The sequence below is a fragment of the Thermomicrobiales bacterium genome (genome assembly GCA_041390825.1).
In the GTDB taxonomy this organism is placed as follows: domain Bacteria; phylum Chloroflexota; class Chloroflexia; order Thermomicrobiales; family UBA6265; genus JAMLHN01.
In genome coordinates, this window is record JAWKPF010000029.1 from 1 (window position 1) to 56833 (window position 56833).

Genomic DNA, 56833 nt, shown 5'->3' on the forward strand with positions numbered 1-56833 from the left:
TCCCGGCACGTCGTCGATGTCGAACGCCATGACGACTGCCTTGAGCCCGACTGGCAAGCTGGCGATGTCCGGCACGTCCCAGCAGAAACGACCTTCGCAGGGACCCATGGCGAAGAATGCCTTCGGCACCGGCCAACCGTTCGCCTCGGCAGTAGCGGCATACTCCAGCGCGGCGGGGCTGCCATAGGAGTAGGCCGTCACCGCGAGCTTGTCGAGATCGACGCGAGAATGGCCAGCGTTGTCAAGTTCCTCCAGCGCGTCCTGGAAGCGTTCCACGCTGCTCTTGAGAAGAACGCCATCGCCATAGTCGGCGTAGACCGGGGCGATGATTACATACCCCTGTCGTGCGAGGTGCGTGAACCAGTTGGTCAGCTCGTCCGGGGTGGTGTATCCACCATCTCCGCAGCAACCGTTGAGGTGGAGGATGACTGGCAACGGTTCGGACGCGGCCGGGGTCGCTCCACCCGAATCGTCAGTCGGCTCGACGATCCAGAATCCGGCCGCATTGGCGCCGTAGTGCTGGATTCGGGCACCGGGGAAACGGTAGCTTGCTGCGCTGCCGGGTCCAGTCTCGGGCGGTCCCGGCGGAGTGATGGCTCCAGCGGTCGACTGTGCCAGCATGGTCGACGGAAACAGAACAGAAACGAGAACCAGCACGGCAACAGTCACGCGCGCTAGGCAGGTCATCGAGTGCTCCTTTCGTTTCTTCGCGGCAAGGGATGGGGAAACGTCGGTCAGCGCACCAGTCCCCTTGTCCGCCCCTCGATGCGAACCACATCGATGTGAGTCGCTGATTGCATGATGGGTGACCGGAAGAGGAGGCACATCCGTATTTCTTACTGATTCGGAAGGCGCAGGCGGGGGCACGTCGGCCCTTCAATGCGGCGGGAGGACGAACGTGAGTTATGGAGATGTGTTGGTGGCAATCAAGCGCAGTTCCCGGGCGCGACGCACCGCGTCCCGACGAGACGAGACGTCGAGCTTGGTGAGGATATGACCGACGTGGGTGTGCACGGTGCGCGGACTGATGAAGAGCGCGTCGGCGATTTCGCGATCAGTGGCGCCCATGGCTATCAGCTCCAGGACGTCTCGCTCGCGTTGGGTCAGTTGCTCGCGCGCAAAGATCGCGGCCTGGATCGATGCGATGAGCGATTCGATGTCCGCCACACTCGCGCGGGCGCCTGCCGCAGTTGCCGATCCGAAGGCGTGCCGCGACATCGACGCTTCGAGACGGGCGCGCGTTTCCTCGGCGATGGGACGAAAGCCGAGGGCAAGCTGCGCTCCGGCGCGTCCGAGGCGCTCGTCCATGACGCCGATCAGAGTAGCGGCTTCGGTGGTCAATCGGTGCTGCAGAGCAAGATGGCTGAGATACGCAAGTGATCTCGCAATTGCCCAGCGTTCATCGATTTCCAGGAAGGCAGATGCTGCTCGGGCGAAAAAGTCGAATGCCTTGCGCTCGTCGCCTGAATCGAGCCAAAGCCGCCCCAGACGGAGCAGACAGAACCCAGAGCCGCTCCTGTGCCCAATCTCCTCGAAAATGTCCAGCGCCTCCAGCACATAGCGCTCCCGAAGGTCGCGCTCACCTGGCAACGGCGCGAAGCCGCTTCGGATCATGAGCGCCATGGCCGCATCGGAAGGGAGCCGGAGTTCGCGCCAAATGGACAAGGCCAGCTCGATCCGCTCGATGGAGCGTTCGTGTTTGCCAGCGTCGGCGTCGATGAGCGCCAGCATATGCAACGAGAGCGCGCGCAGTTCGATTTCTCCGATGCGTTCGGCAATCGACAATGCTTCCAGGAGCACAGGTTCGGCGGCTGGCCCGTCGCCCTGGGTCCACTGCACCATCCCCAAACCGGCGAGAGCCCAGCCTCGGGATCGCGGGGGCGCATCGGGCGCTCGTTCCAGCCCCATCTGCAGCCAGGTTCGCCCTTCGTTCAGCAGTCCGCGATGATGCCAGAACGTTGCCGCGTTGCCCGCGATATCGAGGACAGTCTGGTAGTCGTCCATTGCGGCGCTGCGGTTGAGGGCGGCAAGGAGATTGGGGTACTCCGCATCGATATCCCAAAGATGCGCGATGAACGACTCGTTGCTGTCGAAGCGGTTCGGATCGAGCCATTCGCGGTTCGAGGCGTACCACGATGCATGCGCGCGGTGCGCTTGTTCGAGTTCTCCATGCTCCCGCAGCAGCTCGATCCCAAATTCGCGCACGATCTCGAGCATCGCATAGCGATCGTCATTCCCGGCGCCGGGCGAACGATGGAGCAGGTTGCTGGCGACGAGAGCGCCGATCGTTTCGATGAAGGGCTCCCCGTTCCGCGCGGCGGAATCTCCGGCATCTCGGTCGGTGAGCAGGGCTTCGGCGGTGTGTAGGCGAAAGCCTCCCACGAACACCGAGAGCCATTGGAAGGCGTGGCGCTGCCATTCGCTCAGGAGCTCGTAGCTCCAGGCGATGGTGGCGCGCATGGTGCGCTGCCGTTCGGGGAGGTCACGATAGCCATGCGAGAGCAGGGAAAGCCGCGGATTCAGGCGCTGCTTGAGCTCGCGTGGAGAGATGGTTCCGATATGCGCCGCGGCGAGCTCGATGGCGAGCGGCAATCCGTCGAGCTGGCGGCAGATTTCCTGCACATCGAGCACCAGCGACTGGTTCTGGATGAGCGAAGGATCGCGCTGGCGGGCGCGATCGAGGAAGAGCCGGACCCCTCCTGGAAGCTCCGATTCTCCCGACGTGGGCGAAGGCTCGACGGCGAGCGGAGCGACGGGGAAGAGCCGCTCGTCCTGCAAGTGCAGGGGGATGCGGCTCGTTGCCAGGATTGTCACACGCGGGCAGGCGTGCAGCAGCCGGGCAATGTCGAGTCCCGCTTCCGCCACGTGCTCGAAGTTGTCCAGCAGCAACAAGACCCGCTGCTCGTGAAGCGCTCCAATGATTCTCATCAGCATGGGCGCAGTGTCTGAGCGGTGAAGACCGATGGCCTGTCCGATCGTGGGGACGACGAGCTCCGGATCGCGCACAGGAGCGAGGGACACGATCACAAGACCGTCGACGAAAATGCCTTCTGCCCGGTGGGCCGCTTCGAGGGCGAGCCGGGTTTTTCCGACTCCGCCTGGTCCGGTAACCGTGATCAGGCGCTCAGCTGGGTCGGTGAGCAGCGAAATGAGCTCGGCAAGGTCGCGGTCACGACCATAGAGCATTCCACGCGGCCGTGACGGGCCGCCGTACGGTCCGGGAAGCAGTTCCAGAAATTCGGGTACGTGTGGACGGGGTTCGGTTGTCCCGGTGTCCAGGCCGGTTCGTCCGCTCCCGCGCTCGACTTGACGATACATGACCCTTGTATCGTGCGCTGGCCGAGCCTGGACGTCAACCCATCCGTACCATCCCTTCCCGCCGGCCGAGAGCGCGGGGGCGCTTCGGGTTGGTGGGAAGGGGCGCGGTCCGCCCAGGTGAGAGAGGAAATGCGCGGACCGGGTACGGTGGTGGTGCGGTCAGCAGGTCCCGCGCTCCTCGCGCAGGTTGGGCCGAGCGGTGAATAGAGCGCGCAGCGGGTTGGAGAGGCCTGCGATCCAGCCGAGCTGTCGATTTCGCAGCCGAGCGTCGACCACCAGATGATGGCGCGCGAGCGCATGGTCACGCAGTTCCATCTCCAATCGCTGGAGATCAATGGCGTTGTGCATTCCGAATTGCATCATCGGCCTCCATTCGGTGCTTGCCGCCACGGTGATCCGGCGGCATCGATCGAAACGGGCTGGGGACCTGTTTCGCGTCTTGGCGGGGAGCCAAATCTCCGGACCGTTGTCTCGATCGGGAGATGCTTCTATCCTATCGCCCATACCCGACAATTCCTGTCGTCTTTTGTAGGAATGTGGAACAAATGTACGACCCTTCGATGCGAGTGTTGACCGTGCTCGAGCTCTTGCAGGCGCGCGAACGGGTGACCGGCAAGCAGTTGGCGGAACATCTGGAGGTGAGCGACCGCACCGTCCAGCGGTACATCATGCGCCTACAGGATCTGGGGGTTCCGGTCGAATCGACCCGCGGTCCCGGAGGGTATTACCGGCTGAAACCGGGGTTTCGCATACCGCCGCTGATGTTCGATGCTGATGAGGCGCTGGCGGTTTCCATTGGTCTCGATGCGCTCGGGTCGATCGGCCTGGGCACGATCGCACCGGCGGCGGAGAGCGCCAAGTCGAAATTGGAGCGGGTGCTGCCGCTGCAGCTGCGCGAGCGTGTGAATGCCGTGCGCACCGCGATGATGCTGGAGCGGCCACGCCGCACGGTCGACGCCGATTCTTCGGTGCTTTCCACACTGGCGATGGCCGTCTATCAGCACCAGCGGGTCCGCATGGGCTACCGGCGGGTCGATGGCCGCGCCACGGTACGCACCATCGAACCATACGGGCTAATGCTTCACAACGGCCGCTGGTTTTTGGGAGCCTATTGCACCTTGCGGCGCGGACAGCGGCTTTTCCGGGTCGACCGCATTGCCAGCATCGAGTCTGTGGGGGAAACCTTCGTGCCTCCGGACGCCTTCGACATGAAAGAGTTCGTCTATCGCGGGCTGGCGTATGCGGCCAGCGACTGGAAGATCGAGGTGTGGCTGGATTGTTCGGTGGAGGACGCCCTGCGCCGCTTCCCGGTCGCCTATGCGGAGTTCGTACCGGATGGAAGAGGAACCGTGATGAAGCGGGGATCGGATGATCTGGAAGATGTCGCGCTTACGCTTCTGTTCTCCCGATGCCAATTCGAGATCCGCCGCCCGGATGAGCTGTATGACGCGTTTCACCGTGTGGCAACCCAGGCGCTAGCGGTTGCGGGAAAGGCGGACTCCTGAGCGCCGATTCCGGCTCCGGTAAGCGATACGCGGTCATTGCGTTCCGTTGTCCGAGAGAAAACCGGTACTTCTACGGAGGACCTTATCAGTCGCAATCGGTAGGCTGAGACCAATCACTCGCAGGCGTATCGATTCAGCAACCACCACGATTGATTCGAGCGGACGAGGAGATTTGCCATGGCGCCGGACTCTCTTGATTCGCAGGGTGCTCCACCAGGTGGATTCGACCTGGTGGCCGAACGCTCACCACTGGCGGCGTTACTGGCGCGGGATTTCGCGCCCTTCTGGAAGCGGCTGGTGGCGGCGATTCTGGATGGGTTGTTTCTGCAACTGATTCCCGCTGTGCTTGGTGGTCTGCTGGCATCGCTTCCGCTCAGCGACCTGCCACTGCTCGACATCCTATATGCGGTTGGATTCATCGCTGCGGGAGCCACTCCGGCATGCACTTGCTCAAGGTGCGCGTGGTCGATAGTGAAGGAAATCCGCCAGGCATTCGGCGTTCGATTGTGCGCTACATCATTCCTGCCTTGAGCTTGCTGCCCTGGTTGGCATTTCTGGCCTCACCTGGTTTCATGCTCGATCTCGGTGCTCCGGTGTTGATCGTGCTGGGGGCGGCGACGATGGTGCTCGGCGTGCTCGATCCGCTCTGGATGATCTGGGACGCGCAGAAGCAGACGCTCCACGACAAGCTGGCGTCGACGTTTGTAGTCAATGTGGGGTAGCTCGACTCCTGCATGCGTTGGGCACGTGTCTCAGGATGAGTTGGCGGTTATTGCGGGACCGCGACTTCCTAATCGGCGCCCATTTCGTCGCCGCAGGTTTGGATTTCACGCTAGGCGCCGGACACGTCCGTGCAGGTGATAGTCATCGATTCGTCCGCCATCTCGACGGCGATCGGGGACAATGAGATGCTGGCGAGTCCCGCGTTGACTCCGCGCTCGAATCCATTTTCGAGGGCGGATTCGCTTACCAGGAGTGACGTGACGCCCTTGGTCACGTCGGTGTCGTTGAGCACAAACGCGTTGTCCTGCACCGCCGGCACTCCATGCAGTTGCATGTCGGCCATAGTGATATCGATGCCATCCGCGCCTATCTCAACGAGACCGTTGACGATCGTGGCATTGCCATTGAAGATTTCGACGCTTGAGTCGCTGGTGGTGTCAGTGAAGCTGCTGATATCGAGGTCGTGTCCGGAGAGCGTCACCGCGCAAGGGTTACGCTGGTGCATGACGAGCGCGTTCTCCATCGACCGTTCGACCTGGAACGCTACCTCTTGTTCGACCGCTTCTGTCGACCCGCTCTGGAGACTCGGCCAGAGCCGATAGTATCCGTAAAGTCCAGCGCCCGAGCAGAGGAGCAACGCCGCGAGCGCACCGCCGAGCAAAACCTTTTGCATGGTGGACATGGCGTGCTCCTCACGCGGCTGGACTTGCGTCCGGAGTCGTCTCTGTGCACGCGCGGCGCGGGGCGCCGGAACCGGGGTCGTTTGTGGTTGCCTCCTTGACTTGTGCCATGACCGCATCGCCCGGGGAATCGATCGTGGAATCGATCTGCGGAAGGATGCCGGGCACGCCCGATTTGGCAACGTCGATATCGACGCCAGGAAGCGCGGGACGGAACCCGATTATTTCCCAACCGAGCTGTTGCAACTCGGGATCGAGGAGCGCCTGCATCAGCTTCTCCCCGTTCTCGGTGCGCGCGATTACTGGATGGGAAGTCCAGACGGTTGGTTCCGGGTAAAGCATGCGCACGTTGTCGCGAATCAGCTGCTGGTCCTCGGGATGGTCGATCAGGTAGTCCGCAAGCTGGGACTCGATGAGTGCGACCAGCGGGCGGGCCCCCTCGCCAAGGGTCAGGTAGGAACGGAAGAGCGCCTCGGAAGACGGCTCGAGGAACCCGACATGCGAGAAATAGTCGTAAATGCTGGGGAGCACTGAAGCCACCGTGGCGGTATCGACCACCTGCAGGCAGTTCATGGTGTTCGCCAGGAGCGCGGCGAAGGTGCGGCCAGAGCTACTGCGGTCCGGATCGGTGGGATAGACCTTCACGGTTGTGGGTCGATTTTCGAAGCCCAGGTCTTTCCAGGTGGCGCCACTCTCCAGCAATGCGAGTAGCTTGGGCATATCAATGAAATACGCTCCGCTCTCGTCCTTGCGGGCGATGCCCTCGCGTTCCAGCGCATTGATGATGGCCGTCCAGGAGTAAATCACCATGGGCGAGAGGAAGACATTTCGGTAGGGATCGCGCCGGTTCTGGCATTCCTCGTACATGGCGATCTGGCTTTGCTCACCGGCAAAGAGAAAGTCGACATCCTCCAGATCGGCCGGATCTTTGGGGCACAGCATTTCGGTCGTAGCCATCCCAATGACATCGACCTCGATTCCATACCGCTCGCGCAGGATGCGTTGTACCTCGGGATGCGCGAAGTAGGGCACCTTGAGATTGCCGACATGTCCCTTGATCAGGATCGTGTCGGACTTGGGTTCGGGCGATGGCCAGAAATTGCCAATGGCCGCGAGGATGAGCACACAACAGAGAACACCGGCTCCGAGTTGCTGGGTGGGTTTCATAGTCGCATCTCCGGATCGTCGTCGGTGATGATATGCACGAGCTCGGAATCGTCGTCATCGTCGGCTTCATCCCAGAATGTCTCCAGGAGCGCCGCGAGATCCATTACGTCGCCATCGTGATAGCGTTGATAGAACTTGCGAGCCACAGCTTCGTTGCGGGGAACATCGACTTGCTCGAAGCGAACGAGCTGCGGGTTCGCCAGGTCGATTTCGCGGTTGGTCAGCCGCACGTAATACGCGAGCTTTTTTGAGAATGGCTCGACGATCACCGCTTCGTAGTCGGGAGCAAGCGAGAAGTTCCGATCTTCCTGCATGACGTCGAGCATGCGGCCGAAGGTTTGTCCGATCGCTTCGACGCGGCCGCGCATCGATTCGTCATCGATCTGTTGCGCAAGCCCCAGAACTCGCGCGGTGTCTTCACGCGCGCGGACGAACGCTTCCTCATCTGGGCTCAGCGGTTCGACGACGACTGGCGGCGTTTCCGCAGTCTTGCCAATGAGAAGCGCGACGCCCAGATAGACACCCACTCCGAGTAGCAGCGAGAGCGGCGCCCATAGGTCGAGCGCGAGCAGGAAGAGGGCGGTGGCCGCCAGTGCGGCCACCAGGGCATACGGAGAGAAACGACGCAGGACGGCCAGGGAATCGACGCTCAGTTGCTGCAAATTGCCTGGCATTGCCACCTCACGCTTGCTTCGTTCTCCAGAGAAACTGAGATTCATCCAGCACCTCCGTGCGATTGGCATCCGCTGGACCGAAGACGGATCGAAACGAGAGGTCAGGCGTTGGCAAAAGCGTCGCGCATGGCATCGATGAGTCCCTCCCGTCCGTCGTAGATATCCCCTTCGTTACGGCAGTGATCTTTTCAAGTTGTCCTTTGGAGGCATCCCCAAAGAGAATCGAATAGACCGGTACGATCTCTTTCGGGTTCGCCGGGAGGTCGGCCACGAAATCGTCGAAGCTGCCTTTGTTCGCTTTTCCATCGGTCATCAGCACGATGGCCGGTGTGTAGCCGTCCGGCATTTCCTGAAAGTATGTCAACGCTTCTTGCAGGCAGTTCCAGGTATTGGTCCCTCCGCCCGTGTCTGTGTCCTGAATCTTTTCGAGCATCCCCTGAAGATCGGCAGGATCGTTCCCCTGGATGGAGTGGCTCATCTTTACCCCTTCGCTATAGGCAAGCACGAACAGGCGATCGCGGTCGGTGCGCTGTAACAGGTAGTCATCGGACACCTCCGGATCGAGAAGGGTCACCATAGCTTCCTTTAGGTTCTCAATTCCGCTGCCACCCATGCTGCCTGAGAAATCGAGACAGAACACGACAAACGACGGCTTTCGGAAGGTGGTCTGGTAGAGATCGAGCGCTTTCAGCATCACCTCGGCCGAGGGAAGCGTGATGGGAACCAAGACGCGATCGACATCGATACCCCAGTCGGGGTTGAACACGGCGGGATTGACCAGGGCAGGATCCATTTGCAAACCCAATCCGGTGCGCCGGCCCATGGAGGTCAGCTCTCGCTGGACTTCCGGGGATTGCAGGTAGGTTTGCATGCGATCGAAGAGCGCGGCTTTTTCGGGATCGCCACGATCGAGGAAACCGAGCGGCCAGTCGGCGATCGCCAGCCCGTCGACGGGATAGACGACGTAGAGCAGGTCGGATTCCCCTTGCGCGATGAGCCGCTGGTTCGCGGTAATGATGGCCGACTCGTTGTTCACCATGCCGTCGTAATCGGCATAGTTTTCCAGGAAGAGATCGCGCAGATATCCGGAGGCGCCGGCGGTGCGGTCGACTGCGCCAAGGATGCGAGTTAGTTTGTCGGCAACCTCTAGATCGTCGAGCATCTCACTCGTGAGCACGTCTGGGTGCCCGGCAAAGGCATAGAGATACCCGAGATAGGCCATCGCACCCGAGTTGCTCTGGGTGGCGCTCGACATCATGAAATCGAGCTGATCGCTTTCCGCGGCGGTCAGAATATCGTCTACGTAGACATCCTTGCCGATCCATCCCAGTTCCTCCGCTTTGCTGCGCTTGATGCCGAACACAACCGGAGTACCCATGATGCTACGGGTTCTGGAGACCACGTGCTGGGTGTCGCCCAAGCCGAGCCAGACCGAGCTGGCGGGCCAGACGGCGTCGTATGCTGTCGCGCCGCGTTGCAGATCCATCATCGTGTCGACCGAACCCTGGTACGAAGGAACGAACTCGATTCCTTCTCGTTCGGCAAAGCGCTCCATGATGGTCGGTTCTTCAGATTCGGCGTCTTCGAAAAGCGCGCGATTTTCCGATCCGGTGAGAATGGCGAACTTCTCGCTCGCAGGCGCATCGCTGCTATGGTCGAGTTGGTCGCGGACCACGCCTGCTCCCCCACAGAAGACGAAGAAGAAGGCTACGGCCGCGACAAACGACACGGCCCTTTGCATGGGCGATTTCGGTTCCTCATATTCGGTAGCAAGACCATGGTCAGACATGGAGCCCCGCCCTTTTCACTTGTCGATGCGGAGCGGATTATGCCACTCCGCACCTTCGAAGGTAGCGATTCAAGAATGAGCCGCGCGTTCCACGAATGAAATCCGTATATGTACGGTTTTTTCTCACTGGATGTGCACGTAGCCTGACGTGAATGAGTCAGGCGCGCACCAGGAGGCGCGGGCTCCGGATTCGTCTCCGTGAAAGTTGAGTTTCCATGGCAATCCTCGATCGTCTCTCGCTACTCTTGCGCGCGAATGTGCACGCCGCGATCGACCGGGCAGAAGATCCCGAGAAGGTGCTCGATCAACTGATTCGGGATGCCGAGGCTGGGCGCCAGGCAGGGCAGCAACAACTGGTCGAGATCGTGACGCAGCGCAATCGCGTTGCCGCCGAGGCCGCACATGAGGAACGAGTGGCGCGCAAGGCGATGGCACAGGCGGAAATCGCTGTGCGTAACGGAAACGACGAGCTTGCCCGGGACGCGCTGCGCCGCCGGCATGACGCCATCGAGGCGGCCGGTTTGTATGGGCAGCAAGCCGAAGCGCAGCAGCTCATGGTCGATCGGCTCAAGACTCAGCTCGCGCAGATCGACACCAAGTTGCGGCGCATGCGGCAGGAACGCACCAACCTGGTAGCTCGCCAGCGGGCGGCAGAAGCGCAATCCGCGGTCGCAACCGCGGCGTTCAAGATCAGTGAGGTGAATGTCGACGGAGAGCTTGCGCGAATGGGGCGGCGGGTTCGGCAATCGGAAGCGATTGCTTCGGCTTCGCTCGAGGTCTACTCCGACACCCTTTCGGGGCGGCTCGATGCGTTCGAGGACGAACGCGTCGAAGCGCAGCTCCTGGCGTTGAAGGGGAAGACGGTTGCCGGTATCGACCTGCTCGGTGACCCATTGCTTCTTGCGCTCGATGAGTCCGGCGAGCAGCAGGACCATTTGCAGATGTCACCATGACGAAACGGCGTACAATCCCAGGTCATTCGAGATGAACAGACCGTGGCGGTTCATGTGACTGTGGGTCCGCTTGCCCACTATGCTCATTGATAGAGGCTTCGCATGAACGATCGCGTTTCAGCCGAACGCCCTTCCCTTTGGCGGGAGGCGTACGCGCTACCCCACCCGGTCTTCACGCTCGTGGGGCGGGATCAGGACATCGCGGCGATGCACGACGCGCTGCGGCAGGGCGCCCGATTGCTCACGCTCACAGGTGCAGCCGGCACTGGGAAGACGGCTCTCGCCGTCGAACTGGCACAACAACTTAGCGCCGGTGCCGAGGTATCCGCATTTCTGCGCTTGGCGCCGTTGCGTGATGCCGCGCTCGTGCCGAAGCTGCTCGCCTCGGTCTGCGCATTGGACGGTTGGCCCGATCTGCCCATCGACCGGTTCCCTTCGGAACTGCACGGCGTCTTGGTGCTGGATGCGTTCGATCATGTGCGGGACGCGGGCGCATCGATCGTCACATTGCTTGAGCGATGTCCACGACTGATCGTGGTGATCACCAGCCATGACGCGTTGCACCTCCCGATGGAAACCGCTATCTCCCTCAGGCCTATCGATCCAATCGCGAGTCAGATGCTGCTGCAAGCGCGTGCCGCGCGCTATCGTGATCGAGCACCGGAACAGAGTGACGTGGTCGTGACTATGGATGGAAACCCACTTAGCCTGGAATTGTTTGGGGGGCTTCTTCAGACAGGCCGCTCGCCTCAGATAGACCCATCCGCGGACACCGGTTCGACCCTCAACACCTTGATCGAGCAAGCCATCGATGCGCTTCCTCCTCATGCGCGACGGTTGTTCGAACGGCTGTGCGTCTGCGCGGCCGGATTCGAAGCAAGCGCGGTCGCTACACTCGCTGACTGCGTGCCGAGCATCGAGGGCGACAGTTCGGTCCATCTCAAGGCAATGACGGAGCTGGGACTGGTCTGTCAGCCGGGGACAGCCGCGGTCGCGGCGTCATTCGAGATTGCGACTGCGGTCCGGGAAGTGGGATTGTCCCGGCTCAACGAGTCCGGCGAGCTGGCCGCGGTCCGATTGGCCTATTCCAATCATCTTCTTGCTCGAGCTGCCAAGGTGGGCGAACTACTTTCCGGACCCCGGCGCAACGCGGCCCTGGCCTGGTTCGAGCGGGAATATGCCGGGCTACGATTGGCATTCGGGTCGTTCGTGCAGATGAATCGCGTCCAGCATGCCCGTGCGCTGGCGGAGGCGTTGCTTCCGTATTGGTTGATTCGCCGCCGCTTTCGAGAAGCCCGGCGGTGGTTGACCGTCGCACTGGAGTTGACGTCGCCTCCGTACTCCGATGATAGCGAAGTGGAGCTCCTGGTCGCACTCGGGCTTTTGGAGCTGTACCTCGGGAACGATGCCGCCGCGCGGACGCGCGCGCTTGCCGGCGCGCGGCCAGGAATGCAAGTACCCCAAACAGGCTGGCGTGGAGCCGCCCTTGCGACACTCGGAATGCTGGCGGCGCGCGAGGGTGATCTCGATCGGGCTATCGGGCTCTATCGGGTCTATCTCGAGGCAACCCGCGCTGCTCACGACGGGGTTACCTGGGCGCCACAGCTTCGGGCGATCACCCGGCTGGCGCTGGCATCGGCCTATCTGGCACGTGGCGAGCTGGAAGATGCGGAGTACCACGCCACCATGGCCCTGAAGCGCGCGATTTCATTGGGCGACCCGCTCCTGGTTGGATATGCGCGCGTCAATCTGGCCGCAATTGCAGCGGCGAGACCTGAACTCGATACCGCGCTGGAGCTCTATCGGGAAGGCATCTTGCTGTTGATCGAGCAACCGCATACGAGCGCGGCCAGCGCGGGCATTCTAGGTCTGGCGTGCATCGCGCAGCAGATGGGCGCAACGACGGTCGCTGTTCGGCTGCTGAAGTTGGCGCGCGCGATGCTCGATGCAGGGAGTCCCATTCCACCTTTTTTGGTCTCGTTTGACCCGGATGAACTGGAGACGCTCCTGCCGGAGAAGACCCGAACGACGGTCGGGCAAGCGCCGATTCCGGAGTCGATCGACCAGCTTTCGGGCGCGGCGGCGATCGTCGGGAAAAGCATCGATGCGCTTGCTGGTGCGCAAACGCCATCCGAATCGACACCTGTGCGGAAGGGACGAGGCGGACTATCCAATCGTGAGCTCGAAGCGCTCTGCCTCGCGGCAGAAGACATGACAGATCTGGAAATTGCCGATGCGCTCTTCATCTCGAAGCGCACGGCGTCGGATCACATGCGCAATGTGATCGGCAAACTGGGCGTCAACAGCCGGACGGGCGCCGTCGCCCGCGCTCTGCGAGAGGGGTGGTGTTCCTGAGCCGGCGTTAGAACGCAACCTGATGCACGCCCTTGGTGTGCAGCATTTCGCGGGCTTCGTCCGGGCTGGCGATGTCGAGCGAGAGCTCGTTGAGAATACGCACGATCTTGGCGACCTGATCGGCATTGCTCTCGGCCAGCTCGCCTTTGCCGAGATAGAGATTGTCTTCCAATCCCACCCGGACATTGCTGCCCATGATGGCGCCCATCGTGACCAGATTGAACTGGTGACGCCCGCCGCCCAGCACCGACCAGACGTAGTCGTCGCCAAAGAGGCGGTCGGCGGTGCGCTTCATGTGCATGAGGTCTTCCGGGTCGGTGCCGATACCGCCCAGGATGCCGAAGATCGTTTGCACGAAGAAGGGCGGCTCGATGAGCCCGCGGTCGACGAAGTGGGCCAGGTTATACAGATGTCCCACGTCGTAGCACTCGAATTCGAAGCGGATGCCGTGCCCCTCGCCAAGTTCCTTCAGAATGCGTTCGATGTCGGCCCAGGTATTGCGGAAGATATAGTCGCGCGAGGCTTCCAGATCGGCCGCTTCCCATTCGTTCTTGTATTCCTTGATGCGCGCCGCCATCTGGTACCGGGCGAAGTTCATCGATCCCATGTTCAGCGAGCACATTTCGGGGGAGAGCCGTTTGGCGGCTGCGGTGCGCTCCTCCAGCGTCATGCCCTGACCGCCGCCGGTGGTGATGTTGATGATGGCGTTGCAGCGTTCCTTGATCTCGGGGATGAACGCCAGGTACTGATCTGGCTCTGGAGTCGGCTTGCCGGTCTCAGGGTTGCGGGCGTGCAGATGGACGATCGCCGCGCCCGCTTCCGCGGCGCCGATCGCCGATTCGGCGATCTGCTCGGGCGTGACCGGCAGATGCGGCGACTGCGACGGCACATGCACCGCCCCCGTCACGGCACAGGTAACGATGACCTTGCGAGCGCCACTCTTCGCCAATTTGCTTCTCCTTCATCCATTCCCGCGCCGATCGAACTCTCGTCGCGCAACGGTACGGGGTAGCGCGCCGATTGGCAAGCTGGCTCGCAATGGACCACGACATCCGGGAGCACACGGCGCTGGGCACTCGAGGTTCTGGCCAGGTTTCCCTTCGGCAATCGAGCCGACTTACCATCCGTAACCAACTCGTGCGACAATAGACGGAGTATTCGATGGTGAACTCAGAAATGGGTGTCGCCCAGGAGCGCGCGACGTGGTTACAGCTCCAAGACGGACGCATCACAGCTCGACGTTGCACAGTCCAGTGTTTGGCGGACCTGCGGGAAGCGATCCTGCTGTGGTGCAAGCGATTGGCGATACCCCGCTGCTCGGGTTGAGCCGGTTTGCGCAACGTATCGACTTGCCGGCCAGTATCGAACTTTGGCTCAAGGCGGAGTGGGCCAACCCCGGTGGATCGGTCAAGGACCGGCCAGCGCTTGCGATCGTGCGAGAGGGACTCGCCTCGGGATTGCTCGGCAATGGCAAGACATTGCTCGACGCAACTTCGGGCAATACCGGCATCGCCTACGCCATGCTCGGTGCGGCGTTCGGGTTCCCGGTCGAGTTGGTGGTTCCCGAGACCGCTTCCAGCGAACGCAAGGCAATCCTGGCGGCGTATGGCGCGACCATCGTCTACAGCGATCCGTATGAAGGATCGAATGGAGCCATTTTGCTGGCACGTGAACTGGCCGCCGCGCATCCCGAGCGCTATTTCTACGCCGACCAATACAGCAACGCCGCGAACCCGCGTGCCCATTTCGAATCGACCGGTCCCGAGATTTGGGAACAGACCGATGGACGGATCACGCACTTCGTGGCGGGACTGGGTACGACCGGGACCATGATGGGCACCGGGGCGTTTCTGCGTGAGCAAGACCCGGGGGTCACACTGGTGGCCGTTCAGCCTGCCGAGTCGTTCCACGGCATCGAGGGATTGAAACACCTGCCGACCGCCATCGTGCCGTCGATCTACGACGAGGGTGTGCCCGACGTGCAGATCGGCGTCGATACCGACGACGCGTACGCGTTCGCCCGGGAGCTTGCCCGGGTGGAGGGTATCTTCGCCGGGATCTCGACCGGCGCCGCGTTGGCCGGATCGGTGCGCATCGCCCGTGAATGCGCGGAACGGGATGAACCGGCCGTCATCGTTTTCGTAGCTCCGGACGGTGGCGGGAAGTACCTGTCGACCGAGCTGTGGAGTTGAGTGTGAGTCCAGGGTCCAGAGTCCAGGGAAGCTCGCGCTGGACTCTGAACCCTGGACTCTGGACCAGCAAGAACAAGAGAGGAACACCAAATCTATGTCCACCACGACCAACGTGCTCGTGCTGATTCCGGCCCCGCTGCGCCGGTACACCGGCGGTGAAGCGAAGGTGACCGCCAGCGGTGCGACCATCGCCGAACTGATCGACAATCTGGATGTTGCCTATCCCGGCATACGCGACCGTATCGTCGAGAACGACGGTGAGATTCGCCGTTTCGTGAACGTCTTCGTGAATGGCAACAACGTGCGCAAGCTGGACGGCGCTCAAACGGCGATCAAGGATGGCGACGAGGTCGGTATCGTGCCAGCCATGGCGGGTGGAGTCGCGCTAGTGCCGGTCATTCGCCTGCCGTCCGCCATGCGTGACGCGATCTATGCGCACGGCCGGGAGGGTATCCGCGCGAATGTATGGGAATGATCGGTGGCGTCGGAGACGAGTTGATCGATCTCTACCGCATGGTGAACATCTCGGAGATCGACAAGGCTTACGCCGACGACCCGATCGAGAACATCGAAGTTGGCGAGATGATGGATGCACGCGGCCAACTGCCGCTCGTCATCTATCACTCACACCCGGGACCGAGGCGTATTTCTCTCCCACTGACGAACGTGTTGCCTCGCGAAGGGCTTTGGGGACCGATCGTTTACATCGTCGCCTCGATCAAACCGGACGCCGATCCGTATATGAAGGCGTTTCGTATTCCGTTCGATGACGCGCCGGTCGAAGAGGTCGAGATCGAGATCGTTCGGTGAAGTTGCGAAACATGTGAGAACGCAGACGGGCCGGGACTCCTACATTCGTCCCGGCCCGTCGCTAGTCTATGCTGCGCATGTTGCTAGCGTCGGAAAGACCGCCGAGAGCCAGTCGCGATAGCAAACGATCCGGCGGCAAGCGCGAGCGCGACGAGATTCGTCAGCCCGAATGTACCGTTCGAGTCGTGAGGCCCTGCGCCGGTGTTCGGGAAGGCATTCACCACTGGCTGGTCGACCTTGGTGGTCTTTGCCGCGGTCGATTCACTGTACGTGTGCGTTGCCGCTTCCCAATGGGCGATCGGGCAGATCCAACCGCCGTGGTGACCGGGATGGCTTGTGCGGTTTGTGTGGTTTCTCGGGCTGCTCCGGCTCCGGTGATGGACTCGGCTCCGGTGATGGACTCGGTTCCGGTGATGGACTCGGTTCCGGTGTGGGAGTGACGACTGAGAAGCTCTTCGCCCGCAGGAAGACATTGCTATCCAGGTTGCCGTCGCCGGCATCTGCAATTGCAAGCTTCATTGTGTTTGTCTGGTTCGGAATCACTGTTGCACTGCACGTCAGCACGACGGTGAAGCCGTCCATGTTGATCGCATAGTCGTCCTCATAATTTGGAACGTAGTACTCCGCCATGGAATCATCGTTGATCGAGTTGATCGAAACGCGAGTCCCGCCAACGGTCGCGCAGTTGACTCCGTTTACATAGAAGGCGAAGACGTCGTTGAACTGTGAGCCAACGTACTCAGGGTATTCGATGGAGGAGAAGACATAGTTGAACTCCACCGTGTTGCCCGTCGGGACGAAGTCGAAAGTCAGCACTGATGCGTCGTAGGTCGTCCCGTCGATCTCGGCGTTCAGGTCAGCATCGCCGTCGGCTCGAGGGAGTTGGTTGCGTTTGCTCCGGGGACAATGCCGTGAATGTTTCGTGCTGAGAATGATGCCGTCTTCGAAACCGATGATGCCGGTTCCGCCGGTGACCCCGCTTCACTGGACGCTGGACCCTGGACTCTGGACCAGCAAAAAGAAGAGAGGAACAACGAACCTATGTCCACCACGACCAATGTGCTCGTGCTGATTCCGGCCCCATTGCGCCGATACACCGGCGGTGAGCCGAAGGTGACCGCCAGCGGCGCGACCATTGCCGACCTGATCGACAATCTGGATATCGCCTATCCCGGCATACGCGACCGTATCGTCGAGAACGACGGTGAGATTCGCCGTTTCGTGAACGTCTTCGTGAATGGCAACAACGTGCGCAAGCTGGACGGCGCTCAAACGGCGATCAAGGATGGCGACGAGGTCGGTATCGTGCCAGCCATGGCAGGTGGAGCGCGGTAGTGCCGGTCATTCGCCTGCCGTCCGCCATGCGTGACGCGATCTACGCGCACGGCCGGGAGGAGTATCCGCGCGAATGTATGGGAATGATCGGTGGCGTCGGAGACGAATTGATCGATCTTTACCGAATGGTAAACACCTCGGAGATCGACAAGGCTTACGCCGACGACCCGATCGAGAACATCGAGGTTGGCGAGACGATGGATGCACGCGGACAACTGCCGCTCGTCATCTATCACTCACACCCCGGGACCGAGGCGTATTTCTCGCCCACTGACGAACGTGTTGCCCGCGAAGGGCTCTGGGGGCCGATCGTTTACATCGTCGCCTCGATCAAACCGGACGCCGATCCGTATATGAAGGCGTTTCGTATTCCGTTCGATGACGCGCCGGTCGAAGAGGTCGAGATCGAGATCGTGTAGCGTTCGACGATAAGCAAAGATTTCGAACGGCAGGAATCACCAACAACGCCCGGACCAGAACGGCCCGGGCGTTGTTGGTTGTGCAGATCCGGTGTTTACGCGACAGCGCCGGCGAGGGCAGGGACAAAGCAGCCGACCTCGGTGTATTCGATGTCAGCGAGATTCATGGGGCCATGCTCCCCGCACATCGGGCAGTTGGGATCGCGGTCGAGGTTCAGTTCACGGAACTCTTCTTCCAGCGCGTCGTACATGAGCAGCCGGCCAGAGAGGGTCGTACCGATCCCGAGCGCAATCTTGAGCACCTCGGTCGACTGAATGAGACCGATGATTCCCGGGAGAACGCCAAGCACGCCGCCTTCGGCGCAGTTCGGCGCAAGATCGGGTGGTGGCGGATCGGGGAAGATGCACCGGTAGCAGGGACCGTTTGGCGGATCGAAGACGGTCGATTGCCCTTCGAAGCGGAAGATGCTGCCATGCACATTCGGCTTGCCGAGCAAGACGCAGGCATCGTTGATGAGGTAGCGGGTGGAGAAGTTGTCGGTGCCGTCCAGGATGATGTCGTAATCGCCGAAGATGTCGAGGATGTTCTCTTTGTCGAGGCGCGTCTGGTAGGTGACCACCTTCACATCAGGATTGAGCGCCTCGATCGCCATCCTGGCGGATTCGACCTTGGGCATCCCGATCCGTTCGGTGCTGTGCGCGATCTGGCGTTGCAAGTTGCTGTCATCGACGATGTCATCGTCGATGATGCCAAGTGTGCCGATTCCGGCGGCGGCCAGATAGAGCGCCGAGGGAGAGCCGAGACCGCCCGCTCCGATCATGAGCACCTTGGTCTTCAGCAGTTTCTGCTGGCCAGCCTCGCCGACCTCTGGCAGCAGGAAGTGCCGGCTATAGCGGCGCCGTTGGTCCTGGGAGAAGGTCGCCGGTTTGGACCACGGGAGGGCGGCGGTCTTCCATGCGTTGAAACCGCCGTCCATGCTGGCGACGTCGGTGTATCCGAGGTCTTCCAGCGCGCGGGCTCCGAAAACGGAACGGGCGCCCCCCGCGCAGTAGACGACCACCGGCGCGGACTTGTCGGTGGCGATCTGCTCGATGCGTGATTCGAGGAATCCACGCGGAATGTGCACCGCGCCGTCGATGATTCCTTGCTCGACCTCGTCCGCCTCGCGGATATCGACCAGGATCGCGCCCTCGCGCCGGAGCCTCTCAGCTTCCGGCAAGTCGATGTTATTGATCTGCTGTTTCGTCCTCAGGAGCAGATCCTGATAGGTAGCCATGTAGCGCTGTCTCCATCGTGCGGCCGGACCATGGACCGCAATTGCTCAGTTCTTACTAAAGATAATTGAATTATACGGGGAGTGCGAGTCTGGTTCCGTTCGACGAGCGGTGCATACCCTTCGTAGGGAAGGTGCGCAACACGTGGTCTGCGGGTGACCGATCAGCCAGCTGCTTTCGAGCGGTTCGTTCGGAAGACGATCCAGGCGTGCGTCGCCAGGCCGACTCCCCAGTCCAGCAGCACCCATTTGACCCAAAGGTTTCCGGGTGTTTTCTTCAGGTTCACGAAAAGCAGAACGATATTGACGACGGTGAAGACCGCGGCGTGCAGATAAAAGCCCGTTTGCGCTCGCTTCTGCACGTCGTGTTCTTCCTGGGGCATGGTGTCCTCCACGAGTTGGCCGACTACAAGGGTAAACCGGGGGCGAAACCAGGACTCCAGCCCGGGCACGCGGCGGAAAATGAGAACGCGGTGCGGAAATTCCCGCACCGCGCTCGTCGAGAATCGCTTCCGTCAAATGGAGGCTATTCGCCGAGGAGGGCGTCCCCAAGCTCGATGCCGGCGTCGATGAGGTCTTCGGCGTGGACGATCTCGTCGGCCAGTATTTCGCCGCCATTGTCACGAATGGCGCCCATCAGGGTGCGCGCCCAGGTTTGCTCGAAGGCGACGACGGCCGCGGTGCTCCCGACGGGAATCTCATCGGCCATTTCGTCGAAGAGCTCTTCGCTGTCAACCAACTCGATTCCGTCTTCCAGGCCGATTTCAGCGCCGGCTTCCATGCCTTCCTCGCCCGCCGCGCCGAGGCCGATCAGTCCGCCGACCACCGCGCCCAGCAGCGGTCGTCCCGGAAGGAGTTCGCTATCGATATCGATCAGCTCGAACTCGTCCTCGGCAACGCGATTCACGATGGCAACATCGACGATGGTGATCAAGCCGTCATCTTCCAGCTTCAGGAACTCGTCGGCGATCTTTCCTTCCCAGCTCGGGGTATGCAGGAGCACGGTCATGAACTGAATTGGGCCGATCAGCACGGGAGTGGTTTCTTCCATGTGTTGCAGTCCTTTGCGAGCGTCACTACGTGAAGGGAGACTCCCATCTTCGAAAGCATAGCTGCCGCGGCGTGGGGAGTCGTGCTCCGAAAGGGGTATTTCGCCGTCTCGGGCCTACGAGGAGATTGCGCGGCGGAGCGCCTGATCGAGATCGGAGATCAGATCCTCCACGTCTTCGATGCCGACCGAGAGACGGATGAGGCCGGCCCGAATGCCGATTTCGGCCTGCTGGTCCTCATCGAGCGCGCGATGGGTGGACATTGGCGGGGAGACCGCGAGACTGTAGACATCGCCCAGCGACGTGCCTGGCAGAAAGACCTCGAGCGCATCGAGAAAACGGAAGACCTCGTCCTGACCGGCATTCGCGATTTCGAACGAGACCATGCCACCACGTCGCTCATCGAGGAAGATGGCCGCTGTTTCGGACGAGCAGGAATAGCCGGGATAGTAGACGCAATCGACGGCGGGATGCTGGGCCAGCCAGGCGGCAATGAGATTTGCGCTCTCGCTCTGTTGCCGCATGCGCAAGGGCAAGGTCTTCAAACCCCGTAACGTGAGCCAGGCCTCGAACGGTCCCATGACACCGCCGGCCAGGCGGCTGATCGTGCTGAGGTCTTCGATCCGCTCCGCGTTCGCGCAGATCACCCCGCCGAGCACATCGCCGTGCCCGCCCAGGTACTTCGTGGTCGAGTGCATGACAAGATCGACGCCGAACGCCGCGGGATTGACGAGGGCTGGGGACGCGAAGGTGTTGTCGCAAATGACCGCCGCGCCGGCTGCATTGGCCATTTCGGTGATGGCAGGCAGATCGGCTACGTTCAAGAGCGGGTTGGAGATCGTCTCGAGCAGAACCGCGCGTGGGCGGTGGGTGTCGATTTGGGCGCGCAGCGCGTCCAGATCGAACGGGTCGACGTAGATGGTTAGCACATCGAGCGAATCGAAAATGGTTTGCAGGAGCGCAAAGGTGGCGCCGAAGAGCTCGCGCGAGGCAACGATCGTCGAGCCTGCGTTCACGCAGCTCAGGATCGCGGCATGCAGCGCGCCCATACCGCTGCCGAAGACGATCGCGTCCTCGGTGCCTTCGAGGGTGGCAAGGGCTACTTCCAGGGCCCGGATGGTGGGATTTCCGTGCCGGGCATAGTTGTACCCCGGTTGTTCTCCAGCGAAGACCGCGTCGAGCGACTCCATGTCCGGGTGGATGAACGTGGTGGTGGAGAAGATCGGCGTCGTGGTGGAGCGTTCGACCGGGAGTGGGATGCGCTCGCCGGCATGGACGGCACGAGTGGCCATGCCGCGTTGCCGAAGCGGCTGAGAACCGATCTGATCGTCCACCTGTGATGACCCCTGACACTGGAAGCGCCCCGGCTGCGCGCCCGTCAGCCAGTCCGTGGGAGAGTATAGGAGGAGGCTCCGCGAACGGATCTCAGGGTCATCGCAATCGGCGCGCTGGATTCCAGTTGTTCCGACGATCAGCCAGAATCGAGCTGGAAGGTGTCTGCGGGTACGAGATTGGCCACCACCGCTTCCAGCGACGGTATGCGCTCCAGAAAGACGACCAGATTCCAATGAGCGGGGTTTGCCGGGAGTGCCAGTGATGGAACGACGATCCCGTGCGCGCCGCGGACATGGCGCAGGAACCCGGCCGTGGCGCGTGCAACCGCGCGGTCGGCAAAGCAACCGGGGGCATTCGGAATCGCCAGCCCGTCGATGACAGCGGCGTCGGTAAGATCGAAGACGCGCTCCAGGGAGAGCTCGATGGCGTAAACCCTGCGTTCCTGCAGCAGAGGTGCGAGGTCGGGATGCCGGTCTCGCTGGAAATGCGCAGCGAGTTCGGCCCGCGCGGTTTCGCGCGAGTTCGCGAGCAGCAAAGTCGGCTCACCGGGGGCATTCCAGCGCTGCTCGCGCGAACGGCCCGCCAGATGCGTATCGAGCGGCGGAAAGGGTGACTGGACCGGAATCTGCCGGTAGACGACACCGTGCCAGGGTCTCGGATCGAAAGCGGTCATTGGTCAGGGGCCAATGCCGTCGTAGTCCGTCGCCAGGAGCGCGAGCACCGCACCCGATTGGCGGCGTTCGATCAACTGCAACGGTGTCGCGCCGTCGTAGCCCGGCAGCGGCAGAGCGAGAAAGCGGCGCATCCCGTCGGTGCCGAACACGATGGTCGCCAAATCGACGATCTCGCGCAGTTCGGCAAGCAGCCTGCGTCCAGCCGCGTCCTTCGGAAGCGAACCTTTCGCCTCCCAGCGCTCGATAGTCTTGGCGCTGACGTCGAAGACGCGCGCCAATTTCTCACGGGAGAGGTCGAGATCGGCCCGCACGCGCTTGACCTCGTAGGACCTGGTTTGTTCGGTGAGCGTCGTGACCATCGTCGAAGTATAGACATTTGTCGAATCCGAGACAGAATCGGCTGGTGACGCCCACGAATGCGAGATGGAACCATGCGCCGCGCTGGTCAACTCCCGGCAATGACGTAGCCGTGAAATCAGTATGTATACCGATGCCAACGCGGTCATCGGCGCGCAGGATACGTATCAGCGCACCAACTGGCGCCGTGTTGGGAGATCCAGCGCTTTCAGGTCGCGGCTCGTACGATCGAGGCGTCTGGCCACACCACTGCGGGCACGCGCCTTGTCACTCGATCATTGATCGGATTGTGTTGTATGGATGACGTATCGAAGCAGAACAATCGCATTCTCTATCTGCTTTGCCTCTGCCTGATCATGGGTGTGCTCAATTTTCTCGCGATGACCCCGTTCTATCCCGAGGTGTCTTCCGATCTCGGCGTGTCGATTTCCCTTCTGGGGCAGGTTGTCACGTTCATGGTGCTGTTGAGCGCCGTTCTCGGGCTTGCGATCGGTCCGATTGTCGATCGTTGCGGCTATCGTCTACCGCTGACCATCGGGGTTTGCTGCGTCGCCATCAACGTGACCGGCGCGGGGCTGGCTCCCTCATTTCCCTGGTTGCTGAGCATCAGCCTCGTCGGCGGGCTCGCGGACGCGCTGACGTTTGGCATTCCGTTCGCTATCGTAGGCGTCATCTTTTCGCCGGATGATCGGAAACGTGCCCTCAGCTGGCTGGTTGGGTCGATGAGCGTTGGCGGGATCATCGGGATCCCGTTGCTCACGGTCCTCGGCAGCGCCACCAGCTGGCGGGTGGCCATGATTGCGCTCGGCGGAATCGCGGTATGCATTGCGGTGCTGACACTCATCGTCATTCCCAAAGACCGCCGCCGGTCTGAAATCCCTTGGAGTTTCCATGTGTTCACGGCTGCCTATGCTCCTGTGCTGGGTCACGCTTCGACAGTCCGCCTATTGACGGCAACCGCAATTCGCTCGATCTGCTGGCTTGGGGTGCTCACCTACCTGGGAGCGTACCTGGGTCAGGAACATGATTTGAGCACCAAAGGGATCGGGCTCGTCTACACCATCGGCGCGACCGGCTATGCGTTCGGGAGCTCGATTGCGGGACGATTGATCGGCCGTGTGGCGGCGCGGATAGTCGTGGGCATCATGTGCGTCGTGACCGCGCTTGCCACGGTAGCGGCGGGCTTCGCCATCAATGTGGGTTTCGCGGTCGGTTCGATTGTGGTTATGGCGATGGCAAGCGCTGTGATCGCAATCGGCGTGACCCTGTTGCTGTCGACCGAGAGCCTGGGCGAGCAAGGAACCACGATGCTGCTGAACGGATCGATGGTCAATTTTGGCGGGGCGGCCGGCGCGGCGATTGGCGGAGGTTTGATCGCTATGGGCGGGTATCAGGCGTTTGGCCTTGGGCTTTCTGCGTTTTCCCTGTTGGGAGCGGTGTTGGTGTTGTGGCCACAACGCCGGGAGCGTGATGTGCACACACCGTTGCACCCGGGTGTTGCAACCGAGGAGCCGGAAACAGCGGCGTCGATTTGACGTCGCTGTTTCCGTGCGGTGTGCTGGCGGCTTTCCTTACTGCAGATAGTCTCCTGCGACCCAGCCAGTGCCGTAGGGGGTCGAGACCCGATACCAGCCGTACGTGTTGGCAAAGATCGGGCCGGAGATGATCGTTACCACCGTGCCAGCGGGGAGGATCGCGATGGTGCCGTAACCGGTGCCAGCGCCGGTGCGCAGCCGCAGTGACGTGGTGGTGTATGGCGTCTCACCCGGGACGAAGCTGACATTGTTGTCCTGGAAGGCGAGGTAGGTGCCGATGATGTATCCGGCCACCGTGCCGTACTGGACGTTGTACCAGCCGTTCGAGGTCGGGCCAGACAGCACCGTCACCGGCCCATTTCTGGGAATCACGAGCAGCACGCTGTAATTGGTGCCAGCTCCGCTGCGCAGATTCACCGCCGTGGTGGCGTACCCCCAGGCCGGGTAGAGCAGCATGTAGTCAGCGAACGCGTAGCCGTAGGTCGAGCCGTAGCGGACGCGGGCATATCCGGTAGCGCTGATACCGTAGTCCGGGTACCAAACCGGGGTCGACCCGGCTGGCATCACCGCCAACACGGCCGAAGAACTCGAGGCCGAAGCGCGCAGATTGAGGCTCTGGGTCACATATGCCGGGCACGGGCCGCACGATTGCGCGCTTGCCTGTTGCGGCTGTTGCACGGCGCCAAGCGCCATCGCGGCGAGAAGGAGTAACGCGAGGAATCCTCTCTTCATTGCACATTCCCTTGTCGTTGCCCGGCATACGCCAAAGTTGCGGGTTGGCGCATGCTCCCGGTTTCCACAGCGTGAAATCGCCGTTACCGGCGAGCGCATAATTCGACGGTACCGAACGCGTGCCCTCACGTCAACTTGAACGTACGACCAATGGAGGTGTGGGATCGATCATCAGGCGTCATTCGGCGCGTGGGTTGACATAGATGCCGGCATTTTGTCGATTCGGCGCGGTCATCCTCAAAGGAAACGCTACGGAAACGCTACGGAAACGCCCAGGTTCGGCGCAGAAGTATGGGACGGCGCTTCTTGTCTACTCGGCACGGACAGCCGATCTGCGCAGTTCGCTCGACAGGTCCGAAACGGCGACCGCCAGCAAGACGACGACTGCCGCGAATGCCACGTCCAGATTGGTGCGACCCTGCACGACGAGCATGAGTCCGATCAGCACGACGATGGCCACTGCCTGCGCGCGTGAGATGCGGCCGAACATCGTTGCCTTGTAGAGCAGATTGCCGAGCAGGAAGAGCGCAGGTCCCCCAAGGAGAACGAGGACTGTCGCCCGGCCTGCCGTCTCGTCCGGATGCGCGAGTGAGAGTTCGTCGCCGGCGGCGGCGACGATGATGCCGGCGACCATGTACATGTGATAGAAGGTGTAGGCGAGGACGCCCAGGCGTCCTGGATCGGCTGCCGTGCCCATGCGCGCTCGCGCCAGTTCGATGGTGCGGTCGAAATAGATCCACCACATTGCAACACTACCGACAAACGCCACCGTGAAGGCGGTCCAGGTATCACGCGAGTGGGGAAGCTCCCCGAACCCGGCGCCAGTGATGAGCACCGACTCGCCAATGGCCAGAATGATGAACAACAGGCACCGCTCTGCCATGTGAAGACCGGTAATCGTGTAATCGGTTGTGCGGCTGCGTCCCAATCCAGGCAGCGGAAAGCCGAGGTAGATGACGAATCCGATGACCACGGAGGCCAGAAGCCACAATCCGAGCCGCCAATAACCGTCAGCAGCGGCGCCGGCCAACCACAGGATACCTACGAGCGCATCCCAAACCGCCACCCGAATGAACACCATCCGGAGCGGGTGGGCGAGGCCGACCGCCAGAAGGCCGAGAACCGGAGCGCCAACGGTGAGGACGACGACCGCCGCGGCGAACAATCCCGCCCGTTCCCCGAACGCTTCAGGAATCGAGGAAGCGAGCACCAAACCAACGAATGCCGCAACGAGCACCGCCAGCCGGACCGGCCGCGCGCGTACGTCGAAGTAGTTCGAGATCCACGTGATGCAGATCCAGCCCGCCCACACACCCCAAAGCAGCGCAAGCGTCTCCAGCGCACCCTTCCAGCTGAGCGCTTCGAGCAGGTGATGGGTCAGTTGCGTGACCGCGAGCGCGTAGACCAGATCGAAAAAGAGCTCGACCGGCTGTACCTCGCCGGCATGCCCTCCTGACGGGCGCAACCACCGGCCATGCAGGGAAGCGGGTTCGTCAGCTTCGTGCATCGCGTCGATTCCTCCCTTTTCCTGACCGTGCGATTGGCGGTACCCTGCCGGATGCGCGTTCGCTCTGATTGGGCGCTCGCACGCGCGCTTGTGAATGCGATTAGTGGTTTCCGTCGTAGTGAAGAGATTGCAGGATGATTCACCGTTTGAAAAGTACCTATTGCGCGGTTCTGGTGATGGTTCTTGGGTCGATCGTTGGTGGAGGCGGCGCGGCCGCCCAAATGGCGTCCCCGCAACTCAGCTGGCAGTACGCATTGGCCGATGGCGCCGCGTACGGTCTCGGAATCTCAGATGACGGCGCGACATTGGTCGCAGTCATCGGGTTCGGATTCGATCCCGGCGGCCAGATCGTTTCGCTCGATCCCGCAACTGGCGCGGTGCGCTGGACGCACGATGTGCCCGAAGGCGCGTCTGCCGATCCGATCGTGGTGGATGGAGTTGTCTACGCGGGAATGGGAAGTCTGGTCGGCAGCGGCGCGGCTGTCTATGCCGTGGACGCGAAAACCGGCGATGAGCTTTGGCGGACCGATGTCGAAAACCGGGAGCTCCCGGCAACGCCGATCGATGCGGTCACCTATGCGAATGGCACGCTCTTCGTGAACCGGGGCGATGCTGTCCTGCTGGCGCTCGATGCCGCCAGCGGCGCGGTCGCGTGGGAAGCCGATCTGCAGAAGCCGTCGCGCGGCGCGCCGTTCGTCGAAGGCGACACGGTCTTCGTGTCCACCGGGTTCGATGGCGGGCGCATCTTCGCGCTCGATACCGCCACCGGGGGAGAACAGTGGAGTGTCGAGGAGCCAGACAATCCCGTGACTGGTCCGGTGGGGGCTGGAGGCGTGCTCTACGTTCCCTTCGTGAACGGGCAGATGGTTGCGTACGACCCTGAGACAGGAGCAGAACGCTGGCGCGCTTCGATGGGCGAGCAGGACCCGGGGACCGGCACGTATCCCCGACCGGGATTGCCGTTGGTAGTCGACGGAACGCTCTACGTGAGCAGCAACGGGTTCGGTGGCGCGCATACCGCAGCGCTCGATGCGCTGACTGGGGAACCACGCTGGAGTGTCCCGACCGGTGATTTCTCGGCTGGAGCGCCCGCGATGGTCGAAGGTGTGCTGCTGGTGGGCAGCGACACCGGTGATCTGCTTGGTCTCGATCCAGTCACCGGCGCCGAGCTTTGGCGAGTCGCCATCCCCGAAAAAATCGACCTCGATTTGAACCAGGCGACGCCGCCATTGACTGGCAACGGTTGGATCTACACGCGAGACGAAACCGGCGGAGTCGCCGCGCTGATAGCTACGATGAGCTGACTGCAGCGGCGAGCCGCGGTACGGTCTGAAGACGCACCGGTTTCGCGCCGGCGACTAGAAGGGGTAGCCCTGTTGTTGTTGCAGCCCTTTGATGCAGGAGATCTCCCCGCAGTGCGCAGCCCCATCCGTAAGGACCTGATTCAGGATGTATGACAGCGGTTGTTCCCCGAATCCGATGGCCGTGTAGTCCGCGACGACTGCAAGCTGATCGTCGTCCAGTCCAGCGAGATAGCTGTCCGTGTTGGCATAGACTGCCTGCGCGTAGACACGCGCCGCGTCCAGATCGACGGTCAACGACCGCGCCCAGTTATCCCAGGGTCCGGAAAACGGCATGGGCTCCGGATACCCGCGGCGGCTCGCCCACTCGCCCATCAGAAGAGGGGTGACACCCCGCAGGCCGAAGTTGATGATTGCGTCTTCGGCGGTCAGGTGGTGAATGTAGTGCCCGGCTATGGGCACCACCCGGCCCGGGGGTTGCCAGTGCGCCTGCTCCGGCGTGACGTCGCCCATCGTTCCTTCGAGCCAGTTGTGGACATTCGCGAACAGATCTCGATAGACCTCGATCTTGGTTGTCGACATCAAGCACCTCCGAGCGCGGACAGGACAGAAGGAAATTGCACCGAATGCTCGGAAGCATGATACGGCACTCACGCCATTTCTTCGTCCGCCCTCCGGTGAGCGGCGCGAATCGACGATCCGCGTGGGCGGGGTGAGATCAGCCGGTCTTGTTGACCCCTTCCATCAAGCCTTTGGCGTAGCCGATGGCATAGAGCCGGCCCATGACGTCGTAGCCAGGTGACAGATTGGCTTCGCCAGCCAGAGTGGGGACGTGGTCGACGCGGAATGGGCCGGTGAACCCGCAATCGCGCCAGGCGCGCATGGTTTCGAACATATCGGTTTGCCCGGCGTCGTGGAACGTTTCGCGGAACTTCGCCGGATTGCCATCGACATCGCGGAAGTGGATGAAGAAGACCTTGTTCTGACCGGCGAAGCGGCGGATCTCCTTCGGCATGTCGACCACCATGGTCGAGATCGACCCCTGGCAGAAGGTAATGCCATTGTTCGGGCTGGGAACGAGATCGATGACCCGTTGCAAGTTGTCCGGACTCGTCAGGATGCGGCCAACGCCGCGCACCGGAGAGATCGGGGGGTCGTCGGGATGCACTGCCAGCTTGACTCCGGCTTTTTCTGCGACAGGCACGACCCGCTTGAGGAAGATTTCCATCCGCTCCCAAAGCCCGTCTTCTGAGATCTCGCCGAATTCGCTTAGGCCGCCGCGTTGCATGGTCTCATGGTCATAGCCGGTGACCAATGCGCCGCCGCGGTCTGGGAGCGCCATGGATGTGCGCAGCCAACCGAGCCCGGCCATGAAGTTGTGGCACATCACTGGAATACCGGCGCGGCCCATGTTGTCGATCATTTCGCAGAAGCGGTCGAGCGCCCAGTCGAACTGGTCGGTGCCCTGTTTGATCGGTTCCATGATCACGGATGGGGCAGACTCGATCACTTGCAGATCGATACCGTCGTCCGCGAAATCCTGTTTCAGCCGCAGCAGGGTTTCGAACTTCCAGACCGGTGGATCGTCTGGCCCTTCTGGCATGCTCACGACCGCGGCGGTAACCCCGGCTTGCTTGGCCAACTGCCACAAGATGGTGCGCTTGGCGGGCAGAATATCGGCGATGGTGAGACTCCAGGTCATTGGGTGCTTCGCTCCTTGGGTCAACTCCGGGTCGTTTGGCGACATTCTCGCAGTTTTCCGCCATCGAACCCGGGAAGGATGAAGCACGCCGACTCACGAATGCACGCCATCCGTGGGAACCAAGCGCAAGAGCAGCAGGACCCGGGCTACCTCGGGATCACCGGAAGCGCTTGGCGATGGTTGCGCACCGGTAGCGCTCGCTGTTTGCGGAGAAAGATCGAGCACGATCGAGGGGACGTCGTCCGCTACAACCTCCGGCTGCGCATCGGACGGTGAGACGATCCAGGTTGGCTGGAGCGTTGCCCAGCCCGAACCGGAGCGAGCGGTGCTCTGCGTGGCCGATTCGATCGAACCGAACCAGGTCTCCATCGATGCATCCGCTGTTGCGATCATCGTCGTCAGATTCCCCGGAGCGGACCGTCCTCCTTCGGGCTCGGAGGGTTGGTGGGTGTTCAGCGAATCGACTGCAGCAACGATGAGGTGGGCTGGCTCGCTGGAGGTCATTGTCAAGACTGCGTGTCCGCTTGCGATGGAAAGCAGGTCTCCAGGCCCGATCACGACGGTTTGATCCGCTCCCAACGCGCGCCACCGGTCGCTGCCCCTGGCGAGCACGGAGAGGCGCCCGGCGCCGCTGACGCGCAGGCTTCCGGTCTGCGGCACGACCAGCCCCGGGGCGTGAACTGCCAGATACCGCTCGCCATGTTGCGCAGGTGTCAACTCGATCAGCGCGGCGACGAGCGTCGCGGACGCGGACATGCGGAACGGAGCGTTGGCGTCCGGCGGCCGGTAGGCAATGGCGCCTGGTGTCGATGCAGAACCGGCCCGAACGATCGCTCCCGTTTCATCGACCTCGATGAGGGTGTCAAGTTCGAGCGGCGGATCGGTCGTTGTTTCCTCGAGTCCGGCAGGAACGAACGGCGCGCTGTCGTTCTCTTCGATGTTCACGAGAAAAGCGTCGTCGCTGGGCTCGACGCCCGTCAGTGACACGCGGAGGTTGGGGAAGGTGGCGCGAAACGCCAGCGCCGCAATGTCCCGCTGTTCGAGATCGACCGCCGGCCAGGGATCGAGCCCGTGTCCGAACTGGTCGAGCGTTTCCCAGAGGTCGTCCAGATTGCCGTCGATCATGAAGCGGTCGACGGCCGCCAGGCAGGCGCGCACGTTGGCGAGAACCTCGCTCGGAACGGGATCGGTGAACGGCCGCCCAAACAGGGGTCCTGTGGTGCGATGCGCCGTCAGGGCAATCGCAGCCACGGCAAGCAAGCAGAGAACGCGGAGTTTCAGCGACATGGCGACCCTCCCGGAACATGCTGGGCGATGAACGTGTTGGTCAACTGAATGAATGAGCTCTACGGGGGCGATCGCAGCGCGACGAGCTTCCCGGTGTCTTTTGACTCCACGAGGGTGGCAACGAAGATCGTCTGGTCTGAAATTGCGAGGGGGCCAGATCCCCAACTATGCACGGAGACTGGCAATGACCAGAGCGTTGACTGATCGGAGAGATCGAGCGCCGCAATCTCGGAGTAGGCGCCTGCCACTGCAACGTCCCCAGAGATAGGCACTGACGATTTGCCGAAGACCATCGGATGGCCGGAAACGGCATTCTCCCTCCACCGAATCTCGCCATTGCCGCGATCGATTCCGACCACGACGCCTGACACAGTGGCGACAACGACCAGATCCGACGTAACCGAAGGGGAACTGCGGCCATCGAACTCATCGGTCGATGCCATCTTCGCCTGCCATTCCTCACGGCCCGTGGCAGCATCGAGCGCAATCACCCGCGCGGACGCGTGCTCTCCGTAGAACACAGTTCCATCGACGTACGACGGTCCGAGAAACGCCGGTGTCCCCGGATGGGTCCACGCGACCGATCCATCGGCGAGCGAAAGCGCGAAAAGGCCTCCCGCCAGGTCCGCGTGGCCGGTGGTTTCCCAGCGCACGGTGCCATCGTCTGGTGAGACCGCATAGACGTGCTCTTCGCCTTCCACCCATTCGTCCGAGGAGCGCGCCACGAAAATGTTCCCGTCACCAGCAGCGACCGACATCGGCGACCCGCTCGAAACGACCAGGGTTCCGTCCACCAGAAGGAGCGAGCCGTACCACGTGAATTCGATAGGCTCATCACTGCGAAGTGGGGTTCGCCAGCGTTCTGCTCCGGTGTAGGAGTCGAGGGCATAAAGGACTCCGCCATCGTCGACCACGTAGATCGAGTTGGCCGAGGCCGCGAATCCTGCTGATAGCGTGTGCTCAGTCGGCGTCGACCAGATGAGCTCGCCGTCGCTGGCGCGGACCGCCAGCACCTCGCTTGGCTTGTTGGGAAGGTGCGAGGAGGAGCCAAAGTAGGCGACCTCGTCGACAACGATCGGAGCCGCGCCAATCGTTCCGCTCACCGGGTATTCCCAGGCGATCGTTGGTTGGCGTTCGATGCCCGGACCGGGTCCGGCATTGGATCGGCCGGGGTCGATGCCGTACATCGGGACGTCGCCCAGTCGATCGGACGCCGCCGGGATGACGTGCTCGTTCTCCGATCGCCAATTCGTCCAGATCGAGCGCCCGGCCGCAAACCAGAGCCCAGCGCCAAGCAGCACCAACAGCATCGCCGCTGCCAACCACCGATGGCTCCGCGTCAGACTCGCCGGCAGGATCGACTGGCTTCGGGGAGTGGCGAGCGCATCCTGGAATGCAACAACTGACGTTGCGTCGATCCCCGGCCGCTTCGTGTCAAGAATGCGAGCTCGTGCACGTGCCTTTGCCTGATCTGATGCTGGACTGGGAAAGAGACGCTCGATGGCCAGAATGAAGCGGTCGTCGGGCTCGTGCGGGATTGCTGTTTCCGGAGACACCACAAGCCGGTCCCAGAAGTCGGCAGATCCATGGGCGAACTGCTCAGGCATGGCGCATCACTCCATCGGCCGAGACATCGAACTGCGCGCGCAGCGATCGGATCAGGCGCGACTGCGCTTGCCGCACCGCGGTTTCGGATTTGCCCAGTACGACGCCAATTTCGGCGGCGGTCAATCCAGCGGCGCGCAGCTCGATGAGTTGCCGCTGCTCGTCAGGTAGCCCGTGGAGCAACTGCTGGAGGAGACGGTTTTGATCGGAATCCAGCGCCGCATCTTCGGGAACTTTGCCGGATCCACGATCATTTCCGCTTCGCTGAGTTGGACGGTGGGGTGCCGATGTGACAAACGATGCATGTCTCGAGTGGTGTTTCGGGCAATGGCGAAGAGCCAGCAGCGAAATGACGATTCGTCGATTCCCTTGAAGCGATGCAGATTGCGATGCGCGTTGAGGAACGCTTGACTGGCCGCGTCTTCGGCAAGCTGCCAATCGTTCAACCGGACCAGACAGAAACGCAGCACGGACTCCCAGTACCGATCGAAAAGTGCCTCGAATCGGCACGAATCGATACGCGCCTCCGCCACCAGGACGTTGTCGCTGCGGTCGGGTTCGATGCGTTCCGGTATCGGACGACTCAGAGCCTGCATCGGATCGTCGCCTATCGCGTTCGCGCCACTCTGGAAAGAGAGACGGTTGGAGCGGGAAAAGCGTGACATCATGTTCGGCTCGCTTCCGAACGGGTGGTTATGGGGATCCCGATGTGCTCGATCGCCGATGCGTTGGCGGAACGCGCTAGGCGTCGGCTGCGAGCTCCGCGGCGATCTTTTCGGCCGCGGCAACGATGGGGCAATGCAGGTTCACGCGGGGCCCCGTGGGAAAGATCGAGGCATCCACCACCAGCAGGCCATCCACACCGTACACCTGGGCGTGTGCATCTACAACGGCCATCGGGTCGCTTGCGGGACCCATCCGGCAGCTACTGGATGGGTGGAAGGTGGTGCCCACCTGGGAGCGAACCTTGCGTTCGGCTCGTCTCGCGACGACCAGGTGAGTGTGCTCTCCGGCAACGGTTGCACGATTTCGGCCAGGGGACCGGTGGACACCAACCGGTTGACCAACTCACACCGTCCGCCAGCGCGGCGAGATCGGCCGGATCGTTGAAATAGGCGTGATCGATGTCCAGAGGCGCCTCTGGGTCACGCGAGGTCCAAACGCAACCGGCCATGCGAGCGGGCGAATTGCAATGAGATCGAGAGCCAGAGCCGCCATTGACCGCTCGATTCGTCGAACGACTGGCCCTGGTAGATATGCAGGTCGATCTCGTCGTCCACCTGGCTACTGCGCGCCTTGATCATGAGCGGCGTGAATGTCACCGCATCGGGCGCCGCTCCAGGGGCAATTGCGCACTCCATGAGCCCGTTGACGAGCGGATGGTCCATCAATCCAGCGCCGACCCCAGGCAGATCCGCGACGACCGGAATCCCCAAATCCATGAGTTCGGCGCTTGGACCGATTCCCGATCGAAGCAAGATCGCAGGAGAACCATAGGCGCCGGCGGACAGAATGACCGTGCGTCCCGAGATCGCTGAACCGCCGCTCGTCATAACCCCTGTGGCGCGGCCATCCTCGATCACGACGCGGTCGATGGTCGCGTTAGGGAGAATCGTCAGGTTCGCGCGCTCGCGAACGGGAGCGAGATAGGAGAGCGCGCCATTGAACCGGACCCCGTCGCGGATGTTCTTTGGGGTCGGACCAATGCCGGGAGACTGCTCTCTGTCACCATTCAGATCGGCGATGGTTTCGAATCCCAGTTCGTTTGCCGATGCGATCAGCGCATGGTCGAGCAGTGTCCACTGTGATGCGGGCACGCGGGAGATCGGAACGGGGCCGTCTGTGCCGTGCAGTTTTCCGCCGAGCGGATCAGCCTCGGCTTTCTGGAACCAGGGCAGCAAGTCGTCGAACCCCCAGCCGGGATTCCCCATCGACGCCCAGTCGTCATAATCTTCGGCCGATCCGCGCATCCAGATGCACCCGTTCATGGTCGAGGTGCCTCCGACCACCCGGCCGCGCGGCAACTCGAGTTGATGGGCGAGCGTCTCCTGACTGTGCTCGTACCCCCAGGAGTGGGAATCGGTCGGGACACCCAGCGGGTTCAACAGTTCGGCCGGCCAATCGGCGAGATCGGATCCGTAGTCGGGACCGGCTTCGATCAGCAGCACCGAACGGGCTGGGTCGGAAGAAAGGCGATTGGCCAGTACGCACCCTGCTGGTCCCGCGCCGACGATGATGAAGTCGTAATTGGGAAGCTTCGTCATGGAGGGATCCTGCGCGGTGTGGTCGAAACGACATCTGCACTATAGCGGTCCGCGCCAGGGAGCGTGTGCCGCTCCCGAAGAGCGTTCCGTGCCAAGGAACGCACTTCGGATCGCGTCTGAGAGGTCACGCCGGGCGATTGCGCCCGCCTTGTCACGTCGTATGCCGTTCGTCAGAAACGCCACGGCCAGACCCGTGTCGCGGTCTCCCCAGCAAACTGACGATCCCATACCACCATGCCAAAAGGTCCGGAGTGTGCTGGTTGCTCCCGGCCAGTGCCGGCGTGGCTCGTTCAGGCCGCCAAGTTCGAATCCGTAGCATCGGCGCACGGGAAGGTCGAACGATGGATCGATCTCGTCCAGCACGGCCACCTCCAACATCCGATCAACCGTCTCGGGGCGGAGGATTTGAGCGCCATCGATGGCGCCACCGAGCGCGATCGCGGCGTAGAAGCGCGCCATATCGGCCGCGGTCGATACCAGGCTGCCACCCGGCACGACCGCGCGATAGATCGGATCATCGTCCATCGAGCGTATGACCTCGACACCCCATTCGTCCGTGCCATCAGTGGCATGAAGCTTGACGCAACGTTCTTCCAGATCGGGAGAAACCACGATATGACTCTGCTCGAGTCCAAGCGGGTTCAGGATCTCCTCGCGCAGATAGGACTGGTACGTGCGGCCATCGACGATGCGGATCAATTCCGCAATCACCCAGTGCTGGGTGAGAAAGTGATAGCTGCTGGTGACGCCGGGGCGAGTTTCCAGCGTGAGCGTTTCGAGGATGCGATTCACGTGCTGCGCATGGTCCCAGGCTGCGCGCGGTAGCGACTCTGGGGTCGACGGAAAGCCACCGCGGTGGCAGAGAATGTGCCGAACCAGAACCGCGTCTTTGCCGTTGCTCCCGAACGCCGGCCAATGATCGGCCACCCGATCGTCCAGCGAAAGACGACCCTTCTCGACTTGCTGCCACAATGCCACCGCACCTAGCGGCTTGGAACCGGAGAACATTGGGAAGAGCGATTCCGCGTCAACACGTGTGGCCCGCTGTGTATCGGCGTACCCGATCACCAGATCGAGCACCACCTGGCCATTGACCGAGACCGCCAGTGCTGCTCCCGGATAGAGACGCTGCTCGTTCACCTGCGCGCGGAACATCTGCTCGACCTGTTCGAGGTCAGGCATTGAAACAGGACGCGCGGCGTCTTGAACACCGACCAGCGCGATCATGGCGCTACACCAATACCGGCGTTGGCTGCCGGTCGCGGGCGATCAACTCGCGACGCAAGATCTTGCCAGATGGTGATTTCGGAATGACGTCGATGAACTCCACCATGCGCACCTTCTTGTAGGGCGCGACCTGCCCGGCAACGAATGCCATCAGCGTTTCCGCGTCGATTGGCGCCCGGGTGACGACAAATGCCTTGGGGATCTCGCCGGCGTCGTCGTCCGGATAGCGCACGACGGCCGCGTCCGCTACCGCCGGATGAGTCAGCAAGATGGCTTCCAGCTCTGCCGGAGCGACCTGATAGCCCTTGTATTTGATCAGTTCCTTGAGCCGGTCGACAACGTAGAAATAGCCATCTTCGTCGGCATAGGCGATATCGCCCGTGTGGAGCCAGCCATCGGAATCAAGGGTTGCCGCAGTCGCTTCGGGATCGTTCAGATAGCCCGACATCATTTGCGGTCCGCGCATCCAGAGCTCGCCGCGCTCGCCAGTGGGAAGATCCTGACCGCTTTCCGGATCGACGACCCGCGCTTCGGTTCTGGATGTGAGCTTGCCGGCGGATCCCTGTTTCTCGAACGGCAGGTCGTTGGGACAGATCAGCGTTGGCACCCCTTCGCTCATGCCATACCCCTGTTTGACGAGGCAACCAACGCGATTTCGGACGAGTTCCTGGACATCTCCGCCAAGTGGAGCCGCCCCGGAAAGGATGAACGCGAGCGACGATAGATCGTAGTTGTCGACGATGGGGTTCTTTGCCAGGTGCACGATCAACGGTGGCGGCGTAAAGATCTTGGTCATGCGATAGGTCTGGACGAGCTGCAGAAACCGTTCGAAATCGAAGCGGGAGATGATGACGCTGGTCGCGCCGGCCATCGGGCCGGAGGCGAGGTTGATCAACACGCCAAAGGCATGGAACAGGGGAAGCTGTCCCGGCAGGACATCATGCTCCTGGACTCCTTCGGGCACCGCGCCAACAGCGCCAGTGGCGACCAGCGCTCGATGGCTGAGCATGACGCTCTTGGGCATGCCAGTCGTTCCGCTGGAGCAGAGCAGTGCGGCGATGTCCCGCTCCGGATCGATATCGACCACGGGAACCGATGCGGTGCTGGCCAGCAGTTCGTCGAATGTCCTCAGCGTTGGGTGCTCGCCGAAGACAACGATCCGGTCGTTCGTCAGCAATGGGGCATTCGCCGCCTGCACCGTGTCGAGCAGCGCGGATGTCGTGAGCATGAAGCGGGCCGATTGGCGCGAGAGTTGGGTTCCCAGCTCGTTGGCTGTCCAGGTCGGATTGGCGAGTGCCGCGATCGCTCCAAGTGAGGTGATGGCATAGAACGCGATGGCATAGTCGATGCTGTTGGGGGCGAACATCGCAACCACATCGCCCTTTCGCACACCTCGTTCGTGCAAACCGGCGGCGGCGCGATCGACCAGATGGCGAAGTTCGCTGAAGGTCACGATCCGTCCGGATTCGGCATCGATGAACGCGGGCTTATCCGCGAGACGAGTGGCGTTGCGCAGCGCGACGGTCGGAAATGGCGCATTCGGGATATCGACGTCTGGAATGTGGCTTCGGTAGATCATCGTCGGTCTCCTGTCGTCAGGTGGGGCAAGCGCTTGTCGAATTGCCATCCCGGATTTGGCTTGCCGGGGTTACTGACATCCTGGGTTCCCGCGGTTCGATGGTCGTCCGCCGATCGGCGGATTTCACGCTGACGAGTAGTCGCCTTCATCCATACGTAATGACGTATCGGTGGTAATAACGTGTCAGACGATCTCCAGTTCGACCGCTCGCGCGGCAGCCGCGGCCCGGGTATTGACGTCGAGCTTGGCGAGAATGTGCTGTACGTGTGTCTGCGCGGTGCGCTCACTGACGAAAAGCTGTTCGCCGATTTCCCGATTGGAGCGGCCGTCCCGAACGAGGCGGAGGACTTCGATCTCACGTGGGGTCAGACCGAACTGCGGTCCATTGGCGTCGGATGGAACAGGGTATGCCGGTGGCGCGGAGTCGATGCGCAAGAGTTCACCAACGATCTCCTGCAGTGGTGTATTGGCTCCTGTTCGCCAGAGCGCTTGCATGCGCTCTTGTCCCATCTGCGTGCCGAGTCGCTCGACTTCTTGGTCGTAACGACTTCGATTTGGAGGAGGGATCGCCCCAATCGAGCGGCTTAGTGAATCGGCGGCGCCCAGTGTGACCGCTGCCCGCTCGTACGAGCCGGACGCGGCGAAGATGCGGCCCAACCCTCGAAGGCAACTAGCTGTTCCGAGGTTGTCGCCCAATTTCCAGCGGAACGCAAGGCTTTCCCGATAGAGTTGTTCTGCCCGTTGAAAATCGCCGCGACTGCGCGCGACCTTTGCCAGATGGGACAGCACCATTCCCTGCCCAAAGTCGTTGCCATCGGCACGCGTGAACACCAGCGCTTCCTCGAACTGTTGTTCCGCGAGGGTGATCTTGCCTTGCTCGAAGTTGGCATGCCCGAGCCCCTGCAGTCCCTGGACGATCCAGAACGGCCGGTTTGCTCGACGATAGTGCACCATCGATCGCTCGAACGCATCTGCGGCTTGGTTGAAATCCCCATCCATGCGTGTCGCGCTCCCATGACATGAAGTGTCTGCGCGACAAGAAAGTCGTCACCTTCAGCGACGCTCATCGCGAGCAAGGGCTCCAAAATATCCGCTGCGCGTTCCAGCTCTCCTGAATTGAAGAGCTGCCAGGCCGCTACGGACAGCAACCATCCGCGCAATGGACCCGGGCCAATCAGATCGTCGAGCACGAGCACCTGCTCCGCCCAGGAGCGTGATTCGGTGAAGTTCCCTTTCGTATACCAATAGCGCGCGGGTGCGATGGCAAGATGGCTGGCCCGCTCGAGATCGCGTTGTTCCAGCAAGAACGTGAGCGCGGATCGCACGTTGTCGATTTCGGCATCGAAGAAGGCGGACCATTCCGCCTGCTTGGGACCGAACTGTTCTGCAGACGCCTGATCGGTCCGATGAACCAGCCATTCCGCCAGGGCACTCATGGCGGTGTCTGCCTCGTCGTGGAATGCGAGTTGCTCCAGGCCATAGGCTCGCACGGTTTCGAGCATCCGAAATCGCGATTCGCCGGATGGTTGATCGATCTGCACTAGGAGGCTCTTGTCGACCAACGATATGATCCCTTCGAACGGTGCGAACTCTGGTTCGTTTTCCATTTGGCCAAGGACAGCAGCCGCCGATTCGATAGTGCAGCCGCCGGGAAAGACCGCGAGCCGGCGAAAAAGCACACGCTCGTCGTCGGACAAGAGGTCATAACTCCATGCGACGGCATCGCGCATCGTGCGCAGCCGGTCGGGCACATCGCGCCCTTCCCGGTTGAGGAGCGCCAGCCGGTCGACCAACCGTGCCTGGATTGCCCGCGGGGAGAGGAACTTCACCCTGGAGGCAGCGAGCTCGACCGCCAGCGGGAGTCCATCGAGCCGGATGCAGATGTCCGCGACCGTCGCGGCTGTCTCTGGTGTGACGGAAAAGTCGGGATTGACCGCTTGGGCGCGTTGCATGAAAAGCCGGGCCGATTCCGAGAGCAACAACTGATCGACCGTGGAATGTCGCGCGGGAAGCGACATGGTGGGCACAGGGAATTCATGCTCGCCGGCGATGTGCAACGGCTCGCGACTGGTTACGAGCATGGTGAGGTTTGGACTGTGGGCCAGCAAATCGGAGAGTTCGGGCGCGACCGCCATGACTTGTTCGAGGTTGTCGATCACCAGCAAGAAGTTGCGCCCGGCAAGATAGGCCAGCAAGCCGTCTCTGGGTGACTGCTCACCCAGACCGACCAGCCCGAGCGCTTGCGCCATGGCAGGTAGCACAAGTTGCGGTTCGCGGATCGCGGCCAGCGGGAGAAATCGCACATTGCCTTCGAACCTGTCGACCAGATCGGCCGCGATCTGCAACGCTAGACGGGTCTTGCCGACCCCGCCGGGACCGGTCAGGGTGACGAGCGGCACATCGTCTCGTAGCAGAAGCGCGGCGATAGTGTCGCGCTCCCGTTCACGACCGATCAGTGGCGTGCGTGGCAAAGGAATATGGAGCTCAATTGTCCGAGATGTCGCCACGATCCGGCTCCGAGTTGGCTGATTCGCTTCGACCGAGGCCATCATCATGATGCTGCACAGTGGCAGCACCGTCAATTTATGGTCAAACCGGCAGGTAGCTACTCTATTCCGTGTTCCACCGCAAGCGCGGCAGCAGCAGCGCGTGTGTTGACGTCCATCTTGTCGAGAATGTGCTGGACGTGTGTTTGGGCTGTCCGCTCGCTGACAAAGAGCGCCTCTGCGATCTCCTTGTTCGAGCGGCCGATGCGAATGTGCCGAAGGACCTCTCGTTCACGGTTTGTAAGGTCGAAGGGCTTCTGCGCAATTTCGATTGGCCGAGCGGCGAGTCCGTCCAGGTCGGTTCGAACGAACGTCGCGACCATATCCTCCAAGGGCGTTTGCCTGCCGTGTTCCCAACAGGCTGCGAAGCGATCGTCGCCCAGGTGTCTGCGGGCTGCGGTGCGCGCCTGCGCGTAGCGGGAGTGCGGACGTGGCAACTCTGCGCCAATTGCCTCGCGCAGCGCATCGGCTGCGCCGAACAGCTGAGCCGCTTCCTCGTGTCGTCCTGCCAGCACTTCGATCTGGCCGAGCCCGCGTAGACACCCCACAAGCCCAATTCGCTCCTGGTGCTCCCAACGAAGCGCAAGGCTCTCTACGAAGAGACTGCGGGCGTGCCTGAGATCGCCTCGGGCTCGGGCGATCTTGGCTTGATTTGTCAATATCATGCCGGCGCCGTAGGAGTTGCCGTCCTGCAGGAACACTGACAGCGCTTCGTCGAAGTGCCTTTCGGCCTGGTCGATATTGCCCAGTTCGAAGTTCGCATGTCCCAGGCTGTTGAGCGCGAACGCCTCCCATGTGCGATATCCGGCCGAGCGGTAGAAGTCCAACGCCGCCTCGAAGTGAGCGACCGCGTCGTCGAATCGGCCAGAGCTATCATCGATAAACCCGAGAACATGGCGGCATTGGGCAGCAATGTAGGGATCGCTCAATGCATTGGCTCGTGCACGCGCACTCAACAACATCGCCGTTGCCCGATCGATTTCGCCCATGTGAAACAGGAACCACCCTGCCATGAGTTCCAGGCGGTGCCGCTTCGTCCCGATCCCAATCGCATCCCCCAACGCAAGGGCTCGTTCTGCCCACGACCATCCTTCTGCGAGATTTCCACGTATGTGCCAGCAGCGCGACGCATTGACGATCATCCAGCTTGCACCGTCGACATCGCCCTGTTCGAGCAGCCAGCCGATAACTGCCCGGAGATTGTCGACCTCCAACTCGAAGAAGTTCGTCCAGGTTCGCTGGTTCGGCCCCCACTGCTCATCGAATGCCGTCGTGGTTCGATCGATGAGCCATGCTGCGAGAGCGTCTCGGGTGGCATTAGCCTCGCCGTGGGCATCGAGCTGTTCGAGGGCATACGCCCGAATGGTCTCCAGCATGCGGAATCTCGGTTCTCCCGCAGTCTGATCGACCTGGACGAGCAGGTTCTTGTCCAGCAGGGAGGACATACCTTCGAATAGGTCGATGGGCTGGGCGACATCGAGATTGGCAAGGAGACTTGCAGCCATCTCGGTGGTGCACCCACCAGCGAAAACCGAAAGATGGCGAAACAACGCGCGCTCTTCATCGGTGAGAAGGTCATAGCTCCAACCGACCGCGTCTCGCATCGTGCGCAACCGATCCGGCACGTCCCGCCCATCACGGCTGAGCAATGCGAGCCGGTCGACCAGTCGCGACAGAATCGCCTGAGGAGAGAGGATCTTCACCCTGGCGGCGGCAAGCTCGATAGCGAGAGGAAGTCCGTCCAGCCGGATGCAAATCTCCGCCACCGTTTCGACGTTTTCTGGTGAGATCGAGAAATCGGGCCGTACTGCCTGCGCCCGTTGCTCGAAGAGCTGCATCGACTCTGATTGCCGCGCAACCTCGATAGGTGAGGGACGCGATGGAACAGCCAGCGGAAGGATCGGGAACTCATGCTCCCCCTCGATGCGGAGGGGTTCCCGACTTGTTATGAGGATTGTCAGCTCAGGGCAGTGCGCCAGGAGCTCTGATATTTCGGCGGCTGCCGGCATCACCTGTTCGAAGTTGTCGACGATGAGGAGCGAGGAACGACCGGAGAAATAGCGCAATAGTCCCGCCATCGGCGTCTGATCGCTCAAACCGACCAGTCCGACGCTTTGCGCAATCGTAGGGAGAACCAGCTGAGGTTCCCGTATCGTCGCGAGTGGGATGAATCGAACGTTTCCCTCGAAATCCTTGCTCAGATCGGCGGCGACTCGCAATGCGATGCGAGTCTTCCCCACGCCTCCAGCACCGTTGAGCGTCACTAGCGGCACATCTGGACGCACCAACAAGGCGCCCACCGACCTTCGTTCGCTATCGCGGCCGATCAAGGGCGTGCGAGGTACCGGGATCATGGATTCGCTCGATAGTGTGCGGTTGGGCGACATGTCGTCCTCCCTGAGCAGTGTGAATGGCGCGAGCGTTACCCGATATCATCTTGCTGTTCGGACATAACGTCAACAGTCGCGGGGCAGATCCTCGGCCTGCCTCCACAAGCCGTTCACAATTGGCCAGTATGCTGCGGAAAGCCATCAGATGGACGCCGTGGCATAACAGCCGGATGGGGATCGAGTGTGACAGCCATTCTGATCGTCGAGGACGACCGGGAAATTGCCCAACTGGTGCGGGATTATCTCGACCGGGCCGGATATAGCACGTCCGTCGCGCAGGATGGCGACGCGGCGCTGATTGCCGCGCGCAATGGGCGCCCCGATCTGATCGTGCTCGATCTGGGATTGCCCAAACGGGACGGGCTCGATGTCATCAGGGAAATCCGCACGTTCGCCCGCATGCCGATCGTGATCCTGACCGCGCGCGGCGAGGAGACCGACCGCATCGTTGGGCTGGAGCTCGGCGCGGATGACTACATCGTGAAACCGTTCAGCCCGCGTGAGGTGGTCGCGCGGGTGCGGGCAGTCTTGCGGCGCACGAGTGCTCCCGAGGATGACGTTCACGTGTTGCGCCGCGGCGCGATGGAGATCGACGTGCCTCGCATGCGCGTGAGCGTGGATGGGGCGCCGGTCGAACTGACCGCTACCGAGTTCCAACTGCTCGCCACCATGGCGCGCCGCCCGGGACAGGTGTTCACCCGCGGGCAGCTCCTCGATGCCGTGCGCGGCGATGCGTTCGAAGGATACGAGCGGGCAATCGATGCGCATATCAAGAACATCCGCCGCAAGGTCGAACCCGACTCGGCCAAGCCAACCTACATTCAGACCGTGTACGGCGTTGGGTACCGCTTCGCGGAGGGTATGGGGTGAGTTCGACGCAGGAACCACCACCCTGGTGGCCGGCAGACGAACCATGGCCGCCCGACGACTGGAAGATGGCCCGGCGACAATTCGCGCCGCGCATTGCCGCGCTCATGCTCGGACTGACACTCCTGGTTCTGGCGTCGTGCATTCTCCTCTATGCCATCTATTGGGACGTTTGGAGGAAGCGTCGACCGGGCCGGCGGCGACGCTTGACGATCGTGCCATTCGGCGGTCTTGTCGTCCTCATCCTGCTGGCGTATGTCGGCACGCGCGGCTTTCACTCGCTGCGCACCAATGCGCTGGCGCTCGACGAAGTGGCAATGGGCGTGGACCGCATCGCCGCGGGGGAGTACGACATCGAGCTTGCCGAGCGCGGGTGGCCCGAAACGCAAGATCTCACACGGTCGGTGATGCTCATGGCGGCCCGGCTGCGCAACGCCGAGGCGCAACGTGTCGCGCTACAGGCCGAGATTGCGCATGAACTACGCACACCGCTTTCCGTGATTCAGGGGACCACCGAAGGGATGCTGGATGGGGTGTATCCCCGAGACGATGATCATCTGCATCTGATCGTGCGGCGTAGCCGAATGATGGCGGAGTTGCTCGAGGACTTCCGCACCGTCTCCACCGCCGAGGCTGGCGCGCTGCAACTGCACAGGGAACGGGTCGATGTTGGCGCGCTGCTCGATGGGTTGGTGCAGGACTATCGCGACGAGGCTACGCGGACGGGAGTCGGTTTGACGCGCGCCGGGATGCCCGAAGCGCCGGCTGAGGTCGATCCAGTGCGCCTGATGGAAGTCCTCGACAATCTCCTGCGCAACGCATTGCGGCACACACCGGAGGGGGGCGAGATCGAGATCGGGGTCGAACGATCGCCGGACGAACTTGTGCTCTGGGTGCGCGATAACGGCGTTGGGATCGCCGCCGATCAGCTTCCGTTCGTCTTCGATCGGTTCGCGAAATCGGCCGACTCGGGCGGGAGCGGATTGGGATTGGCAATCGCGAAGCGGCTGGTCGAGGCCCACGGCGGGGTGATCGGCGTCGAGAGCGTGGAGGGGAACGGCGCAACGTTTACGATCCGCATCCCGCAACCGTGACCAGGCGCTATGCAGGTGTCATGCCCCCCGAGTTCGAGATCCGCGGTGGAGCGATTCGCGAGACCGCATTTCAACACTCACCGGCAGAATTTGGGAAGATGAGCAGACGTGGGCGAGGAACAGCGTTCTCGACTGTTGGCGCAATCTGAGGGAGCGGGCATGCACTTCTATACGGGAGCCTATACCGAGGAGCAGTTGGGACATGCCAGCGGCATCGGGTATGTGCAGTTCGATCCTGCGTCCGGGAACCTTGCTATTGCAGGAGAGACAACAAGGGCGCGCAATCCGTCGTTTCTCGCGCTCTCTTCCGATGGTACGCGGCTCTATGCGGTAGACGAGCTCGAGGAAGGCGCGGTGAGCGCGTTCCGGCGCGATCCTGCGTCCGGCGCGCTCGAGCGGATCAACGGCCAATCGACCGGCGGCGCGCATCCGTGCTACCTGAGTCTGGACGCCATGGGCCGGTTTCTGCTGGTTGCCAACTACACCGGGGGAAGCGTGGCGGTGTTGCCCATTGCCGACGATGGCGCGATCGCGCCGGCGAGTCAGGTGCTGGCGCACGAAGGGTCGAGCATCGATCCGAATCGCCAGCAGGGTCCGCACCCGCACATGATCCATCCGTCGCCCGACGGCCGGTTCGTCTACGTCACCGATCTGGGAACCGACCAGATCGTCTGTTACCGGCTCGACACAAGCTCCGGCCAGCTCATCGACGTGGCGTACACCGATGTCACCCCCGGAATGGGACCGCGCCATTTCGCCTTTTCTCCTGACGGTCGAACGATGGTGGTGATCGGTGAGCTCGACTCGACCCTGAACAGCTTCGCCGTCGAGCGTGACGGTACGTTGACGGCGGTCTCGACGGTGTCGACCCTGCCGGAAGGGTTCGATCGACCGACCACCTGCGCGCATGTGCTCTTCTCGCCGGATGGCCGCTTTGTCTACGGTTCGAATCGTGGGCACGACAGCATTGCGGTGGCGGCTTTCGATGCCGATTCTCGCGTGCTGGAGATCGTGCAGATCATCGAGACCGGTGGAGCGGAACCCCGGAACTTCGCGCTCGATCCCTCTGGCGCCTGGTTGTTGGTGGGGAATCAGAACAGCGACACGATCGCCGTGCTTGCGCGTGACGCGGCAACCGGTCGATTGACGGCCACCGGCAACCGCATCGAAACCGCATCTCCGGTGTGCTTGCTCTTCGTCGAGGAGGCGTAGGATGGAACCGTTGCGTCTCGCGATCGTCGGCTGTGGGGGGATGGGCCGGCGGCATCTCGCCGGATTGGCCGAGCTGGAACGCTGCGTCGGTCACGTGGTCGAGTTGGTGGCCGTCTGCGATCTGAACGACGCCAATGCGAATGATCTGGCGGACGAAGCGAACCAGCTCCTGGGATATCGGCCGTTGGTGTTCACGAGCATCGAGGCGATGGCCGCGGGCGCCGATGGACTGGAAGCCGCCGATTGCACGACCGATTCCGGTTCGCACCATGTCGTGGCAACCGCGTTGCTCGATGCCGGTTGGCACACGATGGTCGAGAAACCGCTGGCGTTGACCATTCGCGGTTGCAATCAGGTGATCGCGGCCGCGGAGCGTTCCGGGAAGATCCTGTCGGTGGCCGAGAATTTCCGGCGCGATCCGATGAACCGTCTGGTGAAAGCGGTCATCGACTCGGGATGCATCGGCGCTCCGCAGTCGATCCTGGAAACCAGCGTGCATGGCCGGGATCACATCCTCATCACGCCGTGGCGGCATATGAAGCTGAGCGGCACGATCACGCTCGATGCTGGGGTGCACAACGCCGATATCCTGCGCTACTACTTCGGTCCGGTGGAGTCGGTTTTTGGGCAGGCGCGCATCTTCGAACCGGTTCGGGTGCGCGCCGACACGGCTGGTCCCGGCGGGTACTACGAGAAGTGGGCAACCAACATGCCCGAGCGGATCGAGCCGACCGGCGAGGACGCGCTGTTCGGGTTGCTGACCTTTGCCAATGGCGCCATCGGGCAGTACGTCGACAATCACGCCGGGCATGGCGCGCCGATGGCCGGTCGGCACGTTTTCGGCACGAAGGGTTCGATCACGCCTCCGGGTGACCGCAATGGGCGGCCCGTTCAAGTGACGTTGGACGACGGAACCGAGGTGTCGGGCGATGCCGTGCTCGATCTGGTGCCCGACTGGCGGCTCGATCCTGCCACCGCCGCGCTGTTCGGGAACGAACGGCCTGGAGGGTATGACTTCGACTTTGTCACCACCGACCGCAAACTGCTGGCCGTGGAATACGCCGAACTCGCACACTGCATACGCACCGGAGCCAGGCCGGAAGTGGACGGCGCGGTTGGACGAGATGCGGTGGCGTTGATTTGCGCGCTCTTCGAATCGCAGGTTGCCGGGCGCCCGGTGACGATGGCGGACGTCGTTTCTGGTCAAATCGATGCGTATCAACGGGAGATCGATCAGCATTTCGGACTCGTGTGAGGCAGACGATGAAGCTTTCCTATAGCACCTGGGGGATGCAGACTACTCCGATCGACGACGCCGTGCGGCATTGCGCCGCGCTCGGGTTCGATGGACTGGAACTCACCATCATCCCGGGTTGGCCGACTGACGCGACCACGATGACCGGCATCGAACGGAAACGCATCCGTCGTCTCTATGATGACGCCGGGCTGGAGCTTTGCGGGATCTCGGGAAATGTCGATCTGCTGGCGGACGATGCAGTCGCGAACGAGGCTCGATTGCGCAGCTATCTCGATTTCGCCGCCGAGATTCAGCATCCCGGCGATGAGTTGATCGTCACGACAGTCTCAGGCGCCACGCCGGGCGAGTGGGATGCCCGCAAGGGCGAACTCGTCGAGATCGTCGGCAGGTTGGCCGAGTATGCCCACGAACGTGGCGTGATGGTTGGTATGGAACCGCATGTGGCCCACGCGTTGTGCATGCCGGACGATGCCGTCTGGCTCATCGAGCAGGTCGGTTCTCCTGGCGCGACGATTCACTTCGATATCAGCCACTTCAATGTTCAGGGTATTCCGATGGTGGAATCGGTCGTGAAGCTCACCCCAGTCTCGCGGCACACCCACATCAAGGACGAGCGTGGGCGCTACCCGGAGCACGAGTTTCTGATTCCTGGAGAAGGGGAGATGGACTATCCGCGGTATCTCCGCCTGATGTCCGAGGCGGGTTATGACGGGCACATCGTGGTGGAAATCAGCCTGATGGTGCAACGGCGCCCAGACTACGATGCGTTGGCGGCCGCGACCCAGACCTACGACGTGCTTTCCCGCGCCTTCGAAACCGCGGGTATCGACCGGAGCCCTGCATGAGCAATCAGCCTCGACGTGACCTGGACGTGATCGCGCTCGGCTCGATCATGGCCGAGATCTCCCCGCCAGACAATCGCACCCGTGTGACCGAAGCGGAGTCGCTCGTCATGGTGCAGGCCGGATCGGCCACCACCTTTGCGCTTGCGTTCCAGAAGCTCGGCGGGAAGCTCGGGTTCATTTCCCGCCTGGGACAGGACGAGGTCGGCGAGTGGATCCGCCAATCGCTCGAGGCGGAAGGGGTCGACACCTCGGAGGTGCGTGCCGTCCCTGGGCAGCTTACGCCGATCTCGCTGGCCAGCGTCGACGCCAGTGGCAAGAAAACCTTTGCCTACTATCGCTTTCCGGCGTACAGCGAACCGCTGGGCACGTTGAAATCAGAAGAGGTTCCGGATGCCTATCTGCAGCGGTCGGCGATCTTCGATTTGACAGAAAGCAGCCTGCGCTCGCCTGATTCGCGCGAAGTTGGGTTGGAGCTCGCGCGGCGTTGCCGCGCGTTGGGGGTGCGCGTGTGCGTCAATCCCAACTACCGGCCAACCGCATGGAAGGGCGGGCAGCCTGAGGCGGTCCGCGTGCTGAAGGAAGCGATGCGCCTGGCCGATCTGGCGATCATGAACGGGGAGGAAGCATCGCTGATCTCGGGTGAAACCGATTTCGACCGGGCCATCATGTGGCTGGCGGTCAATGGTCCAGGGCTGGTTGCAGTGACGCATGGAGAGCTGCCGGCGGCGTTGATCGTCGATGGCCGGGTGAGCGAGGTCCCGGCGGTGCCGTCCAGGGTCGTTTTCGATATTGGCGCCGGCGATACCTTTCACGCGGCGTTTCTGGCGCACTACACGGCTGGCAACGATCCAGCGGCAAGTGGACGCTTTGCCGCCCAGGCAGCCGCCCTCAAGATCCAGCGCCCACCGCTCATCGATCAGCTCCCGACGAAGGCGGAGGTGTTGGCTGGTTTGGGCGCGTAACCGCTCGGGGCACGGCAGACGATCTCGATAGCCACTGTCACCGAGATCAGGCCCTGCATGCGACCTTCAAAGATCAGACGGATGAGTGACGCTGCCCGGGGAGACTGAATCAGGTTGTCGGCGGCGATCTGACAGACCAGGATGGTGCTGTCGAAGATCGAGGTATCGTCACCGGTTCGGGTCCGTTGGCTGATGCCTCTCAAGCACTGATGACGCAATCGCGTCTGCCATCCTTTGCAGGCGAAGGGGATGAAATATCTGAAGTCAGCGAAGGACGGACGAGTCCAGCCGATCGATCGACGTGTGAGCGTGCTTTTTCGACGGCGAGGACACCGTTCTCGAGTCTCCAGACCAATGCATCCCCTTCACGCAGATCGAGCTTCTTGCGGAGTTCGATCGGGATAGTGGTCCGCCCTTTGCGGGTGACCGTTGAATGGTAGTAGCGATGGACTGGCACGCAACGTTCCCCAGTTGAGAACTGATCGATTGGACTCGGCAGAGTGTACTCCCCACGCGCGGGAAGGAGTATCTCGGGAAGCACGGGACGAAAAAGCCTCCATATGCTGCTCTCAGCAGTTCGAGGCTGCCCGATTTCCATCCGAACACCGCATCGGCGATAGGATGGTTTTCGCGACACCAAAGGAGTCATCCATGCCATACGCCAAGCGCAGCGAGCTACCCGATTCGGTGCAACGTGTGCTGCCCCCGCACGCGCAGGGGATCTACAAGGAAGCCTTCAACCACGCATGGGACGAGTATGGGCACGACGAATCACGCGCCCACGCCGTCGCATGGAGCGCGGTGAAGAAGCACTATCACAAGAACGAGGAAACTGGCATGTGGGAAGAGGGACCATCCGGGCCGTGAGCCCAGACCCATTTCCCACCGATACTCCTCGGCGAGCATCGAGCCGATCTGCCATTCTGTCGCAGCGTTTCGTGCTTCGCGAGTGAGGGTTGCATGCTCGTCGATATCACACCAATTTCGAAGATCGACTGGGAATCGCAAGGCGCGCGCGCCTATTCGGTCCCGTTTACCTCAGACGGTATGTGGGCGCGCACGCGCATGCCCCTCTATGTGGCGTCCTCGGGCAAACCGGGCAAGACCATCGTTGCCATTGGCGGCACGCACGGGGACGAGTACGAAGGTCCGGTGGCGCTCAAGAATCTGGTCACGAGCTTCGATGTGAACCGGTTGACGTCCGGTCGCCTGATCGTGATTCCGGTCTTCACCGTTTCGGCGTTCTATGCCGACCAACGCGCCTCGGCGGAGGACGGCGTCAACATGAATCGCGCCTTTCCGGGCAGAGCCGACGGGTCGATCTCGTACCGCATGGCGCGCTTCCTGACCGACGAGGTCCTCTCCCGCGCGGACGTCGTGATCGATATTCACTCCGGTGGCCGGGGCTATCAGATCGCCCCAGCGATGTCGTTCCATGCAGTCGACGACCCGCAATTGAGACAGCAGTTCAAAGAGACGGCGTTTCTTTTTGGGACGCCGTTCACCATGATCTACACCAGCGGCATGGGGACCGGGTTGCTGACCGAGGAAGCCGAGAAGATGGGCAAGATCACGATCGGCAGCGAGCTTGGATATGGTGCGTCGACTGATATCGATGGTGTCCGCTGGGCGTATCATGGGGTCCAGAATGTCATGCGCCACTACGGCCTCATCGACGAGCCGGTGGAGGACCTGACCCTGGAGAAATGGGGCAAGACACAACGCTTGATTCAGAACATCGACATCGATACCTGGATCACGGCGCCGATTGCCGGAATTTCGGAACCGCTTGCCCCGTTGGGGAGTTACGTGACTGCTGGCACACCGGTAGCGCGGGTGCATGACTTCTATCGATGGGACGAGCCGGGGGTCGATATCCTGGCCGACCAGGATGGCTACGTGCTCTGTCGCAAGTTCCGCTCCAAGACCGAGCAGGGCGAGGTCGTCATGGTGATTGCAAAAGAGGTCGACTAGGCACGTCAGCCTGTCAGAAAGCGAGTTCGAGGATGGATCGACGAATTTCTCGCACGGTGCGCTCTTTGCTGGCCGCAGTCCTGGCGTGCCTCTTGCTCGGCCCGAGTGGCGTCGCGTTGGCGCAGGTGTCGAGCCCAACTGCCGAGAGCGATTCGCTCTACGTCGATCCTACGAACCGGTTCGCGGTGCCGGTTCCGACCAACTGGGTCGCTGAAGAGCACGATGGCTACGTGCGCGTTGTCACGTCGGACGACAAGATCTGGGTAGCAGCCGCGATCGTGAAAGCGGAGGGAGCAACACCCGGCATCGATGCCTTCATGCATCTGCTCGATGAGGAATTCGAAAGCTCGGCGCTGGACGAGTTGCTGGCGACCCCGACTACACAAATCGATAGCAGCGCGCTTTACACCTTCGACGACGGGTCCGAGAGCGGGCAGCTTCTCCAGGGGCTGGGACGCAAAATCGGCGAGAACGAGGTGTTCGTGCTGGTCCTGCAGGGCGATCTCGAAACCGTAAAGCTGCGCCAGGTGCAAGTAGACAAGATCTTCGACGGCATTCTGATCCGCACGGAAGCGTCCGCTTCGCCGGTCGCGTCACCCGTGTCCTGAGATAGAGGAAACGATGGCTTGGAATCAACACTGTCCGGTTTGCGGCGCGCCGCTCGGCGACGACGACCGCTTCTGTCCGAATTGCGGGGCCCAGATCGGCCCTGCCTATCTCTCGTCGAGCGAGTTGGCGAGGATTCAGCCGCCAAGCGACGTCGCGCTTTGGCCGTCGAGTGATCCGCTGCTCGAGTTCGAAATCGACTACCCCGACCGGTTGTCCCGTTGGAAGATCTTCGTCAAGTGGCTGCTGGCCATTCCCCATTACATCGTGCTGGGAATCTTCGGCATGCTGGTCAGCATCATCGTCTGGATCGTTTGGTTCATCATCCTGTTCACCAAGCGCTATCCGGAGAGTCTCTTCAAATTGGTGATGACCTACATGCGGTGGACGGCCAACGTAAACGCATACGTGATGCTCCAGCGGGACGAGTACCCTCCGTTCGGAGAAGGACCATACCCGCTTCGGCTCGATTTGCCGTACCCGGCAGTGCTCTCTCGCTGGCTCATCTTCATCAAGTGGTTGCTGGTGATTCCGAATCTCTTTGTCTACTACTTCGTGTTGCTCGCATTGTTGCTGGCGGTGTTCATCGCCTGGTGGGCCATCCTGTTCACGGGGAACATGCCGCGGGGACTGTTCGATTTCATCACCGGCGCGAACCGGTGGGGATATCGAATCAACGCCTACACCTGGCTTATGACGGACAAGTACCCGCCATTCAGTCTGGAGTAGCCGGCCTTCCGCTATCAGTCGCCAGACGTGGAGAAGGGCTGCCGGGCAAACCGGCAGCCCTTCGTGGTTTCCCAATCATCGCTCGATTGCAGGCGCGGAGGTTGTGGCGACGAAGCGCTTCATGAATGATCCGGGCTAGCTCCGATACAGGGTAATGATCCGGGCAGCGCGGTTGAACATCCAGAAGGAGACCGGCAGGCCGAGCCCGAACGTGAACAACGTGATCCCATAGGCCGCGAGCAGCCAGATCAGGCCGAACCACCAGCCAATCAACACCAGCCAGGGGAGCCGGATCAGCCACGAGCGTTGTTCGACTTTGTGATCTTCGCTGCCGTCCGCGGAAATCATCACCTCACGAGCGGGAGCCCGCAGCGTCATGATGCGTGGCAGCCGGTCGAGGATGGCAATGCCGATGGGGGAGGGGATGATCAGAATCAGGCAGATATACCCGACCACAATGGCCCAAAAACCGAGCCACCAGCCGATCAACAGGAACCAGAGAACGCGAAGCAAGAGATTCGGATTGTTCCGTTTGGTTTCGACCTCGATGGGCTGGTCGATGGTGTCCAATGCGGTCATGGCGTTCCTTTCTGACAGGTATTCGAGCGGGAAAAGTATAGTCGGGCGGCTGAGCGTCTCGAGTTGGTCATAGAGGAGAACAGGTCATGTCCGATCCCCGCATTGCCAAATGGGCCGATGTGCTGACTGGTTACTGCGTCGATGTGCAACCGGGTCAAACTGTGGCAATCGGCGGTGGGGTCGCAGCAGAACCGTTGCTGCGGGCGATCTACGCCAGGGTGGTACAGCGGGGAGGGCTCCCAGTGCTGATGCCGGAGTTCAGCGGGCTGGGCGCGACCTTGCTGAACCATGGCGACGATGAACAGCTTGCGTTCATCACTCCTTGGGAGCAATTCATCAATACCGAAGCGGACTGCTCGATCCGTGTCATGGCGGAGACAAATACCCGCAACGCTAGCGGGGTCGATCCGGCCCGTGCGGCACAGTTCACGAAGGCCCGCGCCGATCTCCGGCAGAGCTCCATGGCCCGGGCAGGAAGCGGAGACTACAAGTGGAGCCTGACGCTCTACCCAACCGACGCCTACGCGCAAGATGCAGAGATGAACACCGATGATTACTTCGAGTTCATCATGGGAGCTTGCCGGTTGGACGAAGCCGATCCTGTGGCCGCCTGGGTGGCGATGCGCGAGTTTCAGGCAGGTATCGTCGATTGGTTGACACCCCGGCGGGAGCTTCGCCTGGTCGCTCCGGGGACCGATTTTCGATGTTCTATCGAGGGCCGCAGGTGGATCAACTCGGACGGCAAGCGCAACTTCCCGTCGGGTGAAGTCTTCACCGGCCCGGTCGAGGATTCAGCCGAGGGTGAAGTGCGCTTCTCGTTTCCGGTGGTGACGCAAGGGCGGCAGATCAACGATATCCGGCTCAAGTTCGAAGCGGGTCAGGTGGTCGATGCGAGTGCCGCGAAGAACGAAGCGTTCCTGCTGGAAAACCTCGAGAGCGACGAAGGCGCCCGAAGGCTGGGAGAGATCGCGGTTGGCACCAACTTCGGGATCACCGCGTTCACCGGCCAGATCTTGCTCGACGAGAAGATCGGCGGCACAGCGCACATGGCGCTTGGGGCGGGCTATCCGGAAACCGGGAGCACGAACCGCTCGGCCATTCACTGGGACATGATTTGCGACTTGCGCCAGGGTGACCGAATCGAAGTCGATGGCGAACCGCTGCTGGTCGACGGTCAGTTTGTCCTCTGAGTGAGAAACCGCACTGCGTCGACCATTGCGCGCTCATCGCCAAAACTGCCAGCCTTGGTCACGATGGGGAGCCCGGCGCGTTTGCCGCCCGAAAGCGTGCCCCAGGGAATAGCCGGGAGCACTTCGCCCCCGAGCCAGATGGCGTCTGCTTCCAGGCGCGCGCAAACGGCGCCTGCCACGTCGCCACCGGTGAGCACCATGGCATCGTAGCGGTCGAGCACGCGGGGATCTGTTGCAAGAGCGGCAAGCGCCCTGGCGATTTCGTCGCCTGGGAGCGAGGAATTGGGCGTGTCGGAGGTGGTCAGGGTAAACGACCGACCCTCGTCGAATGCGCGGCGCATTCGCTCGATCGTTCGCTCGGTAACTGCCGGGTCGAGGTGGCCGAGCTCGAAGCTGAGCCGCAATGTTTCCACACCGGACGCTTCCAACGCCGCCACCTGCGCGGCTGAGGTGGCATGCCGGCTGCCGGCAACGGTGAACACGTTCCGAGCGGGGGTGCCCAATCCATCACGTGCAGTCTTGCCATCGTGCTTGGCGAGCTCCGCCGCGATCTGCTTGGAGAACCCTGCCGAACCTGCCAGCAGATGGGTTTGGTTGCCGACCACGGTTTCGGCCAGGATGGACAGGTCACCGTTCGATTCCGCGTCGATCACGACGATTGGCCGCACCACATGGTCGATGGCGGCGCGCAAGCGATCGGTTCCCGCACGCACCGTTTCGAGACCGATCGAGCGGCCGAGATCACCCGGCAACCCCAGGAGCTCGACGACGGAGGCCGAAGCACGCCCCACGCCGAGGGGCGATTCGGTGAGCAGTACATCGTTGACGTACACGTTGCCATCGACGGTCATGCGCGCCTGATCTGGCAGCGCCGGCGCAATGATGACGGCCCGGCGTCCGGTCTGTCGCATGAGAAATGCGATCTGCGGACCAGGGTGGCCGCGGAAGACCGAGTCCACCTTGGCATACCAGACCGTGTGATCGTCAGTTTCCGGAAGCAATGCCATCGACTGCTTGAAGAGCGCTTCGATACGGTCCGCCGAGGCGTCCCGCGTCTCATTGGAGAGCGCGATGACCTCTGCGTCCGGCGGGGTGGCACGCAACGGAACCGCCGTGGCGAATCCGGCGGCGGCAAATGGCGCGCCTGCATCGGCGGCGCCGGTCAAATCGTCGGCAACGACGATCGCCCGTGGTGGAGTCATGCGTCGCTCGCGTTCCTCGCTCGAACCATCTGGACCGCGACGTCGATTGCGGCCAGCATGCTCTCTTCCCGGGCAATTCCTCGCCCGGCGATGTCGAATGCGGTGCCATGATCGACCGAGGTGCGGATCACCGGCAAACCAAGACTGACATTGACGCCCGAATCGAACGCCAGCAGTTTCATGGGAATGTGCCCCTGATCGTGATACATCGCCACCACGATGTCGTACGCCCCTTTGGTGGCGCGCAGGAAGACCGTGTCCGGGGGCTGTGGATCCGAAACGTCCATACCGCGCGCGCGCATCTCGTTGATGGCCGGTTCGATAGCGGTTGCTTCTTCGTTTCCGAAGAGACCGCCTTCGCTGGCGTGGGGATTGAGTCCGGCGACCGCGATGCGAGGCTGCGCGATGCCAAGCGCGCGGCAGGCATCGTAGGCGATCTGGATCACGTCCATGACGCGCTGTTTGGTCACGCGCGCGATCGCTTCGGTCAGCGCGACATGGGTGGAGACATGCACCACGCGAAGGTTGGGACCGATGAGCAGCATGCTGACCTTTTCCGCGCGGGTGCGTTCGGTCAACAGTTCGGTGTGCCCGGCATAGTGAAAACCCGCGGCAAACATGGCGGCCTTGTTCAGCGGGGCGGTGACGATGGCGTCGACCTCGCCGGCCATTGCCATGTCGCAAGCGGCAAAGACATATTCCACCGCGGCTTTGCCGCTGGCGGGCGAAATGACTCCCCAGGGACAATCGGCTGGATTGGCATTGTTCAGGTCGATGAGGGTTACGGTGCCCGGCTGGAAGACTGCGGTTGCGGGTCCTCCAGCGTCGTCGATGTGGAGCGGGTCGATGTTCAGCTCGATCATCGCGCGGTCGAGAATGCGACGGTCACCGATGACGAGTGGATTGCATTGCTCGTAAACGGCTGGATGCGCCAATGCCTTCAGCACGACCTCGGGTCCAATACCCGAAGGGTCGCCCATTGTGATCGCCAGGATCGGTTTTTGCGCGTCCATTTCCCGCCTTCCTCGTGTGGACGGCATCGTACCGCGAACCGAAGTTCAGAGTCCGGAGCCCTGGGTCCTGAGATGATGCGAGCCTTGTCAGCCAGTCCCGGTGCGACGTTGCAATCTCACGCTGGGGAGCTCAGGACCCAATTGCGCACTGCGGTCAACAACTGCTCGACCGTGACCTGCACCGAACCGCCGGATGCCTCGATGAAATACTGGACCTGCAGATTGACGATCGAGCCGTGGTTGTCCCCTGCCAGGCGAAAGTCGGTGCGGAGCCCGTAAATCCGCTTGCCGAGCGCATAGGCGTAGCCGATTTCCGCGGCTGTGCCGGAGTCGACGTCGACGCCATCGAGGATCGCGACCATGCCGTCAGCCTTGCGGATCGATTCCGCGTTCGCGCGGCCGAGCTCGGTGTTGATTTCAGCCAGCGCCGCGAACGCCTCGGCTCGGCTGTCGACCCCGGCGATGCGCGCGAATTCGTCAACGAAGCGCACGTCGTCCCAGGGGTTCAAGACTTCGACATGGGGGCCGAGCCGCTCGACCAGGTCCGCCATGAAGTGCCGGGTCGAATCGGCGAAACCAAGTGGCGAAGCGAGATAGATGCTTACCATTGCAGGGACTCGCGCTTCACGCCCAACACGGTTTCGTGTTGCGGCAGGGCTTCGACGATGTGCTCGTCCCAGTACTCCCATGTGTGGCCGCCGGCATGCTCGGCGTAGAGATGCGCGATCCCGAGATCGTCCAGCAATCGATGAAAGTCACGATTGCTCTCGATCAGCTCGTCGTCGACTCCGCAATCGAACGAGATCACTGGCAGATCGGTGCGGCCCGCGAGCTTCGGGGCGAGATCGTGCAGACTCGCGTCCTCGATCTGGGCCAGATTGAGCGCGGGCACGATATCGCCGATCACGAAGGCCGACGAATGAGCCCAGATGGAGGCGAACTTGTCCGGGTGCCGCAATCCGAGACGCATGGCGCCGTAGCCGCCCATCGAGAGTCCACCGATGCCCCATTTCCGGTC

At 62.0% G+C, this 56833-nt stretch carries 55 protein-coding genes and 2 pseudogenes (1 of these 57 cut by a window edge); 22 read left to right on the forward strand and 35 right to left on the reverse strand.

Annotated elements, in window-relative coordinates; all coding sequences use genetic code 11:
* From R2855_14915 to R2855_14925, 3 genes are all read right to left on the reverse strand, one after another.
* Positions 1-687, reverse strand: a 687-nt coding sequence (locus R2855_14915; protein ID MEZ4532292.1) for a hypothetical protein, incomplete at its 3' end; no start/stop codon positions are given.
* A 216-nt stretch (positions 688-903) separates the two neighbouring features.
* Positions 904-3318, reverse strand: a complete 2415-nt coding sequence (locus R2855_14920) for a LuxR C-terminal-related transcriptional regulator (GenBank protein ID MEZ4532293.1) — start codon at positions 3316-3318, stop codon at positions 904-906.
* Positions 3319-3477: 159 nt separating this feature from the next.
* Positions 3478-3681 (reverse strand): hypothetical protein, encoded by a 204-nt coding sequence (locus R2855_14925; GenBank protein MEZ4532294.1) that lies wholly within the window; start codon positions 3679-3681, stop codon positions 3478-3480.
* 182 nt (positions 3682-3863) lie between these two features.
* Between R2855_14925 and R2855_14930 the strand changes: the two genes are divergently transcribed.
* Positions 3864-4823, forward strand: coding sequence for a YafY family protein (locus tag R2855_14930; GenBank protein ID MEZ4532295.1), 960 nt, complete (start codon positions 3864-3866; stop codon positions 4821-4823).
* 413 nt (positions 4824-5236) lie between these two features.
* Complete coding sequence (locus R2855_14935; GenBank protein ID MEZ4532296.1) at positions 5237-5545, forward strand: RDD family protein; 309 nt, start codon at positions 5237-5239, stop codon at positions 5543-5545.
* A gap of 110 nt (positions 5546-5655) precedes the next feature.
* Here the strand turns inward: R2855_14935 and R2855_14940 are convergent, their stop codons facing one another.
* The 4 genes from R2855_14940 to R2855_14955 are packed head-to-tail and all read right to left on the reverse strand — an operon-like array spanning position 5656 to position 9808.
* Complete coding sequence (locus tag R2855_14940) at positions 5656-6228, reverse strand: hypothetical protein (protein MEZ4532297.1); 573 nt, start codon at positions 6226-6228, stop codon at positions 5656-5658.
* A 10-nt stretch (positions 6229-6238) separates the two neighbouring features.
* Positions 6239-7393 (reverse strand): hypothetical protein, encoded by a 1155-nt coding sequence (locus R2855_14945; GenBank protein MEZ4532298.1) that lies wholly within the window; start codon positions 7391-7393, stop codon positions 6239-6241.
* On the reverse strand, positions 7390-8112 hold the full coding sequence (locus tag R2855_14950; protein MEZ4532299.1) for a hypothetical protein: 723 nt from the start codon (positions 8110-8112) through the stop codon (positions 7390-7392). The genes R2855_14945 and R2855_14950 overlap by 4 nt, the downstream gene beginning before the upstream one ends.
* Positions 8075-9808 carry a VWA domain-containing protein gene (locus R2855_14955; GenBank protein MEZ4532300.1) on the reverse strand — a complete coding sequence of 578 codons (1734 nt, stop codon included), beginning with the start codon at positions 9806-9808 and terminating at the stop codon, positions 8075-8077. The genes R2855_14950 and R2855_14955 overlap by 38 nt, the downstream gene beginning before the upstream one ends.
* Before the next feature lie 263 nt (positions 9809-10071).
* On the opposite strand from R2855_14955, the gene R2855_14960 reads away from it, so the two are divergent.
* Together R2855_14960 and R2855_14965 are read left to right on the forward strand one after the other, a co-directional pair.
* A complete protein-coding gene (locus R2855_14960) occupies positions 10072-10809 on the forward strand; it encodes a PspA/IM30 family protein (GenBank protein ID MEZ4532301.1) in 738 nt (245 codons plus the stop codon).
* A 102-nt stretch (positions 10810-10911) separates the two neighbouring features.
* Positions 10912-13164 carry a LuxR C-terminal-related transcriptional regulator gene (locus R2855_14965; GenBank protein ID MEZ4532302.1) on the forward strand — a complete coding sequence of 751 codons (2253 nt, stop codon included), beginning with the start codon at positions 10912-10914 and terminating at the stop codon, positions 13162-13164.
* A gap of 7 nt (positions 13165-13171) precedes the next feature.
* Here the strand turns inward: R2855_14965 and R2855_14970 are convergent, their stop codons facing one another.
* Positions 13172-14113 (reverse strand): 3-keto-5-aminohexanoate cleavage protein, encoded by a 942-nt coding sequence (locus tag R2855_14970; protein ID MEZ4532303.1) that lies wholly within the window; start codon positions 14111-14113, stop codon positions 13172-13174.
* 253 nt (positions 14114-14366) lie between these two features.
* Between R2855_14970 and R2855_14975 the strand changes: the two genes are divergently transcribed.
* From R2855_14975 to R2855_14985, 3 genes are all read left to right on the forward strand, one after another.
* Positions 14367-15356: a pyridoxal-phosphate dependent enzyme gene (locus R2855_14975; GenBank protein ID MEZ4532304.1), complete on the forward strand. Its 990-nt coding sequence runs from the start codon at positions 14367-14369 to the stop codon at positions 15354-15356.
* A 94-nt stretch (positions 15357-15450) separates the two neighbouring features.
* Positions 15451-15831 (forward strand): ubiquitin-like small modifier protein 1, encoded by a 381-nt coding sequence (locus R2855_14980; GenBank protein ID MEZ4532305.1) that lies wholly within the window; start codon positions 15451-15453, stop codon positions 15829-15831.
* Positions 15828-16166 (forward strand): hypothetical protein, encoded by a 339-nt coding sequence (locus R2855_14985; protein ID MEZ4532306.1) that lies wholly within the window; start codon positions 15828-15830, stop codon positions 16164-16166. The genes R2855_14980 and R2855_14985 overlap by 4 nt, the downstream gene beginning before the upstream one ends.
* A gap of 261 nt (positions 16167-16427) precedes the next feature.
* Here R2855_14985 and R2855_14990 read toward each other — a convergent pair.
* Positions 16428-17126 (reverse strand): annotated as a pseudogene (locus R2855_14990) (choice-of-anchor L domain-containing protein).
* Between the two features lie 81 nt (positions 17127-17207).
* Here R2855_14990 and R2855_14995 point away from each other — a divergent pair.
* Entirely contained in the window at positions 17208-17501 is a 294-nt protein-coding gene (locus R2855_14995; protein ID MEZ4532307.1) for a ubiquitin-like small modifier protein 1, read from the forward strand.
* Positions 17501-17920 (forward strand): M67 family metallopeptidase, encoded by a 420-nt coding sequence (locus tag R2855_15000; protein MEZ4532308.1) that lies wholly within the window; start codon positions 17501-17503, stop codon positions 17918-17920. The genes R2855_14995 and R2855_15000 overlap by 1 nt, the downstream gene beginning before the upstream one ends.
* 95 nt (positions 17921-18015) lie before the next feature.
* Here R2855_15000 and moeB read toward each other — a convergent pair whose 3' ends face one another.
* The 6 genes from moeB to R2855_15030 form a co-directional block, all read right to left on the reverse strand.
* Entirely contained in the window at positions 18016-19197 is a 1182-nt protein-coding gene (gene moeB / locus R2855_15005; protein MEZ4532309.1) for a molybdopterin-synthase adenylyltransferase MoeB, read from the reverse strand.
* 161 nt (positions 19198-19358) lie between these two features.
* On the reverse strand, positions 19359-19577 hold the full coding sequence (locus tag R2855_15010) for a 2TM domain-containing protein (GenBank protein MEZ4532310.1): 219 nt from the start codon (positions 19575-19577) through the stop codon (positions 19359-19361).
* A 143-nt stretch (positions 19578-19720) separates the two neighbouring features.
* Complete coding sequence (locus tag R2855_15015) at positions 19721-20245, reverse strand: hypothetical protein (protein ID MEZ4532311.1); 525 nt, start codon at positions 20243-20245, stop codon at positions 19721-19723.
* A 114-nt stretch (positions 20246-20359) separates the two neighbouring features.
* Positions 20360-21577 carry a PLP-dependent aspartate aminotransferase family protein gene (locus tag R2855_15020; protein MEZ4532312.1) on the reverse strand — a complete coding sequence of 406 codons (1218 nt, stop codon included), beginning with the start codon at positions 21575-21577 and terminating at the stop codon, positions 20360-20362.
* A gap of 137 nt (positions 21578-21714) precedes the next feature.
* The gene (locus tag R2855_15025; GenBank protein MEZ4532313.1) at positions 21715-22251 is read right to left on the reverse strand and encodes an RES family NAD+ phosphorylase; all 537 of its coding nucleotides are present in this window, start codon (positions 22249-22251) and stop codon (positions 21715-21717) included.
* 3 nt (positions 22252-22254) lie between these two features.
* Entirely contained in the window at positions 22255-22611 is a 357-nt protein-coding gene (locus R2855_15030; GenBank protein ID MEZ4532314.1) for a hypothetical protein, read from the reverse strand.
* Positions 22612-22905: 294 nt separating this feature from the next.
* Here R2855_15030 and R2855_15035 point away from each other — a divergent pair, with 294 nt between their 5' ends.
* Positions 22906-24144 carry an MFS transporter gene (locus R2855_15035; GenBank protein ID MEZ4532315.1) on the forward strand — a complete coding sequence of 413 codons (1239 nt, stop codon included), beginning with the start codon at positions 22906-22908 and terminating at the stop codon, positions 24142-24144.
* Positions 24145-24180: 36 nt separating this feature from the next.
* Here the strand turns inward: R2855_15035 and R2855_15040 are convergent, their stop codons facing one another.
* The gene (locus R2855_15040) at positions 24181-24876 is read right to left on the reverse strand and encodes an SH3 domain-containing protein (protein ID MEZ4532316.1); all 696 of its coding nucleotides are present in this window, start codon (positions 24874-24876) and stop codon (positions 24181-24183) included.
* Between the two features lie 310 nt (positions 24877-25186).
* Entirely contained in the window at positions 25187-26383 is a 1197-nt protein-coding gene (locus R2855_15045) for a low temperature requirement protein A (GenBank protein MEZ4532317.1), read from the reverse strand.
* Between the two features lie 146 nt (positions 26384-26529).
* Between R2855_15045 and R2855_15050 the strand changes: the two genes are divergently transcribed.
* Positions 26530-27687 carry a PQQ-binding-like beta-propeller repeat protein gene (locus R2855_15050; GenBank protein ID MEZ4532318.1) on the forward strand — a complete coding sequence of 386 codons (1158 nt, stop codon included), beginning with the start codon at positions 26530-26532 and terminating at the stop codon, positions 27685-27687.
* 54 nt (positions 27688-27741) lie between these two features.
* Here the strand turns inward: R2855_15050 and R2855_15055 are convergent, their stop codons facing one another.
* The 13 genes and pseudogenes from R2855_15055 to R2855_15115 all read right to left on the reverse strand — a co-directional run bounded on the left by R2855_15055 (position 27742) and on the right by R2855_15115 (position 42248).
* A complete protein-coding gene (locus tag R2855_15055; GenBank protein ID MEZ4532319.1) occupies positions 27742-28266 on the reverse strand; it encodes a DinB family protein in 525 nt (174 codons plus the stop codon).
* Between the two features lie 136 nt (positions 28267-28402).
* Positions 28403-29386, reverse strand: a complete 984-nt coding sequence (locus tag R2855_15060) for a mannonate dehydratase (protein ID MEZ4532320.1) — start codon at positions 29384-29386, stop codon at positions 28403-28405.
* Positions 29387-29479: 93 nt separating this feature from the next.
* Positions 29480-30673, reverse strand: coding sequence for a hypothetical protein (locus R2855_15065; GenBank protein ID MEZ4532321.1), 1194 nt, complete (start codon positions 30671-30673; stop codon positions 29480-29482).
* Between the two features lie 59 nt (positions 30674-30732).
* Complete coding sequence (locus R2855_15070) at positions 30733-32280, reverse strand: PQQ-binding-like beta-propeller repeat protein (protein MEZ4532322.1); 1548 nt, start codon at positions 32278-32280, stop codon at positions 30733-30735.
* Positions 32273-32635, reverse strand: a complete 363-nt coding sequence (locus R2855_15075) for a sigma-70 family RNA polymerase sigma factor (GenBank protein ID MEZ4532323.1) — start codon at positions 32633-32635, stop codon at positions 32273-32275. The genes R2855_15070 and R2855_15075 overlap by 8 nt, the downstream gene beginning before the upstream one ends.
* Positions 32587-32946 (reverse strand): annotated as a pseudogene (locus R2855_15080) (sigma factor). The gene R2855_15075 and the pseudogene R2855_15080 overlap by 49 nt, the downstream one beginning before the upstream one ends.
* Before the next feature lie 73 nt (positions 32947-33019).
* The gene (locus R2855_15085) at positions 33020-33274 is read right to left on the reverse strand and encodes a GMC oxidoreductase (protein ID MEZ4532324.1); all 255 of its coding nucleotides are present in this window, start codon (positions 33272-33274) and stop codon (positions 33020-33022) included.
* A gap of 149 nt (positions 33275-33423) precedes the next feature.
* Positions 33424-34542: an FAD-dependent oxidoreductase gene (locus R2855_15090; GenBank protein MEZ4532325.1), complete on the reverse strand. Its 1119-nt coding sequence runs from the start codon at positions 34540-34542 to the stop codon at positions 33424-33426.
* Positions 34543-34581: 39 nt separating this feature from the next.
* The gene (locus R2855_15095; protein MEZ4532326.1) at positions 34582-35724 is read right to left on the reverse strand and encodes a serine hydrolase domain-containing protein; all 1143 of its coding nucleotides are present in this window, start codon (positions 35722-35724) and stop codon (positions 34582-34584) included.
* 49 nt (positions 35725-35773) lie between these two features.
* Positions 35774-37348: an AMP-binding protein gene (locus R2855_15100; protein ID MEZ4532327.1), complete on the reverse strand. Its 1575-nt coding sequence runs from the start codon at positions 37346-37348 to the stop codon at positions 35774-35776.
* 183 nt (positions 37349-37531) lie between these two features.
* On the reverse strand, positions 37532-37858 hold the full coding sequence (locus R2855_15105) for a helix-turn-helix transcriptional regulator (protein ID MEZ4532328.1): 327 nt from the start codon (positions 37856-37858) through the stop codon (positions 37532-37534).
* Positions 37859-37932: 74 nt separating this feature from the next.
* Positions 37933-39855 carry an NB-ARC domain-containing protein gene (locus tag R2855_15110; GenBank protein MEZ4532329.1) on the reverse strand — a complete coding sequence of 641 codons (1923 nt, stop codon included), beginning with the start codon at positions 39853-39855 and terminating at the stop codon, positions 37933-37935.
* A gap of 98 nt (positions 39856-39953) precedes the next feature.
* On the reverse strand, positions 39954-42248 hold the full coding sequence (locus R2855_15115; GenBank protein MEZ4532330.1) for a tetratricopeptide repeat protein: 2295 nt from the start codon (positions 42246-42248) through the stop codon (positions 39954-39956).
* 219 nt (positions 42249-42467) lie between these two features.
* Between R2855_15115 and R2855_15120 the strand changes: the two genes are divergently transcribed.
* The 10 genes from R2855_15120 (at position 42468) to R2855_15165 (ending at position 51831) form a co-directional block, all read left to right on the forward strand.
* Positions 42468-43154 carry a response regulator transcription factor gene (locus R2855_15120; GenBank protein ID MEZ4532331.1) on the forward strand — a complete coding sequence of 229 codons (687 nt, stop codon included), beginning with the start codon at positions 42468-42470 and terminating at the stop codon, positions 43152-43154.
* The gene (locus R2855_15125; GenBank protein MEZ4532332.1) at positions 43151-44245 is read left to right on the forward strand and encodes a HAMP domain-containing sensor histidine kinase; all 1095 of its coding nucleotides are present in this window, start codon (positions 43151-43153) and stop codon (positions 44243-44245) included. The genes R2855_15120 and R2855_15125 overlap by 4 nt, the downstream gene beginning before the upstream one ends.
* 159 nt (positions 44246-44404) lie before the next feature.
* Positions 44405-45457 carry a lactonase family protein gene (locus R2855_15130; protein ID MEZ4532333.1) on the forward strand — a complete coding sequence of 351 codons (1053 nt, stop codon included), beginning with the start codon at positions 44405-44407 and terminating at the stop codon, positions 45455-45457.
* Between the two features lies 1 nt (position 45458).
* A complete protein-coding gene (locus R2855_15135) occupies positions 45459-46712 on the forward strand; it encodes a Gfo/Idh/MocA family oxidoreductase (protein MEZ4532334.1) in 1254 nt (417 codons plus the stop codon).
* An 8-nt stretch (positions 46713-46720) separates the two neighbouring features.
* Positions 46721-47560, forward strand: a complete 840-nt coding sequence (locus R2855_15140; protein ID MEZ4532335.1) for a sugar phosphate isomerase/epimerase — start codon at positions 46721-46723, stop codon at positions 47558-47560.
* The gene (locus tag R2855_15145; protein MEZ4532336.1) at positions 47557-48522 is read left to right on the forward strand and encodes a sugar kinase; all 966 of its coding nucleotides are present in this window, start codon (positions 47557-47559) and stop codon (positions 48520-48522) included. The genes R2855_15140 and R2855_15145 overlap by 4 nt, the downstream gene beginning before the upstream one ends.
* Positions 48523-49173: 651 nt before the next feature.
* Positions 49174-49389 carry a ChaB family protein gene (locus R2855_15150; GenBank protein MEZ4532337.1) on the forward strand — a complete coding sequence of 72 codons (216 nt, stop codon included), beginning with the start codon at positions 49174-49176 and terminating at the stop codon, positions 49387-49389.
* A gap of 93 nt (positions 49390-49482) precedes the next feature.
* Complete coding sequence (locus R2855_15155; GenBank protein MEZ4532338.1) at positions 49483-50496, forward strand: succinylglutamate desuccinylase/aspartoacylase family protein; 1014 nt, start codon at positions 49483-49485, stop codon at positions 50494-50496.
* Between the two features lie 32 nt (positions 50497-50528).
* A complete protein-coding gene (locus tag R2855_15160) occupies positions 50529-51104 on the forward strand; it encodes a hypothetical protein (protein MEZ4532339.1) in 576 nt (191 codons plus the stop codon).
* 13 nt (positions 51105-51117) lie between these two features.
* The gene (locus R2855_15165; protein MEZ4532340.1) at positions 51118-51831 is read left to right on the forward strand and encodes a DUF4389 domain-containing protein; all 714 of its coding nucleotides are present in this window, start codon (positions 51118-51120) and stop codon (positions 51829-51831) included.
* Positions 51832-51966: 135 nt separating this feature from the next.
* Here the strand turns inward: R2855_15165 and R2855_15170 are convergent, their stop codons facing one another.
* Positions 51967-52410 (reverse strand): hypothetical protein, encoded by a 444-nt coding sequence (locus R2855_15170; GenBank protein MEZ4532341.1) that lies wholly within the window; start codon positions 52408-52410, stop codon positions 51967-51969.
* An 86-nt stretch (positions 52411-52496) separates the two neighbouring features.
* Between R2855_15170 and R2855_15175 the strand changes: the two genes are divergently transcribed.
* The gene (locus tag R2855_15175; protein ID MEZ4532342.1) at positions 52497-53600 is read left to right on the forward strand and encodes an aminopeptidase; all 1104 of its coding nucleotides are present in this window, start codon (positions 52497-52499) and stop codon (positions 53598-53600) included.
* Here R2855_15175 and R2855_15180 read toward each other — a convergent pair.
* The 4 genes from R2855_15180 to R2855_15195 form a co-directional block, all read right to left on the reverse strand.
* Positions 53585-54802, reverse strand: a complete 1218-nt coding sequence (locus tag R2855_15180) for a four-carbon acid sugar kinase family protein (protein MEZ4532343.1) — start codon at positions 54800-54802, stop codon at positions 53585-53587. The two genes, R2855_15175 and R2855_15180, sit on opposite strands and share 16 nt — an antisense overlap.
* Positions 54799-55815, reverse strand: coding sequence for a 4-hydroxythreonine-4-phosphate dehydrogenase PdxA (gene pdxA, locus R2855_15185; protein ID MEZ4532344.1), 1017 nt, complete (start codon positions 55813-55815; stop codon positions 54799-54801). Before pdxA ends, R2855_15180 begins: the two co-directional genes overlap by 4 nt.
* 116 nt (positions 55816-55931) lie before the next feature.
* A complete protein-coding gene (locus R2855_15190; protein MEZ4532345.1) occupies positions 55932-56423 on the reverse strand; it encodes a nucleoside 2-deoxyribosyltransferase in 492 nt (163 codons plus the stop codon).
* On the reverse strand, positions 56417-56833 hold the 3' portion of the coding sequence (locus R2855_15195; GenBank protein ID MEZ4532346.1) for an alpha/beta hydrolase-fold protein. It continues 327 nt past the right edge of the window; only the last 417 of its 744 coding nucleotides appear in the window; its start codon lies off the right edge, out of view — the gene reads right to left on this strand; the stop codon is at positions 56417-56419. Before R2855_15195 ends, R2855_15190 begins: the two co-directional genes overlap by 7 nt.

Excerpts from the sequence above, each read along its gene's own strand:
- R2855_15130 (MEZ4532333.1), top strand. The coding sequence starts at position 44,405 with ATGCACTTCTATACGGGAGCCTATACCGAGGAGCAGTTGGGACATGCC.
- R2855_15140 (MEZ4532335.1), top strand. The coding sequence starts at position 46,721 with ATGAAGCTTTCCTATAGCACCTGGGGGATGCAGACTACTCCGATCGAC.
- R2855_15175 (MEZ4532342.1), top strand. The coding sequence starts at position 52,497 with ATGTCCGATCCCCGCATTGCCAAATGGGCCGATGTGCTGACTGGTTAC.
- R2855_14925 (MEZ4532294.1), bottom strand. The coding sequence starts at position 3,681 with ATGATGCAATTCGGAATGCACAACGCCATTGATCTCCAGCGATTGGAG.
- R2855_15170 (MEZ4532341.1), bottom strand. The coding sequence starts at position 52,410 with ATGACCGCATTGGACACCATCGACCAGCCCATCGAGGTCGAAACCAAA.
- R2855_15150 (MEZ4532337.1), top strand. The coding sequence starts at position 49,174 with ATGCCATACGCCAAGCGCAGCGAGCTACCCGATTCGGTGCAACGTGTG.
- R2855_15190 (MEZ4532345.1), bottom strand. The coding sequence starts at position 56,423 with ATGGTAAGCATCTATCTCGCTTCGCCACTTGGTTTCGCCGATTCGACC.
- R2855_15055 (MEZ4532319.1), bottom strand. The coding sequence starts at position 28,266 with ATGTCGACAACCAAGATCGAGGTCTATCGAGATCTGTTCGCGAATGTC.
- moeB (MEZ4532309.1), bottom strand. The coding sequence starts at position 19,197 with ATGGCTACCTATCAGGATCTGCTCCTGAGGACGAAACAGCAGATCAAT.
- R2855_15040 (MEZ4532316.1), bottom strand. The coding sequence starts at position 24,876 with ATGAAGAGAGGATTCCTCGCGTTACTCCTTCTCGCCGCGATGGCGCTT.
- R2855_15035 (MEZ4532315.1), top strand. The coding sequence starts at position 22,906 with ATGGATGACGTATCGAAGCAGAACAATCGCATTCTCTATCTGCTTTGC.
- R2855_15045 (MEZ4532317.1), bottom strand. The coding sequence starts at position 26,383 with ATGCACGAAGCTGACGAACCCGCTTCCCTGCATGGCCGGTGGTTGCGC.
- R2855_14930 (MEZ4532295.1), top strand. The coding sequence starts at position 3,864 with ATGTACGACCCTTCGATGCGAGTGTTGACCGTGCTCGAGCTCTTGCAG.
- R2855_14980 (MEZ4532305.1), top strand. The coding sequence starts at position 15,451 with ATGTCCACCACGACCAACGTGCTCGTGCTGATTCCGGCCCCGCTGCGC.
- R2855_14920 (MEZ4532293.1), bottom strand. The coding sequence starts at position 3,318 with ATGTATCGTCAAGTCGAGCGCGGGAGCGGACGAACCGGCCTGGACACC.
- R2855_15010 (MEZ4532310.1), bottom strand. The coding sequence starts at position 19,577 with ATGCCCCAGGAAGAACACGACGTGCAGAAGCGAGCGCAAACGGGCTTT.
- R2855_15015 (MEZ4532311.1), bottom strand. The coding sequence starts at position 20,245 with ATGGAAGAAACCACTCCCGTGCTGATCGGCCCAATTCAGTTCATGACC.
- pdxA (MEZ4532344.1), bottom strand. The coding sequence starts at position 55,815 with ATGGACGCGCAAAAACCGATCCTGGCGATCACAATGGGCGACCCTTCG.
- R2855_15070 (MEZ4532322.1), bottom strand. The coding sequence starts at position 32,280 with ATGCCTGAGCAGTTCGCCCATGGATCTGCCGACTTCTGGGACCGGCTT.
- R2855_15160 (MEZ4532339.1), top strand. The coding sequence starts at position 50,529 with ATGGATCGACGAATTTCTCGCACGGTGCGCTCTTTGCTGGCCGCAGTC.
- R2855_14940 (MEZ4532297.1), bottom strand. The coding sequence starts at position 6,228 with ATGTCCACCATGCAAAAGGTTTTGCTCGGCGGTGCGCTCGCGGCGTTG.
- R2855_15165 (MEZ4532340.1), top strand. The coding sequence starts at position 51,118 with ATGGCTTGGAATCAACACTGTCCGGTTTGCGGCGCGCCGCTCGGCGAC.
- R2855_15105 (MEZ4532328.1), bottom strand. The coding sequence starts at position 37,858 with ATGGGACAAGAGCGCATGCAAGCGCTCTGGCGAACAGGAGCCAATACA.
- R2855_15030 (MEZ4532314.1), bottom strand. The coding sequence starts at position 22,611 with ATGGTCACGACGCTCACCGAACAAACCAGGTCCTACGAGGTCAAGCGC.
- R2855_14945 (MEZ4532298.1), bottom strand. The coding sequence starts at position 7,393 with ATGAAACCCACCCAGCAACTCGGAGCCGGTGTTCTCTGTTGTGTGCTC.
- R2855_14995 (MEZ4532307.1), top strand. The coding sequence starts at position 17,208 with ATGTCCACCACGACCAATGTGCTCGTGCTGATTCCGGCCCCATTGCGC.
- R2855_15060 (MEZ4532320.1), bottom strand. The coding sequence starts at position 29,386 with ATGACCTGGAGTCTCACCATCGCCGATATTCTGCCCGCCAAGCGCACC.
- R2855_15025 (MEZ4532313.1), bottom strand. The coding sequence starts at position 22,251 with ATGACCGCTTTCGATCCGAGACCCTGGCACGGTGTCGTCTACCGGCAG.
- R2855_14965 (MEZ4532302.1), top strand. The coding sequence starts at position 10,912 with ATGAACGATCGCGTTTCAGCCGAACGCCCTTCCCTTTGGCGGGAGGCG.
- R2855_14960 (MEZ4532301.1), top strand. The coding sequence starts at position 10,072 with ATGGCAATCCTCGATCGTCTCTCGCTACTCTTGCGCGCGAATGTGCAC.
- R2855_15155 (MEZ4532338.1), top strand. The coding sequence starts at position 49,483 with ATGCTCGTCGATATCACACCAATTTCGAAGATCGACTGGGAATCGCAA.
- R2855_15145 (MEZ4532336.1), top strand. The coding sequence starts at position 47,557 with ATGAGCAATCAGCCTCGACGTGACCTGGACGTGATCGCGCTCGGCTCG.
- R2855_15180 (MEZ4532343.1), bottom strand. The coding sequence starts at position 54,802 with ATGACTCCACCACGGGCGATCGTCGTTGCCGACGATTTGACCGGCGCC.
- R2855_15095 (MEZ4532326.1), bottom strand. The coding sequence starts at position 35,724 with ATGCCTGACCTCGAACAGGTCGAGCAGATGTTCCGCGCGCAGGTGAAC.
- R2855_15100 (MEZ4532327.1), bottom strand. The coding sequence starts at position 37,348 with ATGATCTACCGAAGCCACATTCCAGACGTCGATATCCCGAATGCGCCA.
- R2855_15090 (MEZ4532325.1), bottom strand. The coding sequence starts at position 34,542 with ATGACGAAGCTTCCCAATTACGACTTCATCATCGTCGGCGCGGGACCA.
- R2855_14950 (MEZ4532299.1), bottom strand. The coding sequence starts at position 8,112 with ATGAATCTCAGTTTCTCTGGAGAACGAAGCAAGCGTGAGGTGGCAATG.
- R2855_15065 (MEZ4532321.1), bottom strand. The coding sequence starts at position 30,673 with ATGTCGCTGAAACTCCGCGTTCTCTGCTTGCTTGCCGTGGCTGCGATT.
- R2855_15115 (MEZ4532330.1), bottom strand. The coding sequence starts at position 42,248 with ATGATCCCGGTACCTCGCACGCCCTTGATCGGCCGCGATAGCGAACGA.
- R2855_14985 (MEZ4532306.1), top strand. The coding sequence starts at position 15,828 with ATGATCGGTGGCGTCGGAGACGAGTTGATCGATCTCTACCGCATGGTG.
- R2855_15135 (MEZ4532334.1), top strand. The coding sequence starts at position 45,459 with ATGGAACCGTTGCGTCTCGCGATCGTCGGCTGTGGGGGGATGGGCCGG.
- R2855_14955 (MEZ4532300.1), bottom strand. The coding sequence starts at position 9,808 with ATGCAAAGGGCCGTGTCGTTTGTCGCGGCCGTAGCCTTCTTCTTCGTC.